The sequence below is a fragment of the Helicobacter sp. MIT 21-1697 genome, from assembly GCF_026241255.1.
In the GTDB taxonomy this organism is placed as follows: Bacteria; Campylobacterota; Campylobacteria; order Campylobacterales; family Helicobacteraceae; genus Helicobacter_C.
This window is the reverse complement of record NZ_JAPHNC010000002.1, coordinates 1-56,223: the sequence shown is the minus strand read 5'-3', so window position 1 is coordinate 56,223 and position 56,223 is coordinate 1. Positions and strand designations below refer to the sequence as shown.

The following is a 56,223-nucleotide window of genomic DNA, read 5'->3' as shown; positions in this document are numbered from 1 at the left end:
TAATCTTATACACATCTGCTCAATATCAAGATGTGAAATATCAACAAAATGCGATAATAAATGTTTTGAAAAAATCATTAGAACTGCTCCAATACACGTAAATCTGTCTCAAAAAAGCTACGCAAATCATTTACACGATGGATAAGCATAGCAAATCGCTCTACGCCAAGCCCAAAAGCATATCCACTCACATCTTTATAACCCACAGCATCAAATACTTTTTGATTCACAATACCACAACCTAATACTTCCAGCCACCCTGTGTGAGAGCATATTCTACAACCACTACCACCACAAAAGACACAGCTAATATCCACCTCTGCACTTGGCTCTGTAAAGGGAAAAAAGCTTGAGCGAAAGCGGATTTTCACATCGCCAAACATATAATGCAAAAAATCCTCTAAAATGTATTTAAGATGCACAAAACTAATTTTATCTTTCTGCTCAACCACTAAGCCTTCAACCTGATGAAACATCGGTGAATGCGTCAAATCATAGTCTCTCCTAAAAACGCTACCCGGAGCTATCATACGAATAGGAATATCTTGTGATTGCATAGTGCGGATTTGCACAGGAGAGGTGTGAGTGCGCAAGAGCATTGAATCTTTAAAATAAAAAGTATCCTGCATATCCCTTGCTGGGTGAAATACAGGGAGATTGAGCGCTTCAAAATTATGAAAATCATCTTCTACCAAAGGTCCGGTTTGAATCGAAAAGTTCATATTCACAAAAAAATCAATGATTCTATCCATTGTCTGATAAATGGGGTGTCCATTGCTCTTTGGGTGCAAGGCTGTAAATAAACTTGCATCAACCACTTCTTTGGCGAGATTCTCGTTCATCTGTGCTTTTAGTAGGCTCTCTCTCTTGCTTTCAAGCATTTTTTCAAAATCTTCTTTATTTGTATTAAGCCCTTTAGCAAAGGTTTTTTTTGTCTCGCCCTCAAGATTCTTAAGGAGTGCGAATTGCTGGGTTAAAATGCCCTTTTTCCCCAAAACTTCCACACGCAAACGCTCTAAATCATTAAGATTATCTACTTGCTCTAATCGTGTCATTATCTCTTGCATTTGTGTTTTCAATATCTTTCCTTCCTTGCAGCATAAGCGATATAAAATAAGTCGGCATTGTAGCATATTATAGATTCTATTCAGGTTTAAAAGTTATAATATCAGTTCTTTTTTATCAAATTATCATAAAATAGAGGCTTTAAGGAGCAAATATGGCAGAGAAAACAATTTTTGAAAAAATTGTAGCAGGTGAGATTCCTTGCAAAAAAGTGCTTGAAAATGAGCGATTCCTTGCTTTTTACGATATTAATCCCAAAGCTCCTGTGCATATCCTTGCTATTCCCAAAGTGTGCGTAAAAGATTTTGATTGTGCGGATTCTAAACTTTTAGGAGAGTTATGTGGCTTTGCACAAGAAGTCGCCAAATCAGTAGGAATTGATAAAAGCGGATATAGAATCATTACCAATATCGGCGCTGATGGTGGGCAAGAAGTGCCACATTTGCATTTGCATATTCTCGGCGGTGGTAAATTAAAATTCCCTTCACTTGTATAATACTTGCTATAAAGATATTGAATGCAAGAAGATGCGCTCAAATGGAATGCTCGGTATCAAGAAAATTTTATGCCCAATGAGCCAAGTCCATTTATATTGCAAGCGTGTGAGGAAATTGAGCGCAATTTTTCTTTTGCCCATTCTCAACCTTTAAAAGCTCTTGATATTGCTTGCGGCAATGGACGACATTCTAAGATTCTAGCCCAAATGGGCTTTGAAGTTGATGCACTTGATATATCCTCTGTCGCATTAAAAAACCTTACAAATATCCCCCATATCACGCCTATTTTGGCAGATTTGGATACTTTTAAGCTACCGCAGGCACATTATGATGTGATACTTGATAGCTTTTTCCTTGATAGAAATCTTTTTGATTCTATAATCAATGCACTTAAACCCAATGCTATGCTCATTTTTGAAACTTTTATTGACACAACCTCTCATCAACCCCTCAATGATAAGGCATTGTATGCAGGGGAGCTTGAGGCAATCTTCACCCCCCAAAGAGGCTTTGAAATCTTACATCAAAGCATTTACAAATCAAACAAACAAGATTCCCATAAAACAAATCCTGCATACCAACACATTATGCGTTTTATTGCCAAATATACGCCTTGCTGCCAATGCGCACCAAAGCTATAAAGAATCTATATGATATATAACTTCAAACAACGTCTCCACAAGATTCTAAGTATTGCTTTGCCCTCTGGAGGAAACTCTTTACTTGATATTGCTAATATCGCCATAGGAATGTATTTTATTGCCCATATTTCGCCAGATTCTGAAGTTACAAAGCATAATATCGTGGCACTCGGGCTTGGTATGAGCTGCTGGATGTTTCTTTTTGCGCTCACAACTATTTTTTATGTGGGTACAAATGCGCAAGTCTCACGCGCATTTGGGGAGCGAAATAACCTTAAAACAGGGCAGATTCTAAGCACAATGAGTATCGGGGCTGGGCTCTGCTCTATTCCTATTTATGCTCTTGCATATATGAGTAATGAGTTTTATTTTAACTGGATGGGCGTAGGTGGAGAAACTAAAGAGCTAGGTATGTTGTATTTGAATTGGATTTTTTATGGCATTCCCGCACTTTTTCTTAAGACAATATTTATCTCTGCTCTTTCAGCCATTGGGGATACAAAAAGCGTTTTTTTTGTAAAAATCATCGCCACAAGCTTAAATATTATCCTTAATTTTATGCTTATTTTTGGGGTGCAAGGGCTTGGTATCCCACCATTTGGGATTATGGGGGCTGGCATAGCAAATGTCATCATCACTTATTTTGAATGTTTGATTTTACTTGGAATTCTCTGTGGGCTACACCATCATTTGACATTTTTACCCACCTTTAAATGGCAGATTCTTTACAATGGGTTGTGCATTGGTATTCCCTCTGGTATTGAGCGAGGTTTGACAATTTTCTCCCTTGTGCTGATTACAAAATTTATGACTGATTATGGTTTGGAAGTCATTGCAGGATTTCAAATTGGCTCAAGGGTGGAGAGCTTCATTTTTATGCCCGGCTTTGGATTCCAAGTGGCAGCAATGGCATTAGTTGGACAAATGCTCGGTGCAAGGCGATTAGACTTAGCAGAATCTTTTATCAAAACAATTTTGCTTATCTCATCAGTGGTTATGGGCATATTAGGCATAGGGCTATGCGTGCTAGGCAAAGAACTCTCCGCAATTTTTAGCACAGAAGTGGCAGTAATTGAGTATTCTTTTGATTATCTCCTTGCAGTAGGGCTTTCTCAAGTGCCTCTTATTTGTATTTTCGTGCTTGATGGGGCATTGCGAGGAAGTGGTGCGACAAAGCTTTCATTATGGATTAACACAGGGAGCATTTGGATTCTAAGAATCCTCCCGATGTGGCTGTGTGTGCATTATGACATTGCTGTGGGATATATTTTTGCTATCATTTGCTGCGAAACATATTTACGCGCAGGAATCTTTGGCTTTGTTTTTTATAAAGGTTTATGGAAAAAATACATCGCACAATTGTAAAATAATAAAGATTATATCTCTTCACACTTTCATTACAATCAATTAAGGGCTTTTTAAATTTCTCAATGTTATGATAGCATCCGCTATAATGTATAGATTTGGCGATATTTTATAAGGATGGTGTAGCAATGATTTTCACAATATACTGTTCTCTTATAGCTTCTAACTATAGAATGGGGGGGGGGGCATAAACTAAAATTTTGGACGTTTGATTTTGTCCTTTTCTTAAAAAGATAGGACAAAATGCTCAAATATCTTCTTAAGAAAATTCTACCACATAAAGCTCAGTATTTACTTCTCTACTATAAAAATCTTTATATTACTCGTTTTCAAAATAAATCTTACGCTCAACAAGGTGAAGATTTAATCCTCCAAGAAATGCTAAATAATATACAATATGGCTTCTATGTTGATGTGGGAGCACATCATCCTTTCAGATTTTCAAATACTTATCTTTTCTACCAAAAAGGTTGGAAAGGCATCAATATTGATGCTATGCCAAATTCTATGAAACTTTTTAGTCGCTTTCGCCCGCGGGACATAAATATTGAATGTGGTATAGCTTTGAATGGGGGGGGGGGATATGATATATTATAGTTTTAATGAGCCAGCACTCAATGGCTTTACCCCTATTTTAGAAAACAAATATAAAAATCATCCACACTTCTATTTGGTAGAAAAAATTCCTATGCCCGTAAAAAAACTTGAACAAATTCTTGATGAATATCTCCTCCCTAACCAACATAGAATTGATTTTTTAAATATTGATGTTGAAGGACTTGATTTAGAAGTTTTACAGTCAAACAATTGGCTCAAATATCGCCCCGGAATTATACTTGTTGAATCCTGGGAGAGTGATTTTGAAAATATCTATAATAATAAAATATATACCTTTCTTGCTACACAAGGCTATAAACTTTGTGCCAAAACATTAAATACCCTAATTTTCAAGAATCAACAATGCTAGCGCCTATTGTTCTTTTTGCCTACAATCGCCCAATTCATCTTCAACAAACAATTAAAAGCTTAATTGCAAATCCTTTAAGCAAAAAAAGCCATCTCTTTATTTATGCTGATGGCATCAAAGAAAATGCTACAATAGAATCAAAACAAGCCGTATCAAAAGTGCAAGATTATATTCAGTCACTCAAATCTCTTAATACAACACAAAAATTCTTTAACTCCATTACGATAAAACACGCTAAACACAATCTTGGATTGGCAGACTCTATCATTAATGGAACAAGCGAAATTATGCATCAGTTCGGTAGAGCAATCATTCTTGAAGATGATATTGTTACCTCGCCTGTATTTTTGGACTATATGAACGCAAGCTTGGAACAATACAAAAATAAACACAAAGTGTGGAGCATATCTGGGTGGAGCTATCCAATAGAAGTGAGTGGCTTGGGAGATTGTTATTTTTGGCGAATTCCTCATTGTTGGGGTTGGGCAAGCTGGAATGATAGGTGGATACACTTTAAACGCGATACATCTTGGGCATTAAAGAACTTTGATAAAAAAGATATTGACTATATTAATCTTGATGGTGTGGCTCGTTACTTTGAGCATCTCATTGCCAATCATCAGGGAAAAATCAAAACTTGGGCAATTTTTAACTACCTTATCAGCTACAAACATTCTGCCCTTACGCTTTGTCCAAACATATCATACATCAAACAAATTGGCTTTGATGGGAGCGGGATACATTGTGGAAAAGAAGGAAATATATATAATCCTACCCATATTAATATAAAATTCCCAATTACTTATCCCCATAAAATTATAGAATCTCATCTTGCACTAGAGCGCATCAAAGCCTTTGAGCAATCTATTCGTAAACCATTACACACAAGAGCGTACTCAAAAATGCTTAATCTTTCCTCTATTTTTACACAAAAAGCAAAAAAATTAATGGGGGGGGGGGCAGAACTAAAATATTTCTATACTCAGTATCATAATCTGCGAAAGGCGGCATAATGTATCAAATTATGTCAGAACCTTATATTTGCAAAAATCCAGTTTTGCTCCTTTTTTTTAATCGTCTTGATACTCTCACTCAAACACTCTCCCAACTTGCTAAAGTTAAACCCCCTAGAATGTATCTTGCAGGTGATGGAGCAAGAAATGAAGAAGAACATAATAGAATAAAAGCTATACGCGAATTTTTACTTCAAAATATAACGTGGGAATGTGAAATCCATACCCGTTTTTTAGATTATAACTTAGGGTGTAAAATGGCTGTTTCTTCCTCTATTACATGGTTTTTTTCTTGTGAATCTCAAGGAATCATTTTAGAAGATGATTGTTTGCCAAATATAAGTTTCTTCCGCTTCTGTGATGAATTATTAGAAAAATATAAAATGCAACAAAAAGTCTTTATGATAAGTGGCTGGAGTGCGTTAGACTTTGCCCAAAATCCTTCAGTAGAAACACTCTCCCCAAAAGCACAATTACAAGAAGATTACTATTTTTCAAAATACAATCATATTTGGGGATGGGCTTCTTGGTCAAGAGCATGGCAAAACTATCAGCTTGAACTTGATACCAATGAGTTTAAAATACTAAATAATTTTTGCTCAAAAAATGAGAAAAATAAATGGTATAAAATTATTAAGAATTATGCTCAAGGAAAAATAGATACTTGGGATTATCCATGGACATACAGCATTTGGAAAGCAAATGGTTTATGTATTTATCCAAAAGCCAATATGATTTTAAATATTGGTTTGAACAGGGCTGATGCTACACATACTACTGGAGATTCTAAATTTGCTTCTATGCCTACTTATGAACTAAGTTTCCCATTAAAACATCCTACAATAATCAATCAAAACAAGGATATTGATAAAGTAAATTTTAAGATTATTTTTGATGTAACACCAATTTATAAGCGGCTCTACTCGAAATGCAAAAAATTTCTAATAAAACTCACCTGTAAAACAAAAAGGAAAGAACAATTATGAGAACAACAACATATAAACAAGCCAAACATAGCGGTGAAATATCTCAAGAAATCCTTGTTTATCCTTCAGAACCTATTCTTGTTTGCGCAGAAGGTATAAAACACCTTGATAAATCTACACAGCAAGATATGGGGGGGGGGGGATAATGAAAAACCTCATTATAATCTCGGTAATAATCCAAGCTTTTGTGATATCTCTGGTTATTTGCATCGTTTTTTTCGTCCTTATATCCACCTTACGCTTGAATGTTATGTAAGAATTTTACCTTTCGGATATTGTTATAGTAATGACGAGATTATTTTTACTAAAAATAAAAAGGTTGTTATCTCACATACACCACTTCGCATCCATCCATTTGTAATGATATATGATGGCAATAAATTTAAATATATTAAAGAATCTCTGCGCTTATTAAAAAAGCAAATTAAATTCTATATTAAAACTATTTTTACTCAAACCTCTCAAAATTCTATTGCATTACTTTCGCGTCAAGTAAGCAACAACTACGGACACTTCATTACAGAGACTATTGCTGGACTTTATCAGCTTAAACTTGCAAATATTGAGCCTGATTACTATATTTTACCACTTGATACACCTTTTCAGACACAAATGTATGAAATTTTGGGTATCAATAAAGAACGTATTATCCCATCTTACCCGTCCCGCCTTATCCATGCAAAAAAGTTAATTGTCCCTACACCAATTGCAGATTATGAAATTGTTGAATATCGTCCTGGCTACACTCATTTTCGCTCATTTGTCTTGCCTTATTTTGTATATACAATGTATGACAAATTATGTCCTCACTTATTGAACACTACATCAACTAAACCTAAGCGCAAGCTATTTCTTACGCGTCCAATCAATTCTAACCGCAACATACTCAATTTGCAAGAAATAGAATCTATTTTGACAGAATATGGCTTTGAAATTATTTTGCCCGATAATTTAAGCGTAAGTGAACAAATAGCCACCATTTCTTCTGCAACACACATAATAGGTATGCATGGAGCAGGATTAGATAATCTTATCTTTGCAGAAAAAGATACAAAAATGCTTGAAATATTTTCACAATACTATCACGATGCATCTCCACAAATGAAGGCGTTAGCGCGAGGTCTCAAGTATTATTATATTGTAGGCAGCACACCTAACATATCAATACACCCGCAACAAGAATGTGTTTATTTGTGCCCAAAAAAATTAAGAATGGCTCTTAAGAAGTTTTTGTAATCTTCTTATATCGTAGTGATTTGTATCCTTGTGTCATTCTTGACAAAAAGGTAGCGTTATACTATAATAGCGGCTTTTGTGTCGGGGCGTAGCGCAGTCTGGTTAGCGCACTTGGTTTGGGACCAAGGGGTCGAAGGTTCGAATCCTTTCGCCCCGACCATTTTTAAGTTTTCCTTATGGTGGGTGTAGCTCAGTTGGTTAGAGCATCAGGTTGTGGCTCTGAGGGTCGTGGGTTCGAGCCCCATCTCCCACCCCATTTTTTCAAACTTATGCGTTCGTAGCTCAATTGGATAGAGCACCAGACTTCGGATCTGGGGGTTAGGGGTTCGACTCCCTTCGGGCGTGCCACACTTATAATTCTAGTTATACAAGCAAAAATTGCAGTCAAATAATTAGGGGAGCTATGACAATAAAAATTTTGCAAATGATACTTACAGGAATGTTTTTTCTCGCTTGTGAAGGCAACAAAGAGGGCGAGAAAACACCCTTTGAGGGCTCTAAAGTGCAAGGAGCACAAGAAGTTTTATCAAAATCTGCAAAAATACTAGAGAATGAAAAACGAATTTTAAGCTTAGATGAAGTGCTTAAAAATCTCCTCAAAGAAGAAAAACTTGATAACATTAATTCCCTCACTCAAGAGCAGTGTGAGAACATTAAAAGCATTAATGAAAATTATAAAATTCAAACAAATGAGGAATTTATAGAAGAGCAAAGCTGCACCTATGCACAAATCCAAGTGTATAAAGCTGATATAGTAAGACAAATACACAATCACCAAATAAGCACCGATACACATTCATTAGATTCTCTTTTACATTATAAAATAATCGCTTATTTGAGCATAGACAAAGAAGAATCTGTGGCAGTGCGCGATGAACTAGAGTTTGAAATAAATAACGATTCGTTGTGGGGTAGAAATGTCTGTAACCGCTTTGATGGGCTAGAATTTGAGGCAAGTTGCACATTATATATGTCAATTTTTGATGATTTAGCACAATATATAAAAAAGAAGCAAAATTTAAGTGAGACACAAATGCAAACTTATAATGATAGCTTTGAAAACATCACAAGAGACGCTCTTATACACCTTGATGAGGAAGCAGCAGATATGCCTTAGCACTTCATTATGTTATATCAAGTTTAAATAAAGACTAAACGCCGCACTTTTGGGCAATATAATGCACAGCCGCAAGCGTATTTTCGCACAAAGGCACATTGAAAGATTCCATATCGTCCCTCTTGCCAAAGCCACATAGCACTCCCACAGCGTTAATATGCGCATTTTTAGCAGCACTCAAATCAAGCGAGGTATCGCCTATCATAAAGATTTTGTGATTATTAATGCCTTTTTGCGCTGCACCCAAATGCTCTAATGCCTTTAAAATTGGCTCTGTATGAGGTTTGGGGAATCTCACAGATTCTATGCCGATTATATCATCAAAATACTCCCACACGCCAAGCTTTTGCAAGAGAATCTGCGAAAAATCCCCGCGCTTAGTCGTTACAATGCCAAGATTTGCAAACTCATACGCTTTGATAATCGCCTCTTTGGCAAAAGGAAGCAAATGTGTGCCCTCCTCCATAAGTACGCGATAGTGGATTCTATAAGCTTTGACATATTCTTGCACTTCAGAGCGTGCCACGCCATTTTGCACAAACATATCCTCCAAAGTATGCCCGATAGAGTTTTTGACACATTCAAATGCAGGAAGCTCTGCACACATTGTTTTATAAGCCTCACAAAAGCTCATATAAATAGCCTGTGTGGAATCTATAAGTGTGCCGTCCAAATCAAAAAGGATAATGGCAGTTTTTTGCTGCAAACTTATCATCTCTTATGCTCCTCCCCGCCTTTTCATCTCTACTCTACTTTTTAGAATCTAAAATCTAGGAATCTTTAAAAAAATACACGCGTTAGGGCATATCCAAGAAGTGCAAATATATATGACACCACGCTTGTGAAAATAAACAAATAGGCGATATATCGCTTTCCACCCGCTTCCTTGCCAAAAACAATGCTTGCTGCAAAACAAGGATTATAAAACATAATAAACAAAATAAATGCAATCGCGCTAGGTAAGCTGATATGCTCTTGGAGTACATCACGCAATGGCGTAGTATTGTTTTCATCTATATCATCGCCAAGTGCATACAACACACCCATACTTGATATAATTGTCTCCTTTGCCAAAAGCCCATTAAGAAGTGAAACAGAAAGTTTCCAATCAAAATCCATAGGCGCAAATACAGGCTGTATAAACTGCCCTATGCGTCCTAGATAACTTTGTTCCACAAGTGTAGCTTGATAATGATGCTCTACATCATCTAATTGCGCTTGCAAGGCAAGAAGGGCTTTTTTCTTATTTTGCTCACAGGGCAAATCTTGTATTTGGGATTGGCTCAATTTTATAGAATCCACAGCAGCACTGGATTGCTCATAGCATTCCATATTGATTTTTTCAATTTGTGCCTTTATGAGATGTGTAGATTCTATCATTTGCTGCTTTAATGCCTCATTTTTGGGGAATTGTGTGCCAACCCAAATCACCACTGAAGCAAGCAGTATAAAAGTCCCTGCTTTTTTGACATAGCTCACTGCCTTATGCCACACACTAAAAGTTATAAGTCGCAGGGTGGGCAGACGATATTTAGGCATTTCCATTACAAAAGGTTCATCATCACCCTTAAATGCAGTAAGCTTTAGAATCTTTGCCATACATAGCCCCACAAGTGCACCAAAAATATAGATTCCATACAGCACATTTCCAGCCATTTGCGGTGCGAAAAAAGCGCCAATGAAAAGCGTATAAACAGGCAAACGCGCGCCACAACTCATAAAATTAATAATAAAAAGTGTGAGCATTCTATCATTATGATTTTTAAGCATTCGTGTGCTCATATACGCAGGGACAGAGCAACCAAAGCCTGTTACAAGCGGTATAAAACTCTTGCCGTGCAAACCAAATTTATGAAAAAATCCATCAAGCAAAAATGCAATTCGCGCCATATATCCTGTGCTTTCTAAAAACACAATGCCACAAAAAAGTATCAAAATATGAGGCAAAAAGCTCAACACTGCTCCAACACCTGCAATAATCCCACCAGAGAGCAAAGAAGCAAGAAATGAGAAAGGTAAGTGCTCCTCTATCCACGCACCAATATCTGCTGCACTCTCCTCAATCCATACTTTAGGAAACTCCCCGACATAAAAAGTAACTTGAAACAAAAGCCACATCAAAAACAAAAATATGGGAATCCCAAGATATGTATTCAGCAAAAGTGCATCAATTTTTTGTGTGAGAGAGCGCTCAAGCGGAGCAGAAATACGACTAGATTCCATACTTGCGCCTTTTGCAAAGCTAAGCGCATCATTATTTAAAATATCACGCACATTATTTTCACCACTTTGAGTATAAAGTCTTTGGATACACTTTTGCGTATATTCACTTAATTCTACCCAACAACCCTTATCGTGCAAAGCTCCGCTCACAAAACTATCTTGTTTAAGAAGCTTAATCGCTATATCACGCAAACTTTGCAAACCTCTGTGCTTTTGAGCCAATAACATCTGCACATCAGCATAATGTTTTTGGGCTAAAAATGTGTGCATATTTGAAATTTCTTCTTCTAAGAAATCAGTATAGACACGCTTACTTGCTTTAGGAGCGAGAGTGGCGACATTGATAAGTGTATCAAGGAGAAGCTGCATATTCTCCCCACGCAAAGCCGATACACTCACGCACTCTACGCCTAATATCTCTCCCAAAAGCGCATTATCAATGTCAATACCCTCTTTTTTTGCCTCATCACTCATATTTAATGCTAAACACATACGCGAATTAAGCTCCAAAAGCTGCGTTGTGAGGAATAAACAACGTTCCAAATTTGTAGAATCAAGCACATTTAAAATCACATCATACTCTTCGTTTTCTAAAAACTGCTTTGTTAAACGTTCCTCAAGTGAGTAATCATTGAGTGAATAAATGCCGGGCAAATCAATGATGCGCAGATTATAGCCCTTATAGGCAAGCTGTGCTTCAGATTTTTCAATCGTTACGCCTGTGAAATTTCCTACTTTTAAATGCACACCACAAATTTTATTGATTAATGAACTTTTCCCAACATTTGGTTGCCCTACACACACAATCGTAATTGGTTTCATTCTCTATCCTACTCTTTAAATCATATCATTTTAGCTGAGTTTGTATCTGAAGTCAATAAAATTAATATTTATTCTTAATTGCTTTAAAATGCTAATTTCATACCAAGATTAACATTTGTCGTATGTGGATAATATCTTTGTGCTCCTCCGTGCGTGTTAAGCACATTTAAAAGTGCGCTTAAGTGCTCTGTGAAGCCAAAATCAAGCAAAAGATTCACTTCATTTACTCTATCATAGGGATTGCTTATGTTATCAATTCTTGGAGCACGAAACTTTGTGCTGCCATACACTACTGCAAAGCTTACTCTATCAATGGCAAACATTACTTTGCCATACCATAAACTTGCATCTACCCCTTCAAGTAAAGCTCTTCCACCCCACATAAAAAATGGACTTATGCTATTGCCAAGTGTATTGAGCGAACCCCAACCGACATTTGCCCCACTCCCTACAAAGCCACCACTTGCTTCAGCCATATCTTTTACGCCCACATACACTTTAATATCAGTATTGTATCCATTACCATTTTCACCATTGAATCTGCCATAGTTTTGCTCAAAACTTGTGCTAAAATGTCCGCTCAAACCAATATAAGATTGTGAGCTCTCATAACGCGCCATAGCCTTTATACCTGTTGCATAAAAAACTTCCGGATTGGCAATGCCATAAACTTTAAAACTCACTACATCGCCAAGATGATATTTTAAGCTCATTTGCGTAAGTCCTAATGCACTATGAGGATTTACATCATAGAATCCTGTCATTTTATTATATTGCACATACCCATTATTTTTTGCCCATAACGCTTCAATAAGCGTATTTGGCAAGGAGCGATTACGCACCCACAACCCATCAATAAGTCTATCTGCCCATTCAGAATCCACAAACACACGCCCTACTTTCACACTTGTATCGCCATCAAAATATTCCACATAAGATTGCCCAAGCATTGTGCGATGATTCGTATAAAAATCCCTAGAAGCATCGCCCTGCCCATAACGATTAGGATTATTTAAAAGTGGCTCATTATTCCACTGCGAATGCTCATTATGCTCATACATAACGCCTAATGCACGAAAACTCACTGCCACGCGTAAATATTTCCAAAATGCAGAATGATAAGCCAAACCTACGCTACCCACCATATATCCGACATCTTCAATATCAGATTTTCCATTATTTTTGCTATTAGTATAGTTACCATAAAAGGTAATATCGCCACTTGAAATACCATTTTCTAGTGCCTCATCAATGCTATCATAAGCCCATATATTGCTATAAAAGAGTGCGAGCAAAAACAGATTCTTAACTTTCATTTCCTCCCCTTAAATCCATAAATTATCAAGCAAACGCGTTTGCCCCACCTTTGCAGCAATCAAAAATATGCTTTCATTCTCCACAATATGTGTGATGGGCTCAAGCTTATGATTGCAAAATTGTGCATAAAAAAGCGTAATATCCTCACTCTGCAAAGATTGTAAAGCCATTGCTCTAAGTGTGGCAACTTCTCTCTCTCCTTGAAGAATGCTCTTTTTTATAAGCATAATCGTGCGCGGGATACACAAAGCCTTTTGCCTCTCACTCACGCTTAAATAGACATTACGCGAACTCAAAGCCAAACCATCACTATCTCTTTGTATTGGACAAGGCACAATCTCAATATCCAAAAACAAATCACACACCATTTTTTGCAAAATAAGCACTTGTTGTGCGTCCTTTTGTCCAAAATACGCACAATGAGGCTTAATCAAACAAAAAAGTTTAAGTACCACTTGAAGCACACCTGCAAAATGTGTCGGTCTATCAAAGCCCTCCAAAATATATCCCATTTTCTTTGGTGCAAACAATCCTACCTCATCATCATCATACATATCATCTACATTTGGGGCAAAAATTGTGCTCACTCCCGCCCTCTCACAAAGTGCTATATCTGCTTCCAATGTGCGTGGATAAGCACCAAAATCCTCATTTGCTCCAAATTGCGTAGGATTGACAAAAATAGAAACTATTGTGTAATCATTCGCCGCTATTGAGGCTTGTATAAGACTTAAATGTCCTTGATGAAGTGCACCCATTGTAGCTACAAAACCCACCCTTTTATCATTTGTGATTCCTGCGCGATAATCTTTCATCTCACAAATGCTCTGTATAATTTTCACTTTTGCTCCATTATATTTTTATCTGCATTGATAACACTATTTATCTTTACAAGCCAAGATTCTCTCTACAACGCCAAGAGGATTACTATCTTTATAAATCGGACGCCCAATAACAACAAAATCACTTTGTGAATCTAGTGCATCTTGCAATCTTGCCACGCGCTTTTGGTCATTGGCATTCTCACCAAAAGGGCGAATGCCCGGCGTAATGGTTAAAAATGTGCTGTGAGTTGCTTTTTTGATTGCCAAACTCTCTTGCGTTGAGCACACCACCCCATCAATACCTGCTTGAAAAGCTAAAGAAGCAAGTTTGAGCGTATGGGAAAAAAGTGAAGCATTATAAATCTCCATAAAGCCCTCATTATCAAAACTTGTAAGCGCACTCACCCCCACGATTAAGGGCATATTATGCTGATTTTCTTTCAGTTTTGCAATCGCCCTCATCGCCTCAAAACCACAGCTTGTATGAATGGTAAGCATATCAATACCTAGCTTTTGAGCCTCCATAATCGCATCAAGCATAGTATTTGGAATATCATAAAGCTTCAAATCAAGGAAGATTCTATAATCACCATACCTTTTAAGCGATTCTATACCTTGTATGCCATCGCGAATAAAGCTTCGCAATCCTACTTTAAGCCATATGTCCTGCTTTTGAGATTGAGAGAGAGAATCTAACTCTTGAAGCAACATAAGATTATCCTGCAAATGTGGATTATCAAGGGCGATACATAATTTCATTTATGATTCCCTGCCTAAAACATTATTTGGAATATCTTGTGTTGTAATTTCACGCTTTGACTTTCTTGTATGTGCCTTACTAAGTGCATCAAGCACACCATTTATAAAGCGCGGTGCATTGTCTTCGCCACCATAGATTTTCCCAAGCTCCACTGCTTCATTAATCACCACGGGCGTATCTGTATCGGTATAGAGAATCTCAAAAGCTCCAAGTCTTAACATTGCGCGTTCCATTCCACCAAGTCGTGAAAACTCCCATTCCTTTAAATAAGGAGCAATGCACAAATCAATGTCAGAAAGATGTGTTATCACGCCCTCCAAAAGGCAAAAGGCAAAATCTTGCTGCTTATTTTTAATCTTTTTTTCCTCAAGCATACTCCGCGCCACTTCAAGAATACTCTCATTCCCTACATCATAGGCATAAAGCATACCAATAACTGCCTCTCTCGCCTGTGTACGTGTCGCCATAGATTACTCTTTAAGCTCCAATTTTACGATAGAGATTAATAAGCTCAATAAGCCCAGCCATTGCTTCAAATCCCTTATTGCCAACCTTTGTCCCAGCGCGCTCAATAGCTTGCTCAATACTATCAGTAGTGAGAACGCCAAAAGTTACAGGTGCGCCATATTTAAGCGTAACATTCGCTATGCCTTTAGTCGCTTCGGCAGAAACATAATCAAAATGCGGCGTAGAGCCTCGTATCACTGCGCCAAGACAGCAGATTCCATCATATTCGCCCTGTGAGAGAATCTTTTGCAGCGCAAAGGGAATCTCATACGCTCCGGGCACAAGCACCAAATCAAGCAAATCTTCAAGTCCGCCGTGTCGCACAAAACAATCTTTCGCACCCTCTACTAATCTATCTGTAATCAAATGATTAAAACGAGAACTAATAATCGCAATCCTCTCATCGCCTGTAAGCTGTAATTTACCCTCAATAATGTTCATTATTCACTCCTTGATTGATTTGAGAATCTATTTGCCATTTTGATGTTGTGTGAGATTCTCAATATCACACAACTGCTCTATAAGCGGGATAAGCGCATTTGTTTGCACCATATTTGGTCCATCACTCAGTGCTTCTTTTGGGTTTAAATGTGTTTCCATAAAGAATCCATCTACTCCCACGGCAGCAGCAGCACGAGCAAGATAGGGCACAAATGAGCTATCACCTCCGCTTTTGCCTCCCGCTGCACCGGGCATTTGCACACTATGCGTGGCATCAAAAATCACAGGTGCAAAAGAGCGCATTATCACAAGGGAGCGCATATCAACGACAAGATTCCCGTAACCAAAAGTACTTCCACGTTCTGTAAGCCATACAGCATATTTTTGCGACTGCTCATAAGTAGCTTGTGTGCCTCCACGCGTTTTAATCGCCTTTAAGACACTATGCTGCATATCTGCGGGATTCATAAATTGCCCTTTTTTGATATTTACAATGCACTCTGTTTTTGCTACCTCAACGATTAAATCTGTTTGGCGACACAAAAATGCAGGAATCTGTATCACATCCGCTACTTTTGCAATATGCTTTGCTTGGTGGCTTTCGTGAATATCGGTGATAATCTTATAGCCAAATTGTTTTTTAATTTCAGATAATAATTCAAGTCCTCTCTCTAGCCCTGGTCCGCGATAACTCTCCAAACTCGTACGATTTGCCTTATCAAAACTCGCTTTAAAATAAAAATCAATATCTGCCTTTTCACTCAAAGGCTTTAATGCTTGTGCGACTGCACTTAGCGCCTCATAACTTTCAATCACACAAGGTCCGCTCATTAAAATCATCTTTTCTCCTTATGATTTAATTTTATTAATCGGCTTAAATTCGCGTTGTATCATATTATAATTAAGAATCTCGCCTGTTTCAATAATATAATACCACCCATAAACATTAAGCTCTCCTCTATCAAAACGCTCTTCTACAAAAGGATAAGTCATTAGATTCTCAAGCTGATGTTCAATATTAATCTGCTCCATAAGCCACCTACGCTTAGCTTTTGAGCTAGGTTTGAGTGCATCAACTTTTTGCTTAACCGGCTCTAAAAGCTCAATCCATTTTTTGACATATGGAGCTTTTTCTAGCTCCTCTGGTGGTTCATAAATTGCAGAGCACGCTCCACAATCACTATGCCCACAAATAATGACATTCTTAATACCCAAAATACTAAGCGCATATTCAATGCCTGAAGTCGTTGCCAAATATCCTCCACGCATATTCTTATCGCTTCCAAGATAGGGTGGGACAATATTGCCCATATTGCGTATGACAAACAAATCACCGGGCAAGGAATTTGTGATAAGATTTGGCACGACTCGCGAATCTGTGCAGGTAATAAGCAATGTATGAGGCTCTTGCCCTTTTTTAAGGCTTTCATAGAGCTCCTTATGCTCATTAAAGTCTTCCTCGCGAAATTTGATTGCCCCTTCAAATAACTCTTTCATACCTCTTTTTCCCCTTGTGGTTAATCTATCACTCGTAATCTTTAACAAAGTATGGCATTATATCAAACTAAAATAATGACAGGATACGAAAAACAAATTTATTCATTATAAGGAGCAAAAGTGTGAGAGAGCTACTTGGAAACATTATCAATACTATTGTAGAAATTGTAGGCACTTTGGGTTATGGAGGGATTTTTATAATGATGTTTTTAGAATCAAGTTTTTTTCCCTTCCCCTCTGAAGTAGTAATGATACCTGCTGGATATTTGGTTTTTAAAGGCGAAATGAATGCTTTTATCGCAGTGGCTTGTGGCATTGCTGGTTCTCTTGCTGGGGCGTTATTTAATTATTACATTGCGCTCAAATTTGGGCGAGATTTTCTTATCCGCTATGGCAAATATGTCTTTTTTACAGAATCTACAATGCAAAAAATGGAATCTTTCTTTCTCAAACACGGACCAATAAGCACTTTTGTAGGCAGACTGATTACGATTATAAGACAATACATTTCTCTTCCTGCTGGACTTGCAAGAATGAATCTTATAAAGTTTTGTCTTTATACATCTTTGGGTGCGGGGATTTGGGTGATTATCCTCACACTCATTGGATATTATGCAGGTGTGTGGTTTGGCACAGATATGAATATAGATTCTATAATCCACGCCTTTACTTCCACAACGCCAAGTGCGCAAGAAATAGAGCTTAAAAATATAGTCAAACAAGCAGGATTTTATACACTTGGCTTTGTGATAGTGTGCATAGTAGGCTATGTATGCTATTGGCGCATTCAAAAACGCAATAGATAGGGTTAATCTTTTGTAAATCAATGTAGTGCGTTTATGCTCTCAATCCTTAATGCGTAAGAAAAAAAGGCTCACTCTTTGCATAAAAGTAAGTTTGCGTTGGGAATACTTAAGAAGCATACGAAGAATACCTTTGCGTCTAAAAAAACACGCACAATTAAGAGGCGTTAGCCCCATACCATTATCTTCATTGGGATTTGCACCAAAGGTAAGAAGCAGCTGCACCATTTGTTCATAACCCTTAAAACACACTCCTGCAAGAGGCGTTTGATTCTTATCATTTTTCTTATCAACCAAAGCACCTCTTTCAAGGAGCATTCTTGCCACTTCAAGATTATTATGATAAGCTGCTAACATAAGGAGCGTGTTGCCCTGATGATTTGCAAGATTCACATTCAATCCTGCATTAAGCATTATCTCCAAAGAATCTACATCATTATTTCTTGCGCATTCAAAGGCATATTGACATAATTCCTCTAGCTTTTCTTGCTCTGCTTGTGTGAGAATTTCTTTCATTTTGCACTCATCATAAGGCTTAAAACAAATGTTTTAAGCCAATTTATTTACAATCCCAAAAGCTCTGCTACTCTTTTACCATAAGATTTATCAGCCTTTTTAAAATGCTCAAGTTGTCGCTTTTTAATCTCCACAGGCACACCCTCCATAGATTCTTTGATATTTTGACACAATGCTTCTTTTTGCTCACTACTCATCAAGCGATACAAATCCCCCGCTTGTACATAATAATCATCTTCATATTCACGATGGTCATATTTATACATTACATCACCCTCTTGGACAAAAAGCGGTGGCTCAAGCGCATTTTTATCTTCGGTATAGTCATTTGTAGAACTTGGCTCATAATTACATCTATCACCATATTGACCTTGCTGCATAAAACCATCACGATGTGTGTTGCTTGCAGGCACAATAGGTGCATTTACAGGAAGTTGAATGTGATTAATGCCCAAGCGGTATCTTTGTGTATCACCATAACTAAAAAGTCGTCCTTGCAACACTTTATCGGGACTATATCCTACGCCGGGCACGATATTTGCAGGATTAAAAGCTGCTTGTTCTACTTCGGCAAAATAATTTTGCGGATTCTTATTGAGCTCCAAAATCCCCACTTCAATGAGCGGATAGTCTTTATGACTCCATACCTTTGTCAAATCAAAAGGATTAAAGCGATAGTTTTGCGCCTCTTTTTCAGTCATTACTTGGATACAGAATCGCCATTTAGGATAATTGCCTTTTTCAATGTTTTCAAATAAATCTTTTTGATGAGATTCTCTATCTTTAGCAATAATTGCCTCTGATTCTTTATTAGTAAGATTAGCAATACCTTGTAAGCAAACAAAATGAAACTTCACCCAAAAGCGTTCATTTTTTGCATTGATAAAACTATATGTATGGCTACCAAATCCGTGCATTTCTCGGTAACTACGTGGAATCCCCCTATCACTCATTAAAATTGTTACTTGATGTAAAGATTCTGGATGCAAACTCAAAAAATCCCACATTGCTGCAGGGTTTTTCATATTTGTCTTAGGGTCTCGCTTTTGTGTATGGATAAAATCAGGAAATTTAATCGCATCTTTAATAAAAAACACAGGTGTGTTATTACCCACAATATCCCAATTTCCCTCATTTGTGTAAAGTTTAAGTGCAAATCCGCGCACATCACGCTCTGCATCTGCTGCTCCTCGCTCACCTGCTACCACTGAAAAGCGCAAAAATGCTTTTGTTTTTTTACCCACCTTGCTAAAAAGGTCTGCTTTTGTGTATTGTGTAATATCATTTGTAATAGTAAGTTCTCCATAAGCTGCGCTTCCTTTGGCATGCACTACACGTTCTGGGATTCTCTCTCTATCAAAATGTGCAAGTTTTTCTAAAAGCCAAGTATCTTGGAGGAGGCTTGGTCCCCTTTGTCCTGCTGTTATTGAATTTTGATTATCGCCCAATGGTTTGCCTGTGGCTGTTGTTAGCTTTTTGTTCATAAAATCTCCTTTAGTTAATAAAATATTCTTGCATCAATGCAACTTCACTATAAAACCAAATATTAATGATTCAGTAAATTTGTCTTTATTTTTAACTACAAGATTTAATAAATTATTTTAGAATCTACAACTTTAAAATCCACGCACAAAGTTAAGGAAGCATAATGGATAATGCAATGCACAATACTATCAATGCTATACGATATGAGATTTCTCATCAAGCTAATCTCCCTACGCGTTTTGGTAACTTTCTTACCAAAAGCTTTCGTGAATATGCGGCGAATGATACCTTGCTTGAACATCTTGTAGTTTTTACACACACGCTTGGAGAGACTCCGCTTGTGAGGATTCATTCCGAATGTCTCACTGGCGATGTATTTGGCTCAAAAAAATGTGATTGTGGCAATGAACTTGCTCTTGCAATGGAACAAATCGCGCACAATGCTCAAGGAGGAATGCTTATTTATTTGCGTCAAGAAGGACGCGGTATTGGATTATTTAATAAGATTAATGCGTATGCCTTGCAAGATAAGGGCTATGATACGGTGGAAGCAAATGAAAAGCTAGGATTCCAAAGCGATGCAAGAAGCTATGAAATTGTAGGAGAAATTTTTAAACATTTTCATATCACGCATATTCATCTCCTTACGAATAATCCGCGCAAAATTGACGCGCTAAAGCCCTATGCAAAAATCTTGCGCCAAAGCATCATCACACCAAGCAATCCTCACAATCAAGCATATTTAGAAGTCAAAAAACAAAAACTTGGGCATTTGCTTTAAAGAATAGGGCACTTTACAAAGGAGTAATTATGGCAGAATATCCAACAATGGTAAGTTATGCACAAGCATTAAAAATTATACAAGATTTACCCATTCAACCACTTGGCACACAACAGGTGCATTTTAAAAATGCACTTCATAGAATCTGCGCACAAGATATATGCGCACCACAGGATTATCCTGCCTATCCTACTGCGGCAATGGACGGCTATGCTATCACTTTTGAAGATTTGCCTCTACTTCTTTCCAAAGGTTTAAAAACACTCCCACCAAATAAAGCAGGGAATCCCACTCGCCCTACATTGCAAAAAGGCTATGCAATCAAAACTTTTACCGGCTCTTTAATGCCCATAAATGCTGATACACTTATCATTGTAGAGCATATTACACTTGAAAATGATAGAATCTTCCTCAATGTGCCTAAAGATGAAGTGCGTCAAGCTCAATGGATTCGGCAAGTGGGGGATAATTACAAAAAAGGTGAGATTTTACTGCGTAAGGGCGATAGAATCGGTGCTTTTGAAATTGGTTTGCTCGCTGAACTCAATATAAATTTTGTCCAAGTCTATCAAAAAGTGCGTGTAGGTGTAATATGCGTAGGTGATGAGATTGTTGAAGTGGGTGCAATGAGTGAGCATACAAATATGGTGCGGAGTGTGAATGCTCATCTTTTGGAATCTTTACTTTTACAAATGGGACAAGAACCTATTATTTATCCTCTTATCAAAGACGATAAGGCACTGCTTAAAGCTACCTATGAACAAGCACTTAAAGAATGCGATGTGCTTCTTAGCGCAGGAGGTATGAGTATGGGAGATTATGATTATACCCAAGAAGTCATCAAAGAGCTTACACACATACATTTTAAAGGTGTGCGATTAAAGCCGGGCAAACCTGTTACTTGTGGCACATATTGCAATGCCCATAAGAAAACTTTTGTGCTTGGATTGCCCGGATTCCCAAATTCGTGTGCAATTACTTTTTTGCTTTTTGGCTTCATTCTACTTGCGCGCTTACAAAATAGAATCTATGCCCCTTTAACACTTCAAGCAAAGCTCCTTGAAGATGTGATTCGCACAGATTCTCGTATGGAGTTTCGCGCTTGTGAGGTTATGAACGATAATGGCGTACTTGGAGTGAGATTTAGCACCAAAAAATCTCTGCAAAGCTCAATGATTAATAATCTCACACACAATACTGCTCTCGCGCTCCTTGCGGAAAATGGTAGTAACCTGCAAGCAGGAGAATCTATCCAAATAATGCTCTTAAATCAGTTTTAACTTTAGCTTTGCTATGATTTTTAGAATCCAAACAAGGAGGCAAAGATGATTAAAGTTGATTTTTTAGGTCCAATGAGTGATATTCCCTCACGCGAATTAGAGGCTCACTCGCTCAAAGAACTCAAAGAGATTCTAAGCCAAGATGAATCATTGCGTTCGTGGCTTAATATAAGTGCTGTGGCAGTCAATGATGAAATTATTGAAGACCTCTCCTATCCTCTTTCCTATGGCGATAAAGTGGTGCTTCTACCTCCTGTATGCGGTGGGTAATGTTAGAACTTTATCAAGGAGCTTTGCCTACACATACCATTTATGAAAGTTGGGAGAGCTTTGCAAGAGAGCGTAATGCAGGGGCGTTGAGTATTTTTACAGGTATCGTGCGGGCAGAAAATAATATCAGCGCGTTGAGTTTTGATATTTATGAGCCGCTCTTGCAAAAATGGTTTATGCAGTGGCAAGAGAGGGCGCACAATCATTATGATACTTATATATGTATGGCACATAGTGTAGGTGATGTGCTATGCGGACAAAGCTCTTATATGTGCGGTATTATCTCCTCACAACGCAAAGGTGTGCTTGGCATATATGAGAATTTTATAGAGGATTTCAAGGCAAATGCGCCTATTTGGAAATATGATATAATCAATAATCAGAGAATCTATGCTAGAGAGCGAAGCAAACCCTTGCAGGGGAGCGGTATTTTAAGCGATACCTAGATTCTCTCAATGCTTTAAGGAGCGCACAAAATGCACACGCCTATTATTTTTGCCTTTAGCGGAGAAAGCAATAGTGGCAAAACAACCCTTATTTGCAAACTCTGCGAGTATTTTAAGCCAAAAGCAAAAGTTGCTGTGATTAAGCACGACCCAAAGGATAAGGCATATTTTGATACGCAAGGCAAAGATTCCTATGAGTTTTTTCAACGCTCTAATGCAGTGGCTCTTATCTCCCCTACCCGCACCATTTTACAGACAAAACACAACATAGATTCTCAAAATCCCCAAGACACGCAAAAGATAGAATCCAATGCCTTTTATGCTGTTCTAGAGCAATTTAAAGACTATGATTATATATTTATTGAGGGGCTTAAGACGCTGCCTTTTCCGCGCATTGTAATAGCTAGAGGGCAAATAGAATCTGCGTATATTCCTTATGCTCACGCATTTGCTATTGATGAGAGTGTGAAAAATACGCATATTCTCCCCTCTGCTTTGCCTATTCTTAACCTCAATGACACAGGGCAAATCGCAGAGTTTATCAGCACCTACCCCCAATCTCATTCATTTAAAGGAGCATAATGCACACTATGCAAACAATCAAAATAGGCATTGTAGTTTCTAGTGATAGAGCCTTTCAAGGCGTATATGAGGATATTTCAGGCAAAGCGATACAAGAGGTTTTAAGTGATTTTATCCTCAATCCTTGCGAATATCACTATCATATCATAAGCGATGAGCAAGATTTGATAGAATCTTACCTTGTGCAGTTAAGTGATGAAGTGGGGTGTGATTTAATCGTTACGACAGGTGGCACAGGACCAGCTAAAAGAGATGTAACACCAGAAGCAACAGAATCTGTATGTCAAAAAATGTTGCCGGGCTTTGGAGAGCTTATGCGAAGTGTGAGTCTCAAATATGTGCCAACTGCGATTCTCTCGCGTCAAAGTGCGGGGATTAGAGGCAAATCGCTGATTATCAATCTGCCGGGCAAACCAAAAAGCATTAGAGAATGCTTAGAAGCAGTATTTCCAGCTGTGCCATATTGCATTGATTTGATTGAGGGGAGCTATATCCACGCTAATACCGCCAACATTCAAGTTTTCCGCCCTAAAGCGTAAGAAAATGTTTAAATTATCATTAACAATGCTACATTGATACCTCATACACAAGAATAAACTCTATACTCTATGATGTATTTTGGATAAAATCACAAGCAAATTCAAAAGAAATAAGCTAAAATTGATATAATGCTCCTTTTAAAAAAGCAATTAAGGAGCAATATGCAGCTTACGCATCTCAATGAACATAATAACCCTACAATGGTTGATGTGAGTGATAAAGATATTACTACGCGTGAGGCATACGCAAGTGGCGTTATCTCAATGAGCGAACAAGCCTTTGAAGCAGCGATAAATCACACAGGAAAAAAGGGGAGCATTACGCAAACTGCGATTGTTGCTGCGATTATGGGAAGCAAAAAGACAAGTAATCTTATCCCTATGTGCCACCCGCTTATGATAAATAAAATTAATGTAGATATAACCCCAAATCCCGCTAAGCACTCTATCACACTTGGTGTTTTAGTAAAATGTGAGGGCAAAACAGGCGTAGAAATGGAAGCGCTTACAGGCGTGAGTATAGGGCTTTTAACCATTTATGATATGCTTAAAGCCATTGATAAATCTATGATAATAAGTGATATTTGCCTGCAATCAAAAAGTGGTGGCAAAAGCGGTGATTTTGTGCGCAAGGATTCGTAAATGCCACTTCATATCCCTAGCCTTATTCTACTTATATGTGCAAGTCTTATCCTAAGCGGTGGAAGCGTATGGCTATGGCTCAATCATCGCTTTAAGAAAAAACAATCTCAACTTATTACAGCCCATAATGCTACGATAGAATCTTTGCAGCAAAAAATCCAAAGCCTTGAAAAACAATATACCCAAGCTCAAACAATGCTCCAAATGATAGAATCTACCCACACTCAACGACTTAAAGACATACAAGAAGTGTGTGAAACGCGATTGAGCGAGGAAAAAATACGCTCTGCAAATATGCTTAATACGCTCCAAGAGCAATTTTATCGCTCACAAGAGGAGCAAGATAAAAATAAAGAAGAATTAAAAAATGCCTTTAAAGCTCTAAGTTCAGATATTTTGCGTCAAAATACACAAAGTTTCAATCAAATGCAGCTCCTCTCACTTCAACCGCTTAAAGAGGAAATTGCAAGATTCACAAAGCAACTCAATGATAATCATACTACTACACTTACTCAACACACCGCCTTACAAACCCAAATTGAACAATTAAGCAAGCTCAATGTGCAGCTTTCAAATGACGCACATAATCTTACAAACGCGCTTAAAGGTGGAAATAAAACGCAGGGAAATTGGGGTGAAATTATTTTACAACGCGTATTTGAAAATAGCGGCTTACAAGAGGGACGAGAATATGAATTGCAAACAAGTATGCGCGATGAGCAATCACAATTATTGCGCCCCGATGCAATCGTAAAATTGCCCAAAAGTGGCAATGAACAGCGATGTGTAGTGGTGGATTCTAAAACTTCGCTTGTAGCATATGAAAAATTATGCAACGCGCAAAATGAAATGCAAAAATTAAATGCACAAAAAGAATTAGCACACTCCATACAAACGCATTTTAATAATTTAAGTGCTAAAAACTATCAACACCACTTGCAAGGGCAAAAGCTTGACTTTGTGTTGATGTTTATCCCCATTGAGGGAGCGTTTTTAGAAGCAATGCAGTATGACTACACACTCTATGATAAAGCATATCAAAAAGGAGTGGTGCTTGTCTCGCCTACTACGATTATGGCGGTGCTTCGTATTATCCATAATTTATGGCTAATTGAATACCGCGACAAAAATATTAATAGAATCTTTAATGAGATTAAAAAACTTTTTGAACGCATTGAAAAATTTGAGGGTGTGCTAGAGCAACTAGGGCGCAATATTGATACAATGAAAAAAACTTATGATGATGTAATGACCAAATACAATGGCAAACAAGGCATTGCACCTAAAAGCAAAGACATTCATAAATTGCTTCAGGGCACAGAAATTGAAACATTGCAAATACAAGAGGATATTTAAGGCATTATATCAAGTGTGCTTTGATAATCTTTTGTCTGTATTCCAAGTATATGCAGCAAAGTATGAAATACATAATCGTGGCTTAAATGATCATTTACGCGCGTCTTTGCTGCATTTGGGAATCTTTCCCACCCTGCACTAAACCACATTATTGAGGGGATATGTTTTTGATACTTTGGTGCAAGAGTATAGCCTAACCCCCCGTGCATATACTGCCCTAATTCTCCCAAACTTTCGCCGTGGTCGCTTACATACCACAGCATAGAACGCATAGAGGTTACCTTTTTGAGATTCTCTATGATTTGAGCCAATACCCAATCACTATACACAAGCGAATTGTCATACGCATTGACAATTTCTTCATAGGTGCATTTTGAAAGCTCTTTTTGCTCACAAACAGGAGTAAAGCGCGTCCAATCTTTTGGATACCGCTTATTATAAGAAGCTCCGTGACTGCCATACTGATGCACAACAACAAAAGTGTTGCGTTGCATTTTTTGAGCCCCTGCAATAATTTTTTGAATATCAGGCAACATCACACCATCAAAGCTATCACTTGGGTAAAGGAGAGTATGTTTAATATTTCTATCACAGCCCCCCACACATTTACCACCATTATTGCCCAAATACCACACTTCATATCCCACACTTTGAGCTATATCAAGGATATTATTGATATACAAAGAAAGATTCCGATTTGTATAAGTCTCTTGTGTATAATTTGTTAGCATACAAGGCACTGAAATAGCTGTAACAACGCCGCAAGAATAAAAATCCTTAAAACTTATCACATCAAGAGCATTTGTATAGGGATTTGTAGGCTTTGTGTAGCCATTAAGAGCAAAATTTGCACTTCTTGCACTCTCACCAATAACCAATACAACAATTTGTGGTGGCGTTGTTTGCATTAAGTAAGCATCTTGTGCGATGAGTGTCGGAACAAAGTTTTCTTCTTGTAAATTCTGTACATAAAGAAACAAGGAGCGTAGAGGTGAAATAGGATTGAGCATATTCTCAAGCTTTTTTTGCGCCTTAAACACAAAAACAATATCCTTTCCCCATAATCCATAACTTCCGCCAATAAGCACACTTAATATCACAATAAATGCCAATTTTTGAAAAAATGCACGAATAAAGGGCACTTTCTTGACTTTAATAAAAGCAAGTAAGACAGCAGGAAGCACTCCAAATAATAAAACATATTGAATAAGCCCAAAACTGATTAAATCAAAAGCCTCATCTATATGTGTTTCAAATATACTTTGGATAATATCCTCATCAAATACAACACTTAAAGAATCCATATAGAATCCACAGACACTACATAATAATAACACTATACCTATTATATACTTCACGCTCAAACGCAGAGTAATTATTTCAAAAGCTAGAGCTAAAATCAAAGTATGTATCGTGCCATTTAGCCATATAAGATAATCAAAACCAGCTTGATGTGCAGCAGTTTTAAAAGTAGTATGAAAAAAATCATTCAAACAAAAGACAATAAAAGCACTGCTTAGGAGAATAAGGAAATGATAATTAAGGGAAAATTGAGGAAGTTTTTTAAAATATTTTCGCATATAAACTTTATGGTATCGCATTATTCTTTAAACTCCGCCTGAAGCGGAGTTTAAAGATTCTAAAGAATTGAATCAAGCTTTTGTCGGATAACTTGTTCTGGCATTGCGCCCGTAATTTGATCTTTAATCTCCCCATCTTTCATAAATAAGATTGTAGGAATATTTCTAATACCAAATCGTTTTGATAGCTCTCCTTGTTCATCAACATTTACTTTGCAAATCTTTGCCTTACCCTCATATTCATCTGCAAGTTTATCTATTACAGGAGAGAGCATCTTGCAAGGATTGCACCAAGGCGCCCAAAAATCCACTAAAGCTACACCGCTTAAAGCTTCTGTATCAAAGTTATCATTCGTTAATTCTTTATACTTAGCCATAACAAACTCCTTGTTGTCATTTGAGATATATTTTAAACCTACTACTCCCCCAAAGCACTACCCCATTGTCTTTTAAGGCTACTTAAAGTCATAGCAGTATTTAAAATCCAAGAATATTATATATTACTTTATTCAATATTCAATAAAAATTTTACTGAGCAATACATTTTATGCAAATCAATTATCAAAACTCTCCTAATGCAAGTTTTAGTACTTTTAGTAACTTCACAAAACAATTAAAGTGTTTTAGTTTTATTTAAACAAAATCTCAACATTTTAATGTAAAAATACTATTTGATAACAACAAACTACAAAGGAAAGGGTTCTTATGAAAACACAAGATGCACACCAAGAGTTGTTTAAAAAGGCTTCTCAAAGACTTGATGAGCTCTCCAAACTTCCTGCTCATAACGCAGGAAAAGATTTGCTTAAAGAATTAGAATCTAAAGGATTCTCTCGCCGTGATTTTATGAAGTGGTCAGGAATGATGACAGCTGCATTAGCCCTACCCGCAACTTTTGCGCCACTCACTGCTAAAGCTGCTGAAGTTGCCAATCGTCTTCCGGTAGTATGGCTACATATGGCAGAATGCACAGGTTGTAGTGAAAGCTTGCTTCGCAGTGATGCCCCAAGCATAGATTCTCTCATTTTTGATTATATTAGCCTTGAATACCACGAGACTGTTATGGCTGCTTCGGGTTGGCAAGCCGAACATAATCTTGAAAATGCTATTGAAAAATATGCAGGACAATATATTTTAATGGTGGAAGGTGGTATCCCTAAGGGAAGTAGTGAATTTTACCTCACTATTGGAGGACACGCTCGCACAGGTGCAGAAGAAGCACGACACGCAGCAAAAGGTGCAAAAGCGATTTTTGCCATTGGCACTTGTTCAAGCTTTGGTGGTGTCCAAGCTGCACACCCCAACCCAACAAATGCTGTGCCTCTTAGTGAAATTACCAACCGCAGTGTCATTAATGTACCCGGTTGTCCGCCAAGTGAAAAAAATATTGTGGGAAATGTGTTACATTTTATCCTTTTTGGCTCTCTTCCCTCTCTTGATGCATACAATCGTCCAACTTGGGCGTATGGACTAAGAATCCACGACTTATGTGAGCGGCGAGGACGTTTTGACGCAGGACAATTTGTTCAACATTTTGGCGATGAAAATGCAGAAAAAGGCTACTGCCTCTATAAGGTAGGTTGTAAAGGACCTTATACTTTTAATAATTGCTCAAAATTGAGATTTAACCAACATACAAGTTGGCCTATTCAAGCAGGGCACGGCTGTATAGGTTGCAGTGAGCCTCATTTTTGGGATACAATGAATCCATTTGAAGAGCCTATAGGCAATCGCCTTTATGCAACAAGTTTCAATGGAATGGGTGCAGATAAAACAGCAGATACAATCGGCGCAGTAGTGCTAGGAGCGGCAGCCATAGGTATCGCTGCACACGCAATTATTAGCTCAACACAAAATGCAAAATAAGGGGTAAAATATGACAAAACGTATCATTGTAGATCCAATTACAAGAATTGAAGGACATTTACGAATTGAAGTTATCGTTGATGACAATAATGTTATCCAAGATGCATTCTCAACCTCAACATTATGGCGTGGCTTAGAAACAATTGTTAAAAATCGTGATCCACGCGATGCAGGTTTTATTATGCAAAGAATCTGTGGTGTATGCACATATTCTCATTATAAGGCAGGAATTGTTGCTGTGGAAGATGCATTAGGGATTAAACCACCCCTTAATGCCATTCTTACTCGCGCTTTGATGAATATTTCACTCTTTTTACACGACCACGCTGTGCATTTTTACACTCTACACGGACTTGACTGGTGCGATATTACCTCTGCCCTAAAAGCTGATTGTGCAAGTGCAGCAAAGCTTGCTTTCAAATATAGCCCAAATCCTATCTACACTGGTGAAAATGAACTCAAAGCAGTGCAAGAAAAAGTAAGCACTTTTGTCAAGCAAGGTGCGCTTGGACCATTTGCAAACGCATATTGGGGACATAAAACCTATCATTTTACGCCAGAGCAAAATCTCATTGTTCTCTCACATTATCTCAAGCTTCTTGAAGTGCAACGTGTAATTGCACAAATGATGGCAATTTTTGGTGCAAAAAACCCGCACCCACAAAGTCTCACGGTAGGTGGCATAACTTCTGTGATGGATATTCTAGACCCTAGTCGTTTAGGTGAATGGCTAACCAAATATAAAGAAGTTGTTGAATTTGTGAATCGCGCATATTGGGCAGACATTATTATGGCAGCTGAAGCTTATAAAAATGAAGATTCTGTGTTAAAAGGTTGCGGTGTAAAAAACTTTATTAGCTTCCAAGAAATACAAGTAGGCGCTGAAGAATGGCTCTTTAGTAGCGGGATTGTCAAAGATGGTGATTTGAGCAAAGTCTATCCTATTGATGAAAGCAAAATCACAGAGGAAGCTATACACTCGTGGTATGAAGATAATGAACCACTTCACCCATATGATGGCAAGACAAACCCAAAATATACAGGCTTTAGAGATGCTCAAACTATTGGACCCGATGGCAAACTTATAGATTCTAAAATTATTGATGAAAGTGGCAAATATTCGTGGATTAAATCTCCTCGCTATGATGGTGAGCCAATGGAAGTTGGACCACTGGCAAGTGTTGTTGTGGGCTATGCGAGTGGTAATAAAGCTATGGTTGATGTTGTAAATGAGTTTCTTAGTGCCACAGGCTTACCCAAAGAAGCACTTTTTAGCACTCTTGGTAGAACCGCAGCGCGTGCAATTGAATGTAAGGTTGTCGCAGACCACGGGATAAAAGCTTTTAATGCTCTTGTCGCTAATATTGCTTCAGGAGATAAAAATACCTGTGCGCCTTATAGTATTGATAAAAATAAAGAATACAAAGGACGCTTTATTGGTAATGTGCCTCGAGGAATGCTTAGCCACTGGGTGCGTATCAAAAATGGTGTAATTGAAAACTACCAAGCTGTTGTGCCTTCAACTTGGAATGCAGGACCACGTGATGCTAATGGTAAAAAAGGACCTTATGAAATGAGTCTTATTGGCACACAAGTCAAAGATATTACGCAGCCACTTGAGATTATCCGCCATATCCATTCATTTGACCCGTGTATTGCTTGTTCAGTGCATGTTATGAATACACAAGGTAATGAATTAAGCCAATACAAGGTAGAACCATCATTTGCAAGATTAAGATAAAAGGAGGCGATATGAATACAAATAAAATTGAAATGTTTAAAAAAGAGCTCCATATGCACGAGGAGTTCTCTGGACTCACTCGCATATTTCACTGGCTAAGAGCCCTATGTATTTTTACACTTATCGCTACAGGATTTTATATTGCTTACCCTTTTATTATATCAAATCCTGATACAACACAGGCTACTTTGCAAGGAAGCATACAAGGGCAAGTTGTTATTGAACAAAGTATGGGTGCAGTAAGCACATCTTACTTGCAAGGCTATATCCGAAGTGTGCATTTAATTATGGGTTTTGTGCTCATTGCTATTTCGTTTTTTAGAATCTATCTTTTTTTCTTTGACAAAAAATCTTTGCCTGAGAGAATCTCGCTTCACCAAGTGCTTCAACCTAAAGTATGGATAGCCCAAATTAAAACCTATATGTTTATAGGCAATCACCCTCACATCAATGGAGCTTACAATCCCATACAATTTGTAACCTATTTATGTCTTGGCATACTTGTATTTCTTATATCTCTTACAGGAGTCGTGCTCTATTATAATGTCTATAACAATGGACTTGGAGCAATTTTAGAATTTTGCTTTAAGTGGGTAGAAGTGCTTTGCGGAGGTTTATCAAGTGTGCGGAATCTGCATCATATTTTTACTTGGGCAATTATTATCTTTATTCCAGTGCATATTTATTTTGCGGTATGGAATTCAATCAAATACCCAAATGGTGGTGTAGATGCTATTGTGAGTGGCATACGTTATACTGATGAAGTAAAAGTTTAACTTTATATGAAAATCTTGGTGCTTGGCATTGGCAATATCCTCTTTGGTGATGAGGGTATTGGGGTGCATTTAGCCAATTTTCTTAAGCTTAATTATCGCTTTAGTGGGGAAAATGAGGTGGAGTTTGTTGATGGCGGCACACTTGCCTCTATGCTTATTCCCCTGATTACCTCCTATGATAAAGTTCTCATTCTTGATTGTGTAGATGTCAATAACGCTAACATTGGCGAAGTATATTATTTTGATTTTGATAATGTGCCAAATATTATTACTTGGGCAGGAAGCGCACACGAAGTAGAGATGCTTCAAACACTGCGTCTTGCAGAAATTAATGGTGATTTACCTCCTGTGAAAATTATTGGTATTATTCCTGAAGTTATTGGTGAAGATACAGCTTTTACTCTCTCTGAACCTGTAAAAGAAGGTGCAAAGCTTATGGAAAAACTCGCCTTAGAATTTTTGGCAGAAAATGGTATCCACGCGCAAAAAATTGACAATAGAGATTTACAGGAAGTCGCTAATGGTTCTTTTAGAGGCTATGAATGATTTATGATTTTAGATTCTATAATAAAAGCCAAGATGAAAGCTTTTTTCTTTTTCTCATTGCCTCGCAAGCCCAAAGTCTTAACTTAGAAGCATTTTTTTATACATATGCAGAGCATACGCATTGCTTGATCCCTAACATACCTGCCCTAAAAGAATCTTATGCGCAAATTTATCCTAATCAGCCTATACCTTCTTCGCTTGATTGTTCTTATGAGAGCGAATCTTATGCAAAACTTATTTTAGAATTTGCTAATGAAATTTCGCTCAAGCTTCCTCTGTCATTATATTTTTACTTCCGCGAATTACATACAATCACACCACCAACACCCTTTTATGACACTCTTTGCAAAGAATCTATGCAACAATCTATTCCTCACGCGTTCCCTGACAAGCCTATGAATATACAAAACTTATTGCAAGATTCACACGCTATCCTTGCGCATTTTCACGCACCCAAAACATACTATTATACTGCCTTAGAGACAAAAGAGATTCTTAACCCCTCAAGCGATATGTTTGCATTTCTTAACCCACCTCATTCCTCTATGCATAAACCACTTGCCACTCAAGACAAAGCATATTTTGTGGGTATTGTAGATATGCTCAAAGAAAAACAATGTGTGCCTTTTTGCACGCAACGAGGTATGCAGATTCTCTCTCTTGCTCCCACGCCTCATACGCATACTACTATACTTTGCGATATTGCCTCAATTAAAACTTATTTTCGCACACATCAATCTCATATTGATACGCTTGCAAGCTTTGAAAAGCCTCTTACGCGCCTTGTGCCAAAAGAAGTATTCCAAGAACACTTCCCTATTGATGAGTGTGGCTTAGCGTTGATTGGACTTCCTTATGATATGCCTCTAGCCCTTATTGGCGCATTACTTTTACAAGATGACATTAGTTATTTTTTTCTCTCTTATGATATACAACACACCTATCCAACACCATTTGATTTTTGCCACTCTCTTGGCTTAAACGCGCAGACTTTCACTATCTCACATAATGGCATACTCATTGATACACATATCACACAGCAATATACTTTAGAATCACTTATTAATACTCATCTTTACTCGCATACACAGGCAGATATATCCTCCACAGATACTCCACATTCTTTGCCACACTTGGAAGATTCTCCCTCTCAACCCTATCTTGTCATCTATCTTAGCACAACTCACCCAAGTGCATTTTTGATTCAAGAACAAAAATCAAAAATCCTTCTTGATATTAGCTTTGAATGCAATCCTCATCTCATACTCCAAGATATTATCCATTCTTACAAAAGTGGAGATGAGCTCATTAAAAGCTTTGGGACACATTCTCCACAGCTTTTAAAACATATCTTTGCCTTGCCCACTACCCCACAACTTTCACATAATCTTACTGATATATTTGGTATTCTCTCATTCATACTTGGCTTTAGCTCTACTTATGATACTCCAGCTGATAAAAATGCACTTTTTTATCGTGCTTATCGCTTTGTGCGCGAAAGAGGACCGCGTATTGATTACACACTTTTGCGCAAAGATAATACAATCTCGCTTGATTATAATCGCATTGTCCGCTCCTGCATAAGCTTTAAATGTGCAGATATGGACGATGAGATTCTTGCTTATGGAGTGCTTGATTCTTTGAGTGAATTTCTTGCTACCCTTGTGCGCGATACAAAAACAAATCTTGCTATTAATAATGTTCTCTTACTTGGCGATATGCTAGGCAATAGTATATTTCTTGATAGAATCTTAGGCTATCTCCCCAAAGATATTCATTTAATTTTGCCCCAAGATGGTAAATTAGATTACTAACAAGTTACCCAAAATAGCTATAATCCACACTTATTTTATAGAAGGAGTGATTTATGAAAGCTTTATCTTTCGCCTCAATATTAGGAATTATAGGACTTGCCCTTATGATGAGTGCGTGTAGCGATGAAAAAAAAGCATTTAACACCAACGAATGCCCTAAAGATGCTCTTTGTTTATACAAAAATGTCTCATTTTCACAAAATATTATGCCCAATGCCTATAAAGCAAGTATTCGCATTACAGAAAGCGATACCTTACGCAAAGGCGGCGAAATAGAATCTACAGCCAAAAAAGATATTGCCAATACACTCAATGACATTATTGCGCTAAGTAAGCAAAAAGGATTCTGCGAAGGAGGCAATCACGATTTGCGCCCAAATATCCAATACAAAGATGGTGCAGCGCGCGACACCGTTGGTTATACACTTAGTTTTAGTCTTGAATGTGATGTGCCAAGCAAACAAAAAAAAGATTATGATACTTTTATCGCTGATATTGACAAAAAAATCAATAAAAATAAATATCTTAGCTTCCTTGCACCCAATGTCAATATCATTGCTACCCCCCAAGCTTGGCAAGAAGCTCAAGATAAAACCTTTGGCGGTGCTCTTAAACTTGCACAAGAGAGCGCACAAGAATATTCTAAGATTTTAGATAAAAAATGCACTCTTGTAAGTGCTGATGCTATGAATAATACTCTTGCACCGCGTGAATTTGCTAAAGTAAGCAATATGAGTGCTTCAGCTGATGTGAGTTGGGAACTACCCTCACCTAAAGAACAAGAAATTACAGCAAAAATTCAAGTCAAATACATTTGCAAATAAAGGGGGCGAAAAATGAAAAGCACACTTGATACATTGCTCATACACGGAGGGGCGACCACAGACCCGCGAACAGGAGCGGTTAATCTACCTATCTATCAAACCTCTACCTATGCTCAAAGCGCACTTGGAGAGCATTTAGGTTATGAATATTCGCGCACTAAGAATCCTACGCGAGATGGTATTGAAAGCCTTATTGCCGAATGTGAGGGCGGAAAATTTGGCTTTGCTTTTGCCTCGGGTATGGCAGCTATTGGCACGATTTTAAGCCTTTTTCAAAGCGGAGATTGCATTATTATTTCAAACAATGTCTATGGTGGCACTTTTAGAATCTTAGATAAAGTCTTCTCGCATTTTCATATCAGTTATAAAATTGTTGATACACGCGATTTAAAAGCCTTAGAATCCGCTATCACGCCTGAAGTCAAAGCTGTGCTTATTGAAACTCCAGCAAATCCACTTCTTAGCGTTACACCTTTGGAACAAGTTGCTACACTCGCGAAAAAAAAAGGAATTTTGAGCATTGTAGATAATACCTTTATGACACCTTATTTACAAAAACCATTAGAACTTGGCATTGACATCGTAGTGCATTCAGCAACAAAATATCTTGGAGGGCATAGCGACCTTATAGCAGGACTTGTAGTTGTTAATGATGCCGCACTCGCAGAGCGAATTGGCTTTTTACAAAATAGCATTGGCGGCGTGTTAGCACCTTTTGATAGCTTTTTGCTTATTCGCGGTATGAAAACTCTAGGCTTAAGAATGCAGCGCCATTGTGAAAATGCCCTGTTTTTAGCACAAGCTTTGAAAACGCATAATGCAGTAGAAAAGGTATATTATCCGGGATTGGAAAGCGATGAGGGCTATGAAGTGCAAAGCTCGCAAGCTCGTAGTGGTGGCGGTATGCTAAGTTTTGAGCTCAAAAAAGACTATGATTATAGAATCTTTTTTAAATCCACGCAAATAATCGTCCTAGCCGAAAGTCTAGGGGGCGTAGAATCTCTCCTTTGCCACCCTGCATCTATGACTCACGCCTCAATCCCTAAAGAAGTGCGTGAGCGTATGGGGATAAGCGAACATCTTATCCGCCTCTCTGTTGGTATTGAATATGCACAAGATTTACTTGATGATTTGAATCAAGCTATCAAAAAAGCAAAGGTATAGTATGCTCTATCGTTCAAGTCTTGAACTCATAGGGCATACACCGCTTTTAGAACTTACGCATTTACGCATTCCAAATCATAATCGCATTTTTGCGAAGCTAGAATTTTATAATCCCGCAGGAGGCATAAAAGATAGAGTAGCGCTTTATATTTGCCAAAAGCTTAAAGAAAAGGGGCTTTTACATAAAGATTCTGTTATTATTGAAGCTACTGCTGGAAATACAGGACTTGGTATTGCTTTTGTAGCACAACATTTTGGGTGCAAAGCCATTTTGATTGTGCCCGATAAATTCTCTATTGAAAAGCAGATTCTAATGCGCGCTCTAGGCGCAGAAGTCATTAACACACCAAAAGAAAAAGGAATGCAAGGTGCTATGGAAAAAGCGCAAGAGATGTTATCTCACACGCCCTATGCACTAAGCTTTAATCAATTTGAGAATCTTGATAACCCACAAGCTCATTATCTCACCACAGCCAAAGAGATTTATGATGATATGGCACAAGTGCGCTCAAATGGCGAAAAGTGTTCTGCTGCATTCCTTGATTATCTTGTATGTGGTGCTGGGAGTGGAGGAAGCTTCAGTGGTATAGTTCGTTATCTTAAGGAACAAGATTCCCGCATAAAAAGTGTGCTATGCGACCCTGTGGGGAGCATTATCGGCGGGGGAATTGAGGGCTGTGCAAATATTGAGGGTATTGGCAATAACTTTATCCCCGATACAATGGATATTTCGCTCATTGATAGTGTGCAAAAAATAACAGATGAAGAAGCCTATGAGGGAGTGAGGATATTAGCCAAAAATGAGGGAATCTTAGCAGGTATATCTTCTGGTGCGTGCTTGCAAGCTTGCTTAAAACTTGCAAATGAAGTGCAAAATAGCCTGATTGTAACACTTTTTGCAGATGATTTGAGTCGTTACTTTAGTCGTAATTTGATTGAATAAAATTCAAATAAAGAATACAAGGAGGGGCTTTAATGGAAAAATATATCGTTGCAGCCAAACCCGATGGATTTGGAGTGCGCTTATGCACATTGCTCAATGCAATGTATTTAAGCAAAAAGACACATTTGAGTTTTAAATTTCGCTGGGAAGTGCCTCGTATCCCACACAATACTACCCTAAAGGGTATTCTAACACCTTATGAAAATATACCAAGCAAAGAGAATCTCTTTCACCCTGATTTTATTGCCAACTACCACACTACACTTATTCCCTCAAGTGAGGATATGTCTATTCTTCATCACCAATCTTTGAGTAAATTTTGTTCTACTCCCTGCACTTATGTGTTTGGCTCTTATTCTGTGCAAGTTTTGCTTCATCATTATTGGAAAGACATAGACATCAAAGAATATTTTACAATTCTTAAAAGTTGTTGGGAAAGTGTGCGTTTCACACCTTATGTTGAGCGCATTATTGCCAAAGCAAAGGCAAAGGCTCTAAACCTTGGCTCTTTTGTTGCGGTGCATTTGAGAGCTGGAGATGTGATTTATAATCTCAAGCAAGATATTCATATCAACCCCTACACTTTTATGAAAAAGCCTCTATCGCCTTATTTAGCTTTAGAAATCATCAACGAACAAAGGCAAGCGGGACAAAAAGTGCTTCTTTTTAGTGATGATTTACCTACACTTCAAGCAATAAAAGCACAAAATGATAATTATTTTGCGATGAACGGGGGGGGGGCAGAACTCATTATTGCCGATGATATTATAGAGACACACTGGAACAATTTTGAACGCTCTTTTTTTGAGATGATTCTCATCTCTTGTGCGAAAACCTTGTATTCCTCTGGAGATTCTGCATTTTCGCGTCTGCCCATAATGATAAGCAATATGCCCCATATCTCGCTCTATGAGAGATTCTCTCTCGCGCAGCAATATCATATCTATCAAAAGTATCTACAAACCTATACCTTTCACCCCGCACAAGTTGCCTTTGCCTATTTACATTTGTGGCATCTCGCAGGATTATTACATCTTGGCTTGGAGCACCAAAAGCACTATATCGCTAAAGCTACTGCGTGTGAGTATGAAAATATGACTTATAAGATTTTGCTTTGCTCTACAATGCTTAAAATGAAAAAATATGGAGAGCTAGAAAAACTCTTATCACTTATTTTAGCGCAATGCAAAGAGAGTTTTTTACAAGAGCTCACAGCCTATCAAACATATCACTCATTCTTATATGCCTTTGCCTTGGAGGAATATTTCACACTTACGCACAACTTATCATTCTCTCAAATACCCTATGTTACTTATTTCAAATATGCTATTGTGAGTGTTTTACTAGAACTACCCTTAGAGCAAATCCAACAAATACAAAACTATAAAGCAATTTTAGCTTTTTTGGATTCTCAAAATATCACGCGATTTTGCTCTCACACTAAAGAGATAGAATCTTTCAATGAACTTACTTTGAAACTTCAAAGCAAATCCTTTGCCAAAAAAGTGCGCACTCTAAAAATGCGAATACACTTTGCATATATACGCAAACTCTGCTCTTTAAAGTATTGGATAGGGCGTTTTAAAGGATTAAAAAGAAGTCTTGCAAAAAGAGGACTGCTCTAATCCCTCACTTCGCAAAATAAACAAGTCTCACCCGAAACACTCCCATCAATAGGCTTATACACACAAAAAGTATAGCCCAAATCCAAATCTTCCAAAAAAGGCTTAATATCAAAAAAATCACTTGCTTGATGATAGATACTTATAAGCATTGCGGGTTTTTGCGTTTTGATTGTATGTAACGCACCTTGTAAAAATGGCATTTCAAAGCCCTCAATATCCACCTTGATAAAGCCCACTTCAAGATTATGCTCTTGGACAAAAGAATCTAAAGTCATCACTTCTACTTCCTCAAAATCTGTGTTGTTATAGATGACAACTGCGCTTGAGCCCGCACCATATTTTACGATTTTAATACGCTCAAAACTCGCTCCTAATGCCTTTTTAATCGGCACGATTCTCTGTGCGTTATTGAGCTTCAATGTTTGAAGCATTAAATCATAATTTTCACTCATTGCTTCAAAAGAATACACCTTTTTGTCAGTGTATTTTTGCAAAATAATTGCACTATCGCCAATAAATCCACCCACATCAATGATATTTTTATGAGCGATTCTCTCCCAATGTTTGATATTTTCTAACCCGTGATTATGCCAAAACACACCTGCTTCAAAATGATTGATGGGTAAAAAATAGCCATTGTAAAAATAAGAATTTTCAAAAGCAATAATATTGGGATAAAACTCTTTTTCTAGTGTCTCTAAAACGCGCTTTTCTTTTTTGCTAAGACGATGAATTTTTTTATTTTTGAGTAAAGAAGCGAATCTTAGTCGTGCCACAATCGTGCTGACACATTTTACACTTTGTTTGTCTAAATGAGCGCACAGCCTGTGAATCTTGCCCTCAATCTCACAGGAATTTAACGCTCGTGCTATATCTTGCGCCATAAGGTGAGAAGCATCAAGGGCATATTTGCTTTTATGCCCCCCCCCCCGAGAATCTTTCCTGATGACAACATCGCACTTGTGAGATAAAATCTCCACACAGGCACAATTCCGAATAAATACAGAGTTGCCACTGCCCCACTACTCGGATAAGAGATGACATAGCGCAAAATTAAAAAATTACAAAAATAATATCTATCCCTTATCAATCTCCGCATTTCATCAAATTTTTGTTTTCGTTTTACCATTTTATACATTTCCTCCCCATTTTCTCAAAAATAAGTGCAATCTTAACATAACTTGCCAAATACGCTTACGCTTAAATTTACCGCATAAACACAAAATTCTGCTCATCAAGTTCCTCAACACAAACATATCCCAAATCCTTTAAAATCCCAAAGACTTTTTGCTGATTGTGCTGCCAAATCTCTATCATAATCACAGGTTTATGTTGAGCAAAGAATGCCCCCCCCCCCCGATAACACTTCGCCTTCAAAACCCTCCACATCAATTTTGACAAAATCAATTTTATGAGCAAATGTGCCTAGATTCTCTAGCCTATCCAAACTTTCTATAATCAACTCTCCTGATGTATCGTTACAAATTTGTGTCGCTCCAATATTATCATTAAAACTTGCCTTGATACTGCCGCGCGATTGTTGCTCTCCTAAAGCAAGATGAAAAAGATTGCATTTATTGTCCAAGCCATTGAGCGCGATATTTTTACATAATAAATCATAAGTTTCCTTGATAGGCTCAAAGGCATAGATTCTCGCTGCCCCTCTCACCATAGCCCAATAAATGCTATGATTGCCAACATTTGCACCAATATCACAGATTGTCGCATTACTCGGAAGATATTTATCCACTCTTTGCAAAGAGGCAATATCATAAAAATCACTTGTGCGCAAAATAATGGATTGCAACCAATCATCTAACGCATAAGGCAGATAAAATTTGATTGTGCCGCATTGTTGATATTTCCTTTGCCATCGTGATTGCGGGGATTTGTCAAAAAAATGATTAAAAGAAAAAATTTTCTCTTGATTACTATGATAGTAGGTTTGATAAGTTATGGATTCCAAATTGGCTTCCATTCTATCAGTCCTATGCAATATTTCTCTGATTTTTCTACGCATTTTTCTAAAAAACATATCTCGCTCCTTTTTGATTAACTTTGCGCTTTCATCGCTGCTTTTTATAAAAATAAAAATCCGCAAACGAAGTGTGATTGGGATTTTTCTCATCAAATGGATATGTGTTAGGGATAAACTTATACAACTCCCACTCCTTAGCATTTGCCTCTATCCACGCACTGAATTTTCTATGTTTGACGTGAAAGGCAAGAAACTCATCTTTGTTTGAGGAATAAATGCCTACAAATTTGCGAGAGTGTGCAAAAAGATTCTTCATATATTCATCAAAGACTTCATCTTGAATGAGATGATAAATCACATCTAAAGATAAAGTAAGCTCCGCGCTAAAATCGGGGTGAGTAGCTAAAAATTCATCAACCAAATAAAATGCTTTTGTACTATCTGCGCTAAATTTTGCGCTTGTATGCGTTAATGCGCTCTTACTCACATCAAGCCCGATATAGCGCGGATACTGCGCTAGTGAGAGCTGATTCCCATCGCCACAGCCAAACTCTAATACACTTTGCACTTGCTCCTCCTTGACAAATTCATTCAACACCTTCGCCTTAAAAGCTGCGAGATTATTATAACTTCCTGCTCCAGAAGCACCTATATTATACCCCCCCCCCCCCCGAAGAGTATTATGGGTTGCATTGAAATCCTTATAGCGATTTTCCCAATATTCACTAGAATCAAATTTCATCTTTTGTCTAAGTGCAGGGTAAGATTCTAAGATATTTTGCAAGACTTTATCATTGATTCCACCTTTGGCATTTTCTATCCATAATGCTCCACATTTTTTAAAATCCACATAGCTCACAAATTCTGTATAGTTTTCTTCCACAACATTGATTTTTGTCTCCTTAAGCAATGCCATAGCCCAAAACCAAATATCATCTTGGTGGGGGGCGAAGCGCAAAAACTGCTGTTGCTCTAAAACATCTTTATGCAAACAATGCGGCGGATACAAAACCCCACCAAGTCCCGTAAAGAAAATTAAAAACGAAGGTGAAGTTTGCGTATGAGCAATACAAGATTCCCATTGCATATAAGGTAACAATCTGCCTTGCTCATCAAAAGACACTCTATGCGCGCGGTGGCAATGGATATATTGGGGATTCTCCACATAGGCAGCATAAAGCTTAGCTAACCAATCCTTAGGATACATCGCATCATCATCACAAGTTACGATAATCGCCTCGGGGTAAAGCTGTAAGCTCGGAATGAGCTTTTTGTAGGATTTGATATTATCTTCGCACCATTGTATCTCCACGCCGTGAGGCATAAATCTCAACACGCTTTGGGGCAAATCCTGCTCTTTGTTTGGAAATTCCTCCACAGAGAGCCAAAGCACGATTTTGTGCGGCTGGTGCGTTTGCGTCAAAAGTGAAAAAAGTGTGTAGTGCAGAGTTGGGATTCTAAGAGGATACGAAGTGAGAGAAACTATGAGCACACGCCCCCCCCCCGATACTTGATTCTATGCCGATATGATGTGGCACAACGCCTATGTGTTTAGAATCCAAAAATGCGCGGATTGTAGAATCTAGGCGACTTTTGGTCAGTGCATTTGTGCATTTTGACTTAAATCTTGCTATTCTTTTTTTGATTGATTTTAAAAATCCCATTATGAAGTCCTTTATTTTGATATTGTCATTATACAAAATTTTGATGATTTACTAAGCCCTTTTTATGCAGCTTTTTATAGAGAAACTTATAGAGGGCAAAGTAGATTCTATATTTCCATTTAACTTTTGCAAATGCGAGAGATTGCAGTTGTTCTTTGTGCTCTTGGTAGAGTTGTTCTAGGCACTTGCATTGTACCACTCTTTGTTCAAGCGGCGAGCTGCCCCCCCCCCCGATAATTAATTCAAGCGGACTATACTCCCTATAAGCCCTACGAGAGAAAAGAAGCATTTGTAAATATGCCTTATCCCAATACAAATACATATCTTTATAAAATGTTGCTCCGATGAGTGCGCGCTCTTGCAGATTCAAAGAAGTCCAAATCCCGCTAGAGACTATGCGATAGACAGAATCTAACTCCCCGCTATAATAGGATTTGCCCTTTTGCAAATGGATAAAATTACGAAAACTATCGCCCCGATAAGAGATTTCACTCTCTTTGCTTACATTTTTGAGCTGCTCTGGCAGGGCATTTTGAAAAATCACATTTCTATAAATCACGCTGGAGGTATGCCCAAACAGATATTTGCCATTTAAAAACTCATCAAAAGTGTATTCACAAGATGGGGTATCGTGTTTAAAATAAAAATCTGGACGCTCACCTTGTGCGTGTTCATCAATCTCATACTTATAGGCAGTATTGCCAAAATACGCGCAAAAATCTGTGTGGGATTCTAAAAAATCTAATGCCTTTTGAATCTTAAACTTATCTGTCCAAAAATCATCAGGGTCTAGCACACAAAAATAATCACTTTTCAAATCCGCATACACACGCACAATATTTTTAAAAAGCTTTTGATTACTTTGTGAAGTGAGAATCTTAATCTTGTGAGGATTACGCGCTTGATACTCTTGGGCTATCTCTAGGCTCTTATCAGTTGAGCAATCATCAGCGATGATAATCTCATAAGGATAGCTGCTCTCTTGCATAAGAATAGAATCTAACGCTTCCTTGATATACGCCTCCCTATTATAAGTTGGCATAATAATGCTTAGTCTCACTTCACTCCCAGACATATTTATACTCCTCATAAAGTGCTAGTAGCCTTTGTTTGTCAATGTTTGACTTCACTTTAAACTCTGCTAAAGTATCGCAAGTATCCACAAAATCCACAAACTCTAGGATTTGATGATAAAAGGCGCGGTTATTAAAATCGTGCATAAGAATCCTCGTGTCCTTAGAACAATGCAGCACACTCTGCAAAAGACAAGCCACGCGAAATCTCCCATCAATAAATATCACATCAAAATCTTTGTGATTTTCAAATACTTGCGCAGAATACTGCGGAAAAAGCGATGTTTTGCTCATATCTTGTGGCACGCCCCATTCTCCTGTGCGCCCAATATTTACCGATATAAACTCCAAGCGTTTGTGCCTAATCGCTTCATTTATCACTTGCCAACTCTTCAAATGCTCTATCCACGCCCTATCAGATTCCACGCTGAATACGCGCACTTGCGAGAATAGAATCGCCAAAAAGGTAGAACCACCTGAACCAAACTCCAAATATGCCCCCCCCCCGCACTTATAAGTGCGTTGCACACATACACTTGCTCATTCTCCGATAATTGTAATGGGTAGTGTTGTGGGTTTAAGCTTTGTTTATCTGCTGCTATTTTTTTGGCATTTTTTGCCTCTTTCACCTTTTGCTTTATTTGCCTCACACTTGATTTCAAGCCCTTAAACATTGTCTCTCCCTTAACCTTTGCTAACTGCCAACTTTTGTGTGAATCATAAACAAATCTAGCTTAAAATTAAGATATAATGCTTGATTTGCTATGAGACAGGGGGGGGGGGGGAACACAATGGAAAGAGCAAATTGTTTTATTATCAATACATCTTTCCAGCTTATCAATGCCCTAGAAGCAAGACAGAGATTCCCCTCTCCAATCAATATTTTAATTCTGCATATCAATAATGATAATATGAACAAACAAGTGCGGAGATACTTAAGTCCAAAAGATTGGGATTATATTTTTGATTGCTTAGCGTATCAAAAAGGCACTGGAACGAGATATGCTAAAGTATTACGATTTATAAAAACTCACTTTAATATTGCGCATCTTTTTATAACACTTCATAATAATTTCAATCAACAAATCGCCTTTTCCTATCTCCGCCCAAATAAGCTTTTTCTCATAGATGATGGGGTTGCTACCATTACCTATCAAAATTTATACATTGCGCAAGGAAAAACAAAATATGACACTCTGCTTTTTAGAATCAAAACATACATAAAACTTCTATTACGAGGTATTTATTGTGCATTCCCTCAAAATTGGCATAAACATACCAACTTATTTACAAGTTATCATTTTCTAAAACCCTTGAATAACCAAGAAATATCCTATCATTCTTTTGAATATCTCTTAAGTCATTATGAACAGCCCACTTGCGCAGCTCTATCATATATATATATATATATATATATATATTATTGGACAACCCGCTGGAGATTTATGCAAAAACCAAAAAGACTTTGAAGCACTTTTTGATAAAATCAAATCATTATATGCTCAAAATAATTGCCGCCTTATCTACATCGCCCATAAACGCGATTCAAAAGCTTTCTTAGAATACCTCGCTCAATGCGGTTGGGAGATAAAAGAATTAGATGAAATTATAGAAATTCATCTTTTAACCCTAGAGCAAAAACCTATCAAAGTAGTCAGTTTTCTCTCATCTGCACTTTTTAATATTGCCAAGATTATGCCAAATATTCCCCTAGAAGCGATAGATATTCGCCCATTAGTTAAAGATGAATTAACAAAAGATGTGGAGATAATTTATGAGCTTTTGCAGGAACAGGGCATTTCGCTCATTACTCTCTAAACACACTCACACAAACAAATAAATACAAAATTAAATAAAATTAATGTAAAATGCCTTATTTTCAAAAGGAATAGTATGCGCAAACACAGCAAAACTCTAAAGATTCTCGAAGAACAAGGCATTTGTGCTACTTTAAAATACCAATTTTTTAAACGATGTGCAAAATTTTTAGCGCCTTTTCTCTACAAGCGCAACCACGCACTGCCTCCAAATTATCGCTTTTATTTTATCACTTATCACGCCACAGGACATAATGCGATGACGAACTTCTTAAAGTATTGCAATATCTCGCTCAATGTTCAGTTTTTAGAAAGCGGTTTTGAGCGGTATAAAAGCAATTATGTAAGATTAAGCACAAAGCCAACTTATGCAGCCCTTGCGCTGTGCGAATACAACTTCAAAGACTTTACCAAATACACAAGCACACTAGATTCTAAAGTCCCGGCACTTATTTTGGTGCGCGACCCGATTTCTATCCTCAAATCTGGTATCAATTTTGCCCAACCGCAGCAAGATAAGCAACTAATGGGGGGGGGGGCAGAATAAACTTATCGCCTCTTTGCAATATGGTGCTTACAATCCCCACACACAAGAATCTTACTTCTCACACTCTCCCTGCCTTGATAAAATAGAATCCTATATCGCTAAAGCACAAAAGCAAGATGAATTTCATTCGTGGTTTATTCTTAATGAACTGCTCACATCTTTGCCACATATCACGCAAAAGCACTATGTGGATATGAGCGAAATTACTAAAGACAGAGCTTTTGAGACGATGAAAAGGCTAAGCCACATTTTTGGCTTTGAAACACCTAAAGAGGTGGATAAACATCTCTTTGAGGAGCAAGCCTATGCGCATTTGTATTTTATTTTGCCTTTGCACCTTTGTCTTGTGCTGCAAGATTGCCAAATCACCCTTACGCTTGCAAAAAATGCAAAAGACATAGACATTACCGATAAAATAATGCCACCCTCCTATCAAAACAATCCCGACTTGGAAAATTGCAAAGTCTATGTCAAAACGCATAAAGAAGTGCAAATGATTCAATCACATTTTGAGATGATTCAGCGCGAGCTTATAGCGACACTAGAGGCACTTTTGCACATCGTGGTAACCAAAAAACAACAAGCCTTAAGCGAAAAGGATATTTTAGAGTATTTTGCTTCACACCCACAAATAGCAAAGAATTTTAAAGCTCTTTGTGATAAGGACTTGCAGGATTTAAAGCGTGAGAGAGCAGACATTATAGAATCTTGGACACATTATCAGGCTTTTGAATCCTTATGTGAAAAACTGCCTTAAATCACTTAACCCACCGAGCGTTGCTTTTGCCCACGCTTGTAAAATGACACTATACCCTATTATTCTGAAGCATTAGTAGAAGAATCTAAGTCTCACTCATCAGGAGCGAAAAATTGTGCTACACCTTTTTTATCCATTTGCATCCTGCGTTTATAGGCGTCATAATCTTTAATACTATGTCCAATATCAAGCACACGATAGCCTAGCTTAAACATCTCATAGCCCAAAGCCTTACCCGCAGGACCGAGTGCAAAAAGAAGCACATAGTCCTTGCTAAAGTTAAGAATCTGTCTCCTTAATGTGCCTATACCCTCGTAAGCGTGTTTAGTCGCTCCATAGAGATAGGCAATGTCTTTACACTCCTCAAAAATACTATATTGCGCATTTGCCAACACCTTATCTCCGCAAATCACTAAGATTTTTTTACCTATAAAAAGTTGTTTGAGTAGCGCATAGTGTCGCTCAAAATCGTATTCTTTATATCCTGCATAAACTTGACTTATATCTGTCGCACCATACACTTTATGAGGCACAAGGTATTTTTTGATGATATGATAATTCTCTGCTACCCAAGTGTATCTAAACCACGGGGAACGCGAATTTTCAGTAGGTGCGTGAAACAAGCTATAACCTAAGCCAATGAGCAGATTTTCATCTTGTGAAGTGATGATTTCTTGCAGAGTTTGAGCAAGATTTTTATCATATTTTTGGAATCCTATGCTACCTCCCTCCATTAAGATATATTCCCCATCACCAAAGCGAATAAAGCTTTTTTGAGAATCTAATAAAATCTGCAAAGTCTCAAAATTATCTTTGACAATCGGCGGGGTAATCGTGTCAAAATCATTTTTGATTTCATCTCTTAACATCTCTGCAAAATTATAAAAATAATCCGATGTGGGAGCAGATTTGAATAAATCGTGCAATTTATTATCTATTTCTTTGAGGTTATATCGCCACAAATAGCGGAGATTGCGAATAAAAGTCCTAAGAGAGTATTTCATAATGCCACCTCTCTTGCCGCTTCTATTTTAATCCAATCTGCACAAATTATCTCATCGTTACCAAGTAGCCAAGGGGTGGGGGCGATGATGATTTTTTGGGGATTACTGATGAGATAAGCTGCCCACCACGAATAAGTGCTGTTTGCCACAATGCCGTGTTGGCAATGCGCCATAAGCGTTAAGTCCTCATAATGATTATCTGCGGTAATATTTTCAGTCGTCATATCCACAAAGGGATAGCCCAAATCAAGATTTCGTGCAAACTCTCTATCTGCACAAAAGAGGAAAAATTGAGGATTATTTATCTTGCTTGCAATGGTAGCCACTGCTTTTTTATAATAGCTTAAATCCACCTGCCACGAATGTGTGCAATAATCACCGCGTCTGATGTGGATAAAAACGCTGTTTTGAGCTTGGCAAATGCGCTCTAATTTATGCTTATTTATTTCGCTTTTAATGGGGGGGGGGGCATAACACTTCCTTTATATGCGAAGCAATCTCTTTAAAATAAAGTGGATTTTGGAAGAATCCAACAAAATATGCAAAAGGATTTGGCTTTAAATATTGTGCTTTGTATTCAAAAGCAAAGCTTCTAGCGACTCTAGGATACCCTACTCTCTTTAAAATACTTCTCATAATCTTTGGCTTAGATTCAAAAGAGTTGAATTTTTCCTTGAGTGCGCTAATTTGCTCCTGTGTCGCATAGGGTAAATCAATGTTAAAAAGCCCCAAACTAAAGGGGATAGAATGCTTTTTGCCCTCTACTTCAAACCAAGTTTTATCAAGCAAAATGGGCATTTGCAAATGATGCTCCAAGCTCTTAGCAAAAGCATATTGAAACATCTGATTACCTAAGCCACAGGTAAGTTCCACGATTTTGTATTGCATTTTCACTCCTTGTAATTAAACTTATCCCCTAAAAGCATTCACAGATTCTATAACTACACTCACTTGCTCTTCACTCATTACAGGGCTTATGGGCAAGGATAGCACTTCTTTGTGAATGCGCTCGGTAATAGGCAGGCTCAAATGATTATACTGCTTGTAGGCTTGCTGCTTATGTGGCGGGATAGGATAATGGATAAGCGTTTGGATTCCACTTTGCCTCAAATGCTCTTGCAAACGCTCCCTTTGCGCACTACGCACGACAAACAAATGCCACACGTGCGATTCTTCACTGACGCATTGAGGCAGGATAACGTGCTCATTGTAGATATGCTCTCTATACATTCTCGCAATCTCCTGCCGCCGCTTATTATCCTCATCAAGGGCTTTAAGCTTTATGCGCAAAAACGCCACTTGGATTTCATCAAGCCTAGAATTAAGCCCTGCATAGAGATTTTCATACTTGATATGTGAGCCATAATTCCCTAGTGCGCGGACTTTTTGTATGAGAGCCTCATCATTGCTCACCACACAACCACCATCGCCTAATGCCCCTAGATTCTTGCCCGGAAAAAATGAGAATCCACTCACATCACCCAAACTCCCTACTCTTTTGCTTTGATATATCGCGCCGTGCGCTTGTGCGGAATCCTCTATAATTTTGAGATGATATTTTTGCGCTAACTCCCACACTTTCTGCATATCCACTGCCTGTCCATACAAATGCACGACAAGAATCGCTTTGGTTTTTGGTGTAATGTGCGATTCTATGAGATTAACATCAATATTATAAGTCTCTAAATTTGGCTCTACAAGCACAGGTGTGCAGAGGTTATCAGTGATTGCTAAAATTGAGGCAATATAGGTGTTTGCAGGGACAATAATCTCATCGCCTGCGCCAAATCCTAGTGCTTTGATAGCAAGTCGCAAAGCATCTAAACCATTCGCACAACCCACGCAATGCTTCACCCCACAATACGCGCTAAATTCGCGTTCAAAAGCTTTATTTTGCTCACCCAAGACATACCAACCACTTTGCAACACTTCAGAAAATGCGGATTCTAACTCCGCACTAAATCTTTCATTAATGGCTTTAACATCAAGAAATGGCACCATTTGCGCTCCTTTTTATCCCAAACTTTTCAAGCACTCGCACTATCTTTCTCCTTAAATAAGCCTTGATTAAGCGGCGCATTTGCTTTGAGCTGGGAGATAACAGGGGGGGGGCAGAATATACTAGAGGTGCAACCTGCACACTTTCACCCCAATTCACACACATTACATTCTCTACTTCTTTAAAAATATTGCGATAGCGAGGCGTAATCAGCAAGGGATTATAGGGAGAGAGAATCTTCGCACACCCTCCCATTCCTCCGTGCGAACCAATGATATTGCGACACTGACTTAAAAGATATAAATCCAAATAGCCTTGACTTGGATTATTGACATCACAGATTCTATAAGTTTTGCCCTTTAATAGTGGGACAATCTGTTCTTTTGTATAAGCTAAATCATCGCTAAAGAGATAAAAGCTACTTTGCGAGTGTAAAAGGCACATTAGCTCTATGCTTTTGGCAAAATATTCATTGCTCGTAGGATTGCCATAAGCAATATGGGGCTGGGATAAGTCCCCTCGTCTGATATGAATACCACAGGGGGCTGGAGAAGATTCTATCTCGTGGAGTAATGTAGCAAAAGGAGTGTTGCGCTCACTTAGTTCTTGTGGTTTAAAATGCTCTTGCAAAAGCTTAGCATAACGTGTATCAAACACTCTGCCTAAATATCCTCCGATATAAAGTGGGGCTTGACGCATAATCACATCATTATCATCAATAAAATAATACTCACTATAATGCGCTACTTCTTCTTTGCTTGCGATTTTTAGAGACAAGGCAGGAAAGGCTTTGGGAATATCAAAATTCACATCATAGACTTTATCATAGCTCTTGCTTGGATTAAAAAATCCTGTGCCAAAGTCCTCAAACCAACTTAAATCATATTTGACTTTTACACCCTTTTGTTCAAAGGCTAAACCAAGCGTGATAAAGGCAATTTGACTTGCTATCCCGCCATCTACTCTAATAATGACTAAATCGTCTTTCATCGCTGTCCTTTGCATTTTACTTCTTGCATTTTATCCCTTTATAATAAACACAATCAAAAGGATACAAAGCACAAGGGCAAAAGTAAGAGTAGCGTTAAAAAGCTTTTTGTATTTTTGATATTTGCGCCAATTTTTATAATGTGTTCCATCACAAGATTCTATAAGCTTGAGATAATCCTTAAACTCAAAGTTATAAAGTTGTTTAAGCTTCTGTGCGCCCTCTTTGCTTGCATAAGAAGTCATAATCTGATGATAACCCCACATTCTATTCAACTCCACAGGTGAGAGGAGTGCCATTCTCCCTAAGAAATATTCTAAAGCTGACACATTAGGGGCGATATTGAGCGTCTCAATTTCCTTAGCAAAGACATTTTGGAGCAATTCCTCTGCTCTAGTGATATTTTTAAGCTCTAAGAAAGTATCCATTAGCTTAGATTTCTCCATATCTTCACGTTTAAAGGTATTTTCTGTGAGTGCGCTAATATTACTCCCTCTTGGGTCAAAACGATAAAGCACAAGGATTTGCGGAAGAAGCACGACCCCCCCCCTCAAAAGTAATTTAATGTGCATTTGCACATCTTGGAAATTGCACATTGCTCTATCTAGTGGATAGAGAATTTGCACAAAATCTGTCCTCCTTAGAGCCATACCCGGCGAAGTCAGAGCATTACCTATCATAAATAAATGATACAAAAGCTCCTCCCTGCTTCTTTGCCTTACTTCAAGGATTCCTAACTTTTGATTATCCTTGTCTATTTTCATTAATCGTGGATAAATTGCTTTTGCATTAGGATTTTGCTCTAGGGCTTGATACAAGATTTCTAGCGCATTTGGCTCTAATATATCATCGGTGGCTAAAAATACAAGATATTCTCCACTTGCGTTTTCAAAAGCCGTATTCAAGCTTGCATTAATGCCTTGATTATATGGGTGTTGGACAAGTTTAATACGCGTATCTTTATATTTTAAAATCTCCTGCACATTGTTATCAGTGGAGCAATCATCTACAATGATACATTCAAAATCGCTAAAAGTCTGGCTCAAGATAGATTCTATATAGAATCCAACAAACTTCTCGTGATTAAAACTCGGAGCTAAGATAGAGATTTTAGGAAACATTCATACCCATTTTTGTTCTATAAAATAAAAAAGGAATTATACAGAAAAATTATAAATTTCTAACCTTTGACTTTGAGTATCACGCTAACTTCCCCACAATCGCCCAAAAGTGCGTGTTCTCCCAGCGATTTGCTTCTTTGGGATAAATATCACACACTTCTATGATTTCAAATCCTAAGTCTTTTAAAATTTGCTTTTCTCTCTCAATATAACGATATTGCGAGTAGTATTCTCTTTTTTGCTCCTGCGAATAACCCGAAACATTAATCGTCTCCTTTATGCCAAATTGATTTTTAATGATAAACAACCCCCCCCCTTGAGGTTTTAAAAATTGCTGATATTTTTGATATAACTCTTGCGCTTCTTGCTCATTCACATAGTGCATCACGCCAAACGCACTCACAATGTCAAACTTCTCTTGCGTGTTAAAGCTAAATAAATCCTCATTAATAATTGTGATTTTCTCATTTTTTGCAATAAATTTTGTAAATTCTTGATAAAAATCCACACAAACAATCTTTTCAACATACGGATAGATTTTATTCACAATCAGCCCACTGCCCGAACCTAAATCCAAAATATGCGATTTCTCATTAGCATATTTTAAAATAAATTTCGCATCAAGTTCTGAAAAATCTGTATTATTTGCAAGCTTTACAGAATCTTCTCTCGCCTCTTTGCTTAAAGCCCCGAAAAACTCCAATGCCTTTTCATTCATTCCACACCTCTTTTAAAATCAAATCTTTCAATACTTCTAAAGAACAAATATCGCACGCATTGTAATAATCCACACGAATATCTGTGCAACCAAGTAGGATTATATCCCCCCCCCCCGATAACAAATGCTCACGCACTTGTTTAAAGATATTTTTAGGACGCTCTAGGGATTTGGCGTTGTCAAAACGATGAATATTTTTGATATTGCAAATCCCTTGTGTAACTCTTTTTTGAAACTCTGCGTTTGGATAGATGATTTTCACCTTTGGGCAGAGTTTTTCAAAATACCGCTCATACACTCTACCCTTTAAACAACCATCACTTGCGATTAGTCCCACAGATTTTGCTCCGCTCTGCTTGACTTTAAGCACTGCAGATTCTATGAGGTTAAGAAACTTCACTTTTGGCAGTGCTTTGCTTATGGCATCAAAACTATAATGCGCAGTATTGCAACACATACAGAGCGTTTGTGCGCCAAAATCTTGCAATCTTTTGCCTACCTCAATATAATCTTGTGTGAAGTCCTCTCCTCTGCCCTCCAAATAAAGGCTTCTTGATGGAGCTTGGGTCGCTTGAAAGGTAAGGATTTGTGGGTGATGTGCATCTCTAAATGCTCCTTTTTTAGTCAGCTCAATTTCTAGGAGTTCGTTGAGTTTGTTAGTCGCTGCGACTCCTGCTCCACCGATGATTCCAATTATTTTTGTTCTCTTTGCTTCCATTGCCTCATTTCCTCGCTACTTAGCTGAATACCCGCTTTGACAAAGCGATTTTTATCCACGATACAATAATGGCATTCCTCTTTGTATTCATTACGAGTTCTAAAGAATCTTCTAAATTCTTGCTCATAAACTAAGCCCCCCCCCCCCGATAGATTCTTGCCTCCACGCTCGGACATTGACTTTAGAAATTCCATTATAATCGCTTTGATTTGCGCGCATATCCTCTCCATAGATTTCATTAATCGCGCGGATTTTTCCACAAGTGTAAAGAAACCCATCGGCAAAAGTGAGGCAATATTTCTCATCGCAATCCCTATAATTTGCCTTTGCTCTCTCCACACTCACGCGCTTTTGATGGACATTGCCATAATCAAACCATTGCCCATTTCCATACATAAATTCATATTTATTATAGGCAATGTTGTGTTGCTCTAGGACATTGATGAGCTTTTCGCGCTTCTGCGGTATGCAATCATAGTTTGAAATCGTAATTTGCACATTGGGATTGTCTTTTAACACTTGGAGTAGCTCCTCTTTTGGCACGATACTTCCATTGGTTGTAAGACTAATGCGCGGAATCTTATATTGTGCAAGGTTGGCGATGATTTGAGCTACATTGGGGTGGGTGAAAAGCTCCCCACCTTGAATCTGCAAGGATTTGATTTCGCAATAATTTGCAAGAAACGCAAAATCTGCCAAAATCTCTTGGACATTAAACGATTCTTGTTTCATATAAGGGATAAGGTTGCAGCAATTTTTGCAATGCAAACTGCACTTTGTCCCACACCAAAAGACAAAAAAATCAATTTTTATAGGCTTTGGCTTTTTAAGCCCATTATCCTCTAAATAATGTCTAATTTCCTTGCCTTTAGACTTTAGTTTGTGTTTAAAGTTGTTTAGCTTTGTCATCACTCACTCCTTTTGTAAGATACACATATAAGATTCTGTCTCTATTTGCTCATTTTCAAGTTTTTCTATCGCCTTGTGTATGATTTTCTCTTGCACGATTTTAAAGCCTACTTTTTCAAAAAGTGCCAAATATTTCGCACGACTTCGCGCCACCATCCAATAATTTCTATTGGCATAAAAATAAAAGTCCTCTGCACTAGAGTTGGTATTATCTTTATAAATCATATACCCCCCCCCCCCCCGAAGAGCAGTGTGGAGTTTGGAGAAAATCTCCTCTGCCTCTTGCCATTTAAAAACATAGGATAAAACTCCCATTAAAGCAATGCAATCATAAGTTTGCTCTCCTTTTAAGCTACTTGCATCGCCTTGCGCAAAAGTGATATTGCTAATGTGTGGAAAATCTCTTGCGTGGATTTCTTTTGCACCTTCAATTAAAGCAGGAGAGTAATCATACGCTCTAACTTCCTTGACAAAAGGTGCAAACATAAAGCTCCATTCGCCATTAGCACAACCCATATCTAGCAAACAATCGCTCTTTTTGAGCTTGGGGAGGAAAGCGGATTCTATAAATGCCTTTTGCTCCTTAAATCGTGCAGGAATAACACTTTGAAGATTCCAAAATTTGCTTGTGAGATAAAATAAAGGTGTTTTTTGGGAATTTTGCCTTATCACTGCACAGATTGCCTGATATGAAGTGCTAAACACGCCCCTATCGTTATTCCATTGTTGCAAGTCTTTGGCGTATTCTTGTGGAATTGCTACCTTGAAAGGCTTAGTAAGATGCCTTTTGAATTCGTCTTTGAGTTTTCTTAGAAATTTCATTTGTTTCTCCATTGTTTTAAGATGAAATGTGCGTTTTGATAGTCATCATAGGTATCTATATCTACTGCACGCACTTTTATGCCTCTAAGGGGCAGATAAGTTTCTAGTTGATTATAGACATTACTTGAAGTGTATTTGACATTTGACTTTTTCAAGCAGCAAGGTCCTGTCCATTCATAATCGCCATTTTTACGCGAAAAAGATTCCACTTCACCCGCGCTATTAACATTCACAAACACCGGCTCACTAGAGCTTATATCTGTGTAGGCTATCCATTCTCCACTTTGCTTTAAGAGCATTTGCATATCTTGGGGATTCACCAGCAAATCGCCATCGTATTCTATGACAAATTCATTCGCGTCTTTTGCCCCTAGATAGAAGCTTGTGCCTGTTTTGGTTTCAAAATAATTATGATTATAGATAAAAATCACATCTTTTCTGTATTTCAAAACTTCCTCCATTACCAAAGAGGCTTGAAATCCAACGACAATGCGCACATCTTCTACTTCTTTAAAAAGTTCTAATTGCCACGCAATTAAGGATTTACCCTCTAAATTTATCAAAGCTTTTGTGGAGTTTAGCCCAAGCCTAGAGCCAATCCCCGCACAGCTTATAACAACTGATAAAGCAGTCTGCATAATGCCTCCTCGCTAAAAATTGCATAATCTGCAATGGATAACACGCCCGGTGAAGGCTTATGCGTCAAGCCTGAAGCAATAGAAACATCTGCTAATCTCATTGCTTCTACATCGTTATTGCCATCACCTATGAAAATCACTTTTTGCCCTTGTGCTTGGTAAGCTTTGACAATGGATTCTTTTTTAAGAATATGGGTGAGTTTGAGAACATTATTATCTTGCAAGATTCCACTAGAGCTGAAAGTCTCACACCCTACCTTTGCTACAAGTTTGCTAATCCAACATTCTAAGTTCCCTGTGGCTATACAGCATTGATTGCTATGCGCTTGGATAAAGGCATTTAAATTTTCATAAATTTCTATTTGCTCTAGTAATCTTGCGATTTTATCCACAGGCAATTTGCCCAAAATCCCCACACGAGAGATAAAAGACTCTATAAAAGGAATATTGCCTGCAATCGTTTCTTGCGTGAGATTATCAATCTGTGCTTGGACATTAAAGGCTTGGGCGATTTTGGGTAGGGTTTCCTCTTTAGTTAATGTCCCATCTAAGTCAAAGATAAATTGTTTCATTGACTTTGTCCTTGCAGCAGAACCTTTAGCTTCTCAATGCA

At 37.9% G+C, this 56,223-nt stretch carries 68 protein-coding genes and 3 tRNA genes (1 of these 71 only partly in view); 34 read left to right on the top strand and 37 right to left on the bottom strand.

Going from position 1 to position 56,223, the window contains the following annotated elements; all coding sequences use genetic code 11:
* Both pheT and pheS read right to left on the bottom strand, forming a co-directional pair.
* Positions 1-78, bottom strand: the 5' portion of a protein-coding gene (pheT, locus tag OQH61_RS02240) for a phenylalanine--tRNA ligase subunit beta (protein ID WP_266025625.1). 2,325 nt of this gene lie to the left of the window's left edge; only the first 78 of its 2,403 coding nucleotides appear in the window; it begins with the start codon at positions 76-78; its stop codon lies beyond the left edge, outside the window.
* Positions 78-1,067 (bottom strand): phenylalanine--tRNA ligase subunit alpha, encoded by a 990-nt coding sequence (gene pheS / locus OQH61_RS02235; protein WP_266025894.1) that lies wholly within the window; start codon positions 1,065-1,067, stop codon positions 78-80. Before pheS ends, pheT begins: the two co-directional genes overlap by 1 nt.
* Positions 1,068-1,219: 152 nt before the next feature.
* On the opposite strand from pheS, the gene OQH61_RS02230 reads away from it, so the two are divergent.
* From OQH61_RS02230 to OQH61_RS02170, 13 genes are all read left to right on the top strand, one after another.
* Positions 1,220-1,561 carry a histidine triad nucleotide-binding protein gene (locus OQH61_RS02230; RefSeq protein ID WP_266025624.1) on the top strand — a complete coding sequence of 114 codons (342 nt, stop codon included), beginning with the start codon at positions 1,220-1,222 and terminating at the stop codon, positions 1,559-1,561.
* 21 nt (positions 1,562-1,582) lie between these two features.
* Complete coding sequence (locus OQH61_RS02225; protein WP_266025623.1) at positions 1,583-2,203, top strand: class I SAM-dependent methyltransferase; 621 nt, start codon at positions 1,583-1,585, stop codon at positions 2,201-2,203.
* A 9-nt stretch (positions 2,204-2,212) separates the two neighbouring features.
* Entirely contained in the window at positions 2,213-3,568 is a 1,356-nt protein-coding gene (locus tag OQH61_RS02220; protein ID WP_266025622.1) for an MATE family efflux transporter, read from the top strand.
* Positions 3,569-3,811: 243 nt separating this feature from the next.
* Positions 3,812-4,165, top strand: coding sequence for an FkbM family methyltransferase (locus tag OQH61_RS02215; RefSeq protein WP_266025621.1), 354 nt, complete (start codon positions 3,812-3,814; stop codon positions 4,163-4,165).
* A complete protein-coding gene (locus tag OQH61_RS02210; RefSeq protein ID WP_266025620.1) occupies positions 4,152-4,535 on the top strand; it encodes an FkbM family methyltransferase in 384 nt (127 codons plus the stop codon). Before OQH61_RS02215 ends, OQH61_RS02210 begins: the two co-directional genes overlap by 14 nt.
* A complete protein-coding gene (locus OQH61_RS02205; protein ID WP_266025619.1) occupies positions 4,529-5,548 on the top strand; it encodes a hypothetical protein in 1,020 nt (339 codons plus the stop codon). Before OQH61_RS02210 ends, OQH61_RS02205 begins: the two co-directional genes overlap by 7 nt.
* Positions 5,548-6,534 (top strand): methyltransferase FkbM, encoded by a 987-nt coding sequence (locus OQH61_RS02200; RefSeq protein ID WP_266025618.1) that lies wholly within the window; start codon positions 5,548-5,550, stop codon positions 6,532-6,534. The genes OQH61_RS02205 and OQH61_RS02200 overlap by 1 nt, the downstream gene beginning before the upstream one ends.
* Positions 6,531-6,680: a hypothetical protein gene (locus OQH61_RS02195; protein ID WP_266025617.1), complete on the top strand. Its 150-nt coding sequence runs from the start codon at positions 6,531-6,533 to the stop codon at positions 6,678-6,680. Before OQH61_RS02200 ends, OQH61_RS02195 begins: the two co-directional genes overlap by 4 nt.
* Entirely contained in the window at positions 6,640-7,770 is a 1,131-nt protein-coding gene (locus OQH61_RS02190; protein ID WP_266025616.1) for a glycosyltransferase family 61 protein, read from the top strand. The genes OQH61_RS02195 and OQH61_RS02190 overlap by 41 nt, the downstream gene beginning before the upstream one ends.
* A gap of 82 nt (positions 7,771-7,852) precedes the next feature.
* A tRNA-Pro gene (locus OQH61_RS02185) sits at positions 7,853-7,930 on the top strand.
* 19 nt (positions 7,931-7,949) lie between these two features.
* Positions 7,950-8,026: transfer RNA gene (locus tag OQH61_RS02180), tRNA-His, on the top strand.
* 15 nt (positions 8,027-8,041) lie between these two features.
* Positions 8,042-8,118 (top strand) — tRNA-Arg (locus OQH61_RS02175).
* Between the two features lie 55 nt (positions 8,119-8,173).
* Positions 8,174-8,887: a hypothetical protein gene (locus OQH61_RS02170; RefSeq protein ID WP_266025615.1), complete on the top strand. Its 714-nt coding sequence runs from the start codon at positions 8,174-8,176 to the stop codon at positions 8,885-8,887.
* Positions 8,888-8,921: 34 nt separating this feature from the next.
* Here OQH61_RS02170 and OQH61_RS02165 read toward each other — a convergent pair whose 3' ends face one another.
* The 9 genes from OQH61_RS02165 to OQH61_RS02125 all read right to left on the bottom strand — a co-directional run bounded on the left by OQH61_RS02165 (position 8,922) and on the right by OQH61_RS02125 (position 17,278).
* Positions 8,922-9,602 (bottom strand): HAD family hydrolase, encoded by a 681-nt coding sequence (locus tag OQH61_RS02165; RefSeq protein ID WP_266025614.1) that lies wholly within the window; start codon positions 9,600-9,602, stop codon positions 8,922-8,924.
* Positions 9,603-9,667: 65 nt separating this feature from the next.
* Positions 9,668-11,932, bottom strand: coding sequence for a ferrous iron transport protein B (feoB, locus tag OQH61_RS02160; protein ID WP_266025613.1), 2,265 nt, complete (start codon positions 11,930-11,932; stop codon positions 9,668-9,670).
* Positions 11,933-12,015: 83 nt separating this feature from the next.
* Positions 12,016-13,248, bottom strand: coding sequence for an Opr family porin (locus OQH61_RS02155; RefSeq protein WP_266025612.1), 1,233 nt, complete (start codon positions 13,246-13,248; stop codon positions 12,016-12,018).
* A 9-nt stretch (positions 13,249-13,257) separates the two neighbouring features.
* Entirely contained in the window at positions 13,258-14,091 is an 834-nt protein-coding gene (gene panC / locus OQH61_RS02150) for a pantoate--beta-alanine ligase (protein WP_266025611.1), read from the bottom strand.
* Between the two features lie 36 nt (positions 14,092-14,127).
* Positions 14,128-14,832 (bottom strand): orotidine-5'-phosphate decarboxylase, encoded by a 705-nt coding sequence (gene pyrF, locus OQH61_RS02145; RefSeq protein WP_266025610.1) that lies wholly within the window; start codon positions 14,830-14,832, stop codon positions 14,128-14,130.
* Entirely contained in the window at positions 14,833-15,300 is a 468-nt protein-coding gene (gene nusB, locus OQH61_RS02140; protein WP_266025609.1) for a transcription antitermination factor NusB, read from the bottom strand.
* A 10-nt stretch (positions 15,301-15,310) separates the two neighbouring features.
* Positions 15,311-15,781, bottom strand: a complete 471-nt coding sequence (gene ribH, locus OQH61_RS02135; RefSeq protein WP_266025608.1) for a 6,7-dimethyl-8-ribityllumazine synthase — start codon at positions 15,779-15,781, stop codon at positions 15,311-15,313.
* Between the two features lie 27 nt (positions 15,782-15,808).
* Entirely contained in the window at positions 15,809-16,621 is an 813-nt protein-coding gene (gene kdsA / locus OQH61_RS02130) for a 3-deoxy-8-phosphooctulonate synthase (protein ID WP_266025607.1), read from the bottom strand.
* Between the two features lie 9 nt (positions 16,622-16,630).
* On the bottom strand, positions 16,631-17,278 hold the full coding sequence (locus tag OQH61_RS02125; RefSeq protein WP_266025606.1) for a carbonic anhydrase: 648 nt from the start codon (positions 17,276-17,278) through the stop codon (positions 16,631-16,633).
* A gap of 122 nt (positions 17,279-17,400) precedes the next feature.
* Between OQH61_RS02125 and OQH61_RS02120 the strand changes: the two genes are divergently transcribed.
* Positions 17,401-18,084: a DedA family protein gene (locus OQH61_RS02120; RefSeq protein WP_266025605.1), complete on the top strand. Its 684-nt coding sequence runs from the start codon at positions 17,401-17,403 to the stop codon at positions 18,082-18,084.
* Positions 18,085-18,123: 39 nt separating this feature from the next.
* Here the strand turns inward: OQH61_RS02120 and OQH61_RS02115 are convergent, their stop codons facing one another.
* Together OQH61_RS02115 and OQH61_RS02110 are read right to left on the bottom strand one after the other, a co-directional pair.
* Positions 18,124-18,597, bottom strand: coding sequence for an ankyrin repeat domain-containing protein (locus OQH61_RS02115; protein WP_266025604.1), 474 nt, complete (start codon positions 18,595-18,597; stop codon positions 18,124-18,126).
* Between the two features lie 47 nt (positions 18,598-18,644).
* On the bottom strand, positions 18,645-20,081 hold the full coding sequence (locus tag OQH61_RS02110) for a catalase (RefSeq protein ID WP_266025603.1): 1,437 nt from the start codon (positions 20,079-20,081) through the stop codon (positions 18,645-18,647).
* Positions 20,082-20,245: 164 nt separating this feature from the next.
* Between OQH61_RS02110 and ribA the strand changes: the two genes are divergently transcribed.
* The 8 genes from ribA to rmuC all read left to right on the top strand — a co-directional run bounded on the left by ribA (position 20,246) and on the right by rmuC (position 25,978).
* Positions 20,246-20,863 (top strand): GTP cyclohydrolase II, encoded by a 618-nt coding sequence (gene ribA, locus OQH61_RS02105; protein ID WP_266025602.1) that lies wholly within the window; start codon positions 20,246-20,248, stop codon positions 20,861-20,863.
* 29 nt (positions 20,864-20,892) lie between these two features.
* Complete coding sequence (locus OQH61_RS02100) at positions 20,893-22,143, top strand: molybdopterin molybdotransferase MoeA (protein WP_266025601.1); 1,251 nt, start codon at positions 20,893-20,895, stop codon at positions 22,141-22,143.
* 45 nt (positions 22,144-22,188) lie between these two features.
* Positions 22,189-22,413, top strand: a complete 225-nt coding sequence (locus OQH61_RS02095; RefSeq protein WP_266025600.1) for a MoaD/ThiS family protein — start codon at positions 22,189-22,191, stop codon at positions 22,411-22,413.
* Positions 22,413-22,859 carry a molybdopterin synthase catalytic subunit gene (locus tag OQH61_RS02090; RefSeq protein ID WP_266025599.1) on the top strand — a complete coding sequence of 149 codons (447 nt, stop codon included), beginning with the start codon at positions 22,413-22,415 and terminating at the stop codon, positions 22,857-22,859. The genes OQH61_RS02095 and OQH61_RS02090 overlap by 1 nt, the downstream gene beginning before the upstream one ends.
* A gap of 30 nt (positions 22,860-22,889) precedes the next feature.
* Positions 22,890-23,441 (top strand): molybdopterin-guanine dinucleotide biosynthesis protein B, encoded by a 552-nt coding sequence (gene mobB, locus OQH61_RS02085; protein ID WP_266025598.1) that lies wholly within the window; start codon positions 22,890-22,892, stop codon positions 23,439-23,441.
* Between the two features lie 8 nt (positions 23,442-23,449).
* Entirely contained in the window at positions 23,450-23,980 is a 531-nt protein-coding gene (gene mog / locus OQH61_RS02080) for a molybdopterin adenylyltransferase (protein WP_266025893.1), read from the top strand.
* Positions 23,981-24,142: 162 nt separating this feature from the next.
* A complete protein-coding gene (gene moaC, locus OQH61_RS02075; protein WP_266025597.1) occupies positions 24,143-24,622 on the top strand; it encodes a cyclic pyranopterin monophosphate synthase MoaC in 480 nt (159 codons plus the stop codon).
* A complete protein-coding gene (gene rmuC / locus OQH61_RS02070) occupies positions 24,623-25,978 on the top strand; it encodes a DNA recombination protein RmuC (protein WP_266025596.1) in 1,356 nt (451 codons plus the stop codon).
* Here the strand turns inward: rmuC and OQH61_RS02065 are convergent.
* Positions 25,975-27,579, bottom strand: a complete 1,605-nt coding sequence (locus OQH61_RS02065; RefSeq protein WP_266025594.1) for a phosphoethanolamine transferase — start codon at positions 27,577-27,579, stop codon at positions 25,975-25,977. The two genes, rmuC and OQH61_RS02065, sit on opposite strands and share 4 nt — an antisense overlap.
* A 38-nt stretch (positions 27,580-27,617) precedes the next feature.
* The gene (trxA, locus tag OQH61_RS02060) at positions 27,618-27,935 is read right to left on the bottom strand and encodes a thioredoxin (RefSeq protein ID WP_266025592.1); all 318 of its coding nucleotides are present in this window, start codon (positions 27,933-27,935) and stop codon (positions 27,618-27,620) included.
* A gap of 328 nt (positions 27,936-28,263) precedes the next feature.
* Between trxA and OQH61_RS02055 the strand changes: the two genes are divergently transcribed.
* The 9 genes from OQH61_RS02055 to OQH61_RS02015 are packed head-to-tail and all read left to right on the top strand — an operon-like array spanning position 28,264 to position 38,857.
* Positions 28,264-29,424, top strand: a complete 1,161-nt coding sequence (locus OQH61_RS02055; protein WP_266025590.1) for a hydrogenase small subunit — start codon at positions 28,264-28,266, stop codon at positions 29,422-29,424.
* Between the two features lie 10 nt (positions 29,425-29,434).
* Positions 29,435-31,165 carry a nickel-dependent hydrogenase large subunit gene (locus OQH61_RS02050; RefSeq protein ID WP_266025588.1) on the top strand — a complete coding sequence of 577 codons (1,731 nt, stop codon included), beginning with the start codon at positions 29,435-29,437 and terminating at the stop codon, positions 31,163-31,165.
* Positions 31,166-31,176: 11 nt separating this feature from the next.
* Entirely contained in the window at positions 31,177-31,941 is a 765-nt protein-coding gene (gene cybH, locus OQH61_RS02045; protein ID WP_266025586.1) for a Ni/Fe-hydrogenase, b-type cytochrome subunit, read from the top strand.
* 6 nt (positions 31,942-31,947) lie between these two features.
* Positions 31,948-32,487, top strand: coding sequence for a HyaD/HybD family hydrogenase maturation endopeptidase (locus tag OQH61_RS02040; RefSeq protein ID WP_266025584.1), 540 nt, complete (start codon positions 31,948-31,950; stop codon positions 32,485-32,487).
* Positions 32,484-34,301 carry a hypothetical protein gene (locus tag OQH61_RS02035; protein ID WP_266025582.1) on the top strand — a complete coding sequence of 606 codons (1,818 nt, stop codon included), beginning with the start codon at positions 32,484-32,486 and terminating at the stop codon, positions 34,299-34,301. Before OQH61_RS02040 ends, OQH61_RS02035 begins: the two co-directional genes overlap by 4 nt.
* Before the next feature lie 53 nt (positions 34,302-34,354).
* Positions 34,355-35,125 carry an SIMPL domain-containing protein gene (locus tag OQH61_RS02030; RefSeq protein WP_266025580.1) on the top strand — a complete coding sequence of 257 codons (771 nt, stop codon included), beginning with the start codon at positions 34,355-34,357 and terminating at the stop codon, positions 35,123-35,125.
* Positions 35,126-35,137: 12 nt separating this feature from the next.
* Positions 35,138-36,289, top strand: coding sequence for a trans-sulfuration enzyme family protein (locus tag OQH61_RS02025; RefSeq protein WP_266025578.1), 1,152 nt, complete (start codon positions 35,138-35,140; stop codon positions 36,287-36,289).
* A gap of 1 nt (position 36,290) precedes the next feature.
* Complete coding sequence (locus tag OQH61_RS02020) at positions 36,291-37,232, top strand: cysteine synthase family protein (protein WP_266025576.1); 942 nt, start codon at positions 36,291-36,293, stop codon at positions 37,230-37,232.
* A 32-nt stretch (positions 37,233-37,264) separates the two neighbouring features.
* The gene (locus tag OQH61_RS02015) at positions 37,265-38,857 is read left to right on the top strand and encodes a hypothetical protein (protein WP_266025574.1); all 1,593 of its coding nucleotides are present in this window, start codon (positions 37,265-37,267) and stop codon (positions 38,855-38,857) included.
* On the opposite strand, the gene OQH61_RS02010 is transcribed toward OQH61_RS02015, so the two are convergent.
* The 9 genes from OQH61_RS02010 to OQH61_RS01970 all read right to left on the bottom strand — a co-directional run bounded on the left by OQH61_RS02010 (position 38,854) and on the right by OQH61_RS01970 (position 44,246).
* On the bottom strand, positions 38,854-39,741 hold the full coding sequence (locus OQH61_RS02010) for an FkbM family methyltransferase (protein WP_266025572.1): 888 nt from the start codon (positions 39,739-39,741) through the stop codon (positions 38,854-38,856). The genes OQH61_RS02015 and OQH61_RS02010 overlap by 4 nt on opposite strands.
* The gene (locus OQH61_RS02005; protein ID WP_266025569.1) at positions 39,726-39,986 is read right to left on the bottom strand and encodes a hypothetical protein; all 261 of its coding nucleotides are present in this window, start codon (positions 39,984-39,986) and stop codon (positions 39,726-39,728) included. Before OQH61_RS02005 ends, OQH61_RS02010 begins: the two co-directional genes overlap by 16 nt.
* Positions 39,987-40,063: 77 nt before the next feature.
* Entirely contained in the window at positions 40,064-40,234 is a 171-nt protein-coding gene (locus tag OQH61_RS02000; RefSeq protein WP_266025568.1) for a hypothetical protein, read from the bottom strand.
* Complete coding sequence (locus tag OQH61_RS01995; protein WP_266025567.1) at positions 40,185-40,892, bottom strand: FkbM family methyltransferase; 708 nt, start codon at positions 40,890-40,892, stop codon at positions 40,185-40,187. The genes OQH61_RS02000 and OQH61_RS01995 overlap by 50 nt, the downstream gene beginning before the upstream one ends.
* A gap of 31 nt (positions 40,893-40,923) precedes the next feature.
* Positions 40,924-42,327, bottom strand: coding sequence for a class I SAM-dependent methyltransferase (locus OQH61_RS01990; protein WP_266025566.1), 1,404 nt, complete (start codon positions 42,325-42,327; stop codon positions 40,924-40,926).
* Positions 42,293-42,499, bottom strand: a complete 207-nt coding sequence (locus tag OQH61_RS01985) for a hypothetical protein (RefSeq protein ID WP_266025565.1) — start codon at positions 42,497-42,499, stop codon at positions 42,293-42,295. Before OQH61_RS01985 ends, OQH61_RS01990 begins: the two co-directional genes overlap by 35 nt.
* 28 nt (positions 42,500-42,527) lie before the next feature.
* Entirely contained in the window at positions 42,528-43,574 is a 1,047-nt protein-coding gene (locus OQH61_RS01980; protein WP_266025564.1) for a glycosyltransferase family 2 protein, read from the bottom strand.
* Positions 43,561-44,064 (bottom strand): hypothetical protein, encoded by a 504-nt coding sequence (locus tag OQH61_RS01975; RefSeq protein WP_266025563.1) that lies wholly within the window; start codon positions 44,062-44,064, stop codon positions 43,561-43,563. Before OQH61_RS01975 ends, OQH61_RS01980 begins: the two co-directional genes overlap by 14 nt.
* Positions 43,974-44,246 carry a hypothetical protein gene (locus OQH61_RS01970; protein WP_266025561.1) on the bottom strand — a complete coding sequence of 91 codons (273 nt, stop codon included), beginning with the start codon at positions 44,244-44,246 and terminating at the stop codon, positions 43,974-43,976. The genes OQH61_RS01975 and OQH61_RS01970 overlap by 91 nt, the downstream gene beginning before the upstream one ends.
* 691 nt (positions 44,247-44,937) lie before the next feature.
* Here OQH61_RS01970 and OQH61_RS01965 point away from each other — a divergent pair.
* The 3 genes from OQH61_RS01965 (at position 44,938) to OQH61_RS01955 (ending at position 46,693) form a co-directional block, all read left to right on the top strand.
* Positions 44,938-45,390, top strand: coding sequence for a hypothetical protein (locus OQH61_RS01965; RefSeq protein ID WP_266025560.1), 453 nt, complete (start codon positions 44,938-44,940; stop codon positions 45,388-45,390).
* Between the two features lie 75 nt (positions 45,391-45,465).
* A complete protein-coding gene (locus OQH61_RS01960; protein ID WP_266025559.1) occupies positions 45,466-45,936 on the top strand; it encodes a hypothetical protein in 471 nt (156 codons plus the stop codon).
* Positions 45,937-45,949: 13 nt separating this feature from the next.
* Complete coding sequence (locus OQH61_RS01955; protein ID WP_266025558.1) at positions 45,950-46,693, top strand: DUF2972 domain-containing protein; 744 nt, start codon at positions 45,950-45,952, stop codon at positions 46,691-46,693.
* 92 nt (positions 46,694-46,785) lie between these two features.
* On the opposite strand, the gene OQH61_RS01950 is transcribed toward OQH61_RS01955, so the two are convergent.
* The 13 genes from OQH61_RS01950 to OQH61_RS01890 all read right to left on the bottom strand — a co-directional run bounded on the left by OQH61_RS01950 (position 46,786) and on the right by OQH61_RS01890 (position 56,182).
* Positions 46,786-47,697 (bottom strand): GT-D fold domain-containing glycosyltransferase, encoded by a 912-nt coding sequence (locus OQH61_RS01950; protein WP_266025557.1) that lies wholly within the window; start codon positions 47,695-47,697, stop codon positions 46,786-46,788.
* Positions 47,694-48,119, bottom strand: coding sequence for an alpha-1,2-fucosyltransferase (locus OQH61_RS01945; protein WP_266025892.1), 426 nt, complete (start codon positions 48,117-48,119; stop codon positions 47,694-47,696). Before OQH61_RS01945 ends, OQH61_RS01950 begins: the two co-directional genes overlap by 4 nt.
* A gap of 31 nt (positions 48,120-48,150) precedes the next feature.
* Positions 48,151-48,585 (bottom strand): alpha-1,2-fucosyltransferase, encoded by a 435-nt coding sequence (locus tag OQH61_RS01940; protein ID WP_266025556.1) that lies wholly within the window; start codon positions 48,583-48,585, stop codon positions 48,151-48,153.
* A gap of 21 nt (positions 48,586-48,606) precedes the next feature.
* Positions 48,607-49,698: a DegT/DnrJ/EryC1/StrS family aminotransferase gene (locus OQH61_RS01935; RefSeq protein WP_266025555.1), complete on the bottom strand. Its 1,092-nt coding sequence runs from the start codon at positions 49,696-49,698 to the stop codon at positions 48,607-48,609.
* Positions 49,682-50,686, bottom strand: a complete 1,005-nt coding sequence (locus OQH61_RS01930) for an alpha-1,2-fucosyltransferase (protein WP_266025554.1) — start codon at positions 50,684-50,686, stop codon at positions 49,682-49,684. The genes OQH61_RS01935 and OQH61_RS01930 overlap by 17 nt, the downstream gene beginning before the upstream one ends.
* Positions 50,687-50,716: 30 nt before the next feature.
* Positions 50,717-51,805, bottom strand: a complete 1,089-nt coding sequence (locus tag OQH61_RS01925; protein ID WP_266025553.1) for a glycosyltransferase family 2 protein — start codon at positions 51,803-51,805, stop codon at positions 50,717-50,719.
* A 79-nt stretch (positions 51,806-51,884) separates the two neighbouring features.
* Positions 51,885-52,523, bottom strand: a complete 639-nt coding sequence (locus OQH61_RS01920; protein ID WP_266025552.1) for a class I SAM-dependent methyltransferase — start codon at positions 52,521-52,523, stop codon at positions 51,885-51,887.
* Positions 52,516-53,241 (bottom strand): aspartate/glutamate racemase family protein, encoded by a 726-nt coding sequence (locus OQH61_RS01915; RefSeq protein ID WP_266025551.1) that lies wholly within the window; start codon positions 53,239-53,241, stop codon positions 52,516-52,518. The genes OQH61_RS01920 and OQH61_RS01915 overlap by 8 nt, the downstream gene beginning before the upstream one ends.
* Entirely contained in the window at positions 53,217-53,417 is a 201-nt protein-coding gene (locus tag OQH61_RS01910) for a hypothetical protein (RefSeq protein ID WP_266025550.1), read from the bottom strand. Before OQH61_RS01910 ends, OQH61_RS01915 begins: the two co-directional genes overlap by 25 nt.
* Positions 53,365-54,150, bottom strand: coding sequence for a radical SAM protein (locus OQH61_RS01905; RefSeq protein ID WP_266025549.1), 786 nt, complete (start codon positions 54,148-54,150; stop codon positions 53,365-53,367). Before OQH61_RS01905 ends, OQH61_RS01910 begins: the two co-directional genes overlap by 53 nt.
* Before the next feature lie 3 nt (positions 54,151-54,153).
* Positions 54,154-54,972 (bottom strand): class I SAM-dependent methyltransferase, encoded by an 819-nt coding sequence (locus OQH61_RS01900; protein WP_266025548.1) that lies wholly within the window; start codon positions 54,970-54,972, stop codon positions 54,154-54,156.
* On the bottom strand, positions 54,969-55,610 hold the full coding sequence (locus OQH61_RS01895; protein WP_266025547.1) for an NTP transferase domain-containing protein: 642 nt from the start codon (positions 55,608-55,610) through the stop codon (positions 54,969-54,971). Before OQH61_RS01895 ends, OQH61_RS01900 begins: the two co-directional genes overlap by 4 nt.
* Positions 55,583-56,182, bottom strand: a complete 600-nt coding sequence (locus OQH61_RS01890) for an HAD-IB family phosphatase (protein ID WP_266025546.1) — start codon at positions 56,180-56,182, stop codon at positions 55,583-55,585. Before OQH61_RS01890 ends, OQH61_RS01895 begins: the two co-directional genes overlap by 28 nt.
* Between the last annotated feature and the right edge of the window lie 41 nt (positions 56,183-56,223).

Coding starts and splice junctions, on each gene's coding strand:
- OQH61_RS01985 (WP_266025565.1), bottom strand. CDS start 42,499: ATGGGATTTTTAAAATCAATCAAAAAAAGAATAGCAAGATTTAAGTCA.
- rmuC (WP_266025596.1), top strand. CDS start 24,623: ATGCCACTTCATATCCCTAGCCTTATTCTACTTATATGTGCAAGTCTT.
- OQH61_RS02015 (WP_266025574.1), top strand. CDS start 37,265: ATGGAAAAATATATCGTTGCAGCCAAACCCGATGGATTTGGAGTGCGC.
- pheS (WP_266025894.1), bottom strand. CDS start 1,067: ATGCAAGAGATAATGACACGATTAGAGCAAGTAGATAATCTTAATGAT.
- cybH (WP_266025586.1), top strand. CDS start 31,177: ATGAATACAAATAAAATTGAAATGTTTAAAAAAGAGCTCCATATGCAC.
- OQH61_RS02210 (WP_266025620.1), top strand. CDS start 4,152: ATGATATATTATAGTTTTAATGAGCCAGCACTCAATGGCTTTACCCCT.
- feoB (WP_266025613.1), bottom strand. CDS start 11,932: ATGAAACCAATTACGATTGTGTGTGTAGGGCAACCAAATGTTGGGAAA.
- OQH61_RS01995 (WP_266025567.1), bottom strand. CDS start 40,892: ATGTTTTTTAGAAAAATGCGTAGAAAAATCAGAGAAATATTGCATAGG.
- nusB (WP_266025609.1), bottom strand. CDS start 15,300: ATGGCGACACGTACACAGGCGAGAGAGGCAGTTATTGGTATGCTTTAT.
- OQH61_RS02170 (WP_266025615.1), top strand. CDS start 8,174: ATGACAATAAAAATTTTGCAAATGATACTTACAGGAATGTTTTTTCTC.
- OQH61_RS02100 (WP_266025601.1), top strand. CDS start 20,893: ATGGCAGAATATCCAACAATGGTAAGTTATGCACAAGCATTAAAAATT.
- mog (WP_266025893.1), top strand. CDS start 23,450: ATGCAAACAATCAAAATAGGCATTGTAGTTTCTAGTGATAGAGCCTTT.
- OQH61_RS02035 (WP_266025582.1), top strand. CDS start 32,484: ATGATTTATGATTTTAGATTCTATAATAAAAGCCAAGATGAAAGCTTT.
- OQH61_RS01890 (WP_266025546.1), bottom strand. CDS start 56,182: ATGAAACAATTTATCTTTGACTTAGATGGGACATTAACTAAAGAGGAA.
- OQH61_RS01920 (WP_266025552.1), bottom strand. CDS start 52,523: ATGAATGAAAAGGCATTGGAGTTTTTCGGGGCTTTAAGCAAAGAGGCG.
- trxA (WP_266025592.1), bottom strand. CDS start 27,935: ATGGCTAAGTATAAAGAATTAACGAATGATAACTTTGATACAGAAGCT.
- ribH (WP_266025608.1), bottom strand. CDS start 15,781: ATGAACATTATTGAGGGTAAATTACAGCTTACAGGCGATGAGAGGATT.
- moaC (WP_266025597.1), top strand. CDS start 24,143: ATGCAGCTTACGCATCTCAATGAACATAATAACCCTACAATGGTTGAT.
- OQH61_RS02220 (WP_266025622.1), top strand. CDS start 2,213: ATGATATATAACTTCAAACAACGTCTCCACAAGATTCTAAGTATTGCT.
- pyrF (WP_266025610.1), bottom strand. CDS start 14,832: ATGAAATTATGTATCGCCCTTGATAATCCACATTTGCAGGATAATCTT.
- OQH61_RS02115 (WP_266025604.1), bottom strand. CDS start 18,597: ATGAAAGAAATTCTCACACAAGCAGAGCAAGAAAAGCTAGAGGAATTA.
- OQH61_RS02195 (WP_266025617.1), top strand. CDS start 6,531: ATGAGAACAACAACATATAAACAAGCCAAACATAGCGGTGAAATATCT.
- OQH61_RS02090 (WP_266025599.1), top strand. CDS start 22,413: ATGTTAGAACTTTATCAAGGAGCTTTGCCTACACATACCATTTATGAA.
- OQH61_RS02165 (WP_266025614.1), bottom strand. CDS start 9,602: ATGATAAGTTTGCAGCAAAAAACTGCCATTATCCTTTTTGATTTGGAC.
- OQH61_RS01910 (WP_266025550.1), bottom strand. CDS start 53,417: ATGTCCGAGCGTGGAGGCAAGAATCTATCGGGGGGGGGGGGCTTAGTT.
- OQH61_RS02125 (WP_266025606.1), bottom strand. CDS start 17,278: ATGAAAGAGTTATTTGAAGGGGCAATCAAATTTCGCGAGGAAGACTTT.
- OQH61_RS01965 (WP_266025560.1), top strand. CDS start 44,938: ATGAACAGCCCACTTGCGCAGCTCTATCATATATATATATATATATAT.
- OQH61_RS02110 (WP_266025603.1), bottom strand. CDS start 20,081: ATGAACAAAAAGCTAACAACAGCCACAGGCAAACCATTGGGCGATAAT.
- OQH61_RS02055 (WP_266025590.1), top strand. CDS start 28,264: ATGAAAACACAAGATGCACACCAAGAGTTGTTTAAAAAGGCTTCTCAA.
- OQH61_RS02155 (WP_266025612.1), bottom strand. CDS start 13,248: ATGAAAGTTAAGAATCTGTTTTTGCTCGCACTCTTTTATAGCAATATA.
- OQH61_RS02020 (WP_266025576.1), top strand. CDS start 36,291: ATGCTCTATCGTTCAAGTCTTGAACTCATAGGGCATACACCGCTTTTA.
- OQH61_RS02095 (WP_266025600.1), top strand. CDS start 22,189: ATGATTAAAGTTGATTTTTTAGGTCCAATGAGTGATATTCCCTCACGC.
- OQH61_RS02040 (WP_266025584.1), top strand. CDS start 31,948: ATGAAAATCTTGGTGCTTGGCATTGGCAATATCCTCTTTGGTGATGAG.
- OQH61_RS01905 (WP_266025549.1), bottom strand. CDS start 54,150: ATGACAAAGCTAAACAACTTTAAACACAAACTAAAGTCTAAAGGCAAG.
- kdsA (WP_266025607.1), bottom strand. CDS start 16,621: ATGATTTTAATGAGCGGACCTTGTGTGATTGAAAGTTATGAGGCGCTA.
- ribA (WP_266025602.1), top strand. CDS start 20,246: ATGGATAATGCAATGCACAATACTATCAATGCTATACGATATGAGATT.
- OQH61_RS01960 (WP_266025559.1), top strand. CDS start 45,466: ATGCGCAAACACAGCAAAACTCTAAAGATTCTCGAAGAACAAGGCATT.
- OQH61_RS01925 (WP_266025553.1), bottom strand. CDS start 51,805: ATGTTTCCTAAAATCTCTATCTTAGCTCCGAGTTTTAATCACGAGAAG.
- OQH61_RS01950 (WP_266025557.1), bottom strand. CDS start 47,697: ATGAAATACTCTCTTAGGACTTTTATTCGCAATCTCCGCTATTTGTGG.
- OQH61_RS01980 (WP_266025564.1), bottom strand. CDS start 43,574: ATGTCTGGGAGTGAAGTGAGACTAAGCATTATTATGCCAACTTATAAT.
- OQH61_RS02010 (WP_266025572.1), bottom strand. CDS start 39,741: ATGGCGCAAGATATAGCACGAGCGTTAAATTCCTGTGAGATTGAGGGC.
- OQH61_RS01940 (WP_266025556.1), bottom strand. CDS start 48,585: ATGCAATACAAAATCGTGGAACTTACCTGTGGCTTAGGTAATCAGATG.
- OQH61_RS01900 (WP_266025548.1), bottom strand. CDS start 54,972: ATGAAATTTCTAAGAAAACTCAAAGACGAATTCAAAAGGCATCTTACT.
- OQH61_RS02200 (WP_266025618.1), top strand. CDS start 5,548: ATGTATCAAATTATGTCAGAACCTTATATTTGCAAAAATCCAGTTTTG.
- OQH61_RS02225 (WP_266025623.1), top strand. CDS start 1,583: ATGCAAGAAGATGCGCTCAAATGGAATGCTCGGTATCAAGAAAATTTT.
- OQH61_RS01895 (WP_266025547.1), bottom strand. CDS start 55,610: ATGCAGACTGCTTTATCAGTTGTTATAAGCTGTGCGGGGATTGGCTCT.
- OQH61_RS01930 (WP_266025554.1), bottom strand. CDS start 50,686: ATGAAAGACGATTTAGTCATTATTAGAGTAGATGGCGGGATAGCAAGT.
- OQH61_RS02230 (WP_266025624.1), top strand. CDS start 1,220: ATGGCAGAGAAAACAATTTTTGAAAAAATTGTAGCAGGTGAGATTCCT.
- OQH61_RS01970 (WP_266025561.1), bottom strand. CDS start 44,246: ATGTTTAAGGGCTTGAAATCAAGTGTGAGGCAAATAAAGCAAAAGGTG.
- OQH61_RS02065 (WP_266025594.1), bottom strand. CDS start 27,579: ATGCGATACCATAAAGTTTATATGCGAAAATATTTTAAAAAACTTCCT.
- OQH61_RS02215 (WP_266025621.1), top strand. CDS start 3,812: ATGCTCAAATATCTTCTTAAGAAAATTCTACCACATAAAGCTCAGTAT.
- OQH61_RS01935 (WP_266025555.1), bottom strand. CDS start 49,698: ATGGTGCCATTTCTTGATGTTAAAGCCATTAATGAAAGATTTAGTGCG.
- mobB (WP_266025598.1), top strand. CDS start 22,890: ATGCACACGCCTATTATTTTTGCCTTTAGCGGAGAAAGCAATAGTGGC.
- OQH61_RS02050 (WP_266025588.1), top strand. CDS start 29,435: ATGACAAAACGTATCATTGTAGATCCAATTACAAGAATTGAAGGACAT.
- OQH61_RS02025 (WP_266025578.1), top strand. CDS start 35,138: ATGAAAAGCACACTTGATACATTGCTCATACACGGAGGGGCGACCACA.
- OQH61_RS02005 (WP_266025569.1), bottom strand. CDS start 39,986: ATGGTAAAACGAAAACAAAAATTTGATGAAATGCGGAGATTGATAAGG.
- OQH61_RS02030 (WP_266025580.1), top strand. CDS start 34,355: ATGAAAGCTTTATCTTTCGCCTCAATATTAGGAATTATAGGACTTGCC.
- OQH61_RS02205 (WP_266025619.1), top strand. CDS start 4,529: ATGCTAGCGCCTATTGTTCTTTTTGCCTACAATCGCCCAATTCATCTT.
- OQH61_RS01915 (WP_266025551.1), bottom strand. CDS start 53,241: ATGGAAGCAAAGAGAACAAAAATAATTGGAATCATCGGTGGAGCAGGA.